The organism is Streptococcus sp. 27098_8_134 (genome assembly GCF_041431675.1).
GTDB classification, from domain to species: Bacteria; Bacillota; Bacilli; order Lactobacillales; family Streptococcaceae; genus Streptococcus; species Streptococcus sanguinis_R.
On sequence record NZ_JAPVYD010000004.1, the window covers coordinates 115344 to 173014 of the forward strand.

The 57671-nt window shown below is 42.2% G+C and carries 55 protein-coding genes and 1 other annotated feature (1 of these 56 only partly in view); of the genes, 4 read left to right on the top strand and 51 right to left on the bottom strand.

Annotation, left to right across the window (positions count from 1 at the left end):
* The 5 genes in view from glyA to O3620_RS09945 are tightly spaced (at most 46 nt apart) and all read right to left on the bottom strand, a layout consistent with a single transcriptional unit that may run on beyond the window.
* Nucleotides 1–708, bottom strand: the 5' portion of a protein-coding gene (gene glyA / locus O3620_RS09925) for a serine hydroxymethyltransferase (protein ID WP_002919031.1). It extends 555 nt beyond the left edge of the window; the window shows 708 of its 1263 coding nt (coding positions 1–708); the start codon lies at nt 706–708; its stop codon lies beyond the left edge, outside the window.
* Between the two features lie 46 nt (nt 709–754).
* A complete protein-coding gene (locus O3620_RS09930) occupies nt 755–1345 on the bottom strand; it encodes an L-threonylcarbamoyladenylate synthase (protein WP_002919032.1) in 591 nt (196 codons plus the stop codon).
* A complete protein-coding gene (gene prmC, locus O3620_RS09935) occupies nt 1338–2168 on the bottom strand; it encodes a peptide chain release factor N(5)-glutamine methyltransferase (protein WP_002919034.1) in 831 nt (276 codons plus the stop codon). Before prmC ends, O3620_RS09930 begins: the two co-directional genes overlap by 8 nt.
* Entirely contained in the window at nt 2168–3247 is a 1080-nt protein-coding gene (gene prfA, locus O3620_RS09940; protein WP_002919035.1) for a peptide chain release factor 1, read from the bottom strand. Before prfA ends, prmC begins: the two co-directional genes overlap by 1 nt.
* 35 nt (nt 3248–3282) lie before the next feature.
* Nucleotides 3283–3855, bottom strand: a complete 573-nt coding sequence (locus O3620_RS09945; RefSeq protein ID WP_002919036.1) for a thymidine kinase — start codon at nt 3853–3855, stop codon at nt 3283–3285.
* Nucleotides 3856–3978: 123 nt separating this feature from the next.
* Between O3620_RS09945 and O3620_RS09950 the strand changes: the two genes are divergently transcribed.
* Nucleotides 3979–4161, top strand: a complete 183-nt coding sequence (locus O3620_RS09950; protein WP_002919037.1) for a 4-oxalocrotonate tautomerase — start codon at nt 3979–3981, stop codon at nt 4159–4161.
* Between the two features lie 22 nt (nt 4162–4183).
* Here the strand turns inward: O3620_RS09950 and O3620_RS09955 are convergent, their stop codons facing one another.
* The 9 genes from O3620_RS09955 to nox all read right to left on the bottom strand — a co-directional run bounded on the left by O3620_RS09955 (nt 4184) and on the right by nox (nt 14148).
* Nucleotides 4184–5524 carry an MATE family efflux transporter gene (locus O3620_RS09955; RefSeq protein ID WP_002919038.1) on the bottom strand — a complete coding sequence of 447 codons (1341 nt, stop codon included), beginning with the start codon at nt 5522–5524 and terminating at the stop codon, nt 4184–4186.
* Between the two features lie 114 nt (nt 5525–5638).
* Entirely contained in the window at nt 5639–6220 is a 582-nt protein-coding gene (locus O3620_RS09960; protein ID WP_002919039.1) for a xanthine phosphoribosyltransferase, read from the bottom strand.
* A gap of 64 nt (nt 6221–6284) precedes the next feature.
* Nucleotides 6285–6473 carry a twin-arginine translocase TatA/TatE family subunit gene (locus O3620_RS09965; RefSeq protein ID WP_002897604.1) on the bottom strand — a complete coding sequence of 63 codons (189 nt, stop codon included), beginning with the start codon at nt 6471–6473 and terminating at the stop codon, nt 6285–6287.
* Nucleotides 6473–7189: a twin-arginine translocase subunit TatC gene (gene tatC / locus O3620_RS09970; RefSeq protein ID WP_002917236.1), complete on the bottom strand. Its 717-nt coding sequence runs from the start codon at nt 7187–7189 to the stop codon at nt 6473–6475. Before tatC ends, O3620_RS09965 begins: the two co-directional genes overlap by 1 nt.
* Nucleotides 7182–8882 (bottom strand): FTR1 family protein, encoded by a 1701-nt coding sequence (locus tag O3620_RS09975; RefSeq protein ID WP_002919042.1) that lies wholly within the window; start codon nt 8880–8882, stop codon nt 7182–7184. The genes tatC and O3620_RS09975 overlap by 8 nt, the downstream gene beginning before the upstream one ends.
* Complete coding sequence (gene efeB, locus O3620_RS09980) at nt 8860–10068, bottom strand: iron uptake transporter deferrochelatase/peroxidase subunit (RefSeq protein WP_002912396.1); 1209 nt, start codon at nt 10066–10068, stop codon at nt 8860–8862. The genes O3620_RS09975 and efeB overlap by 23 nt, the downstream gene beginning before the upstream one ends.
* A gap of 4 nt (nt 10069–10072) precedes the next feature.
* Nucleotides 10073–10945 carry an iron uptake system protein EfeO gene (efeO, locus tag O3620_RS09985; RefSeq protein ID WP_002919043.1) on the bottom strand — a complete coding sequence of 291 codons (873 nt, stop codon included), beginning with the start codon at nt 10943–10945 and terminating at the stop codon, nt 10073–10075.
* 120 nt (nt 10946–11065) lie between these two features.
* Nucleotides 11066–12622, bottom strand: a complete 1557-nt coding sequence (locus tag O3620_RS09990; RefSeq protein ID WP_002919044.1) for a ClC family H(+)/Cl(-) exchange transporter — start codon at nt 12620–12622, stop codon at nt 11066–11068.
* Nucleotides 12623–12771: 149 nt separating this feature from the next.
* Nucleotides 12772–14148, bottom strand: coding sequence for a H2O-forming NADH oxidase (gene nox, locus O3620_RS09995; protein ID WP_002919045.1), 1377 nt, complete (start codon nt 14146–14148; stop codon nt 12772–12774).
* A gap of 258 nt (nt 14149–14406) precedes the next feature.
* Here nox and O3620_RS10000 point away from each other — a divergent pair, with 258 nt between their 5' ends.
* From O3620_RS10000 to O3620_RS10010, 3 genes are all read left to right on the top strand, one after another.
* Nucleotides 14407–15342, top strand: coding sequence for an FAD:protein FMN transferase (locus O3620_RS10000; protein WP_002919047.1), 936 nt, complete (start codon nt 14407–14409; stop codon nt 15340–15342).
* A gap of 169 nt (nt 15343–15511) precedes the next feature.
* Nucleotides 15512–16117: an NADPH-dependent FMN reductase gene (locus tag O3620_RS10005; protein ID WP_002906610.1), complete on the top strand. Its 606-nt coding sequence runs from the start codon at nt 15512–15514 to the stop codon at nt 16115–16117.
* Nucleotides 16118–16134: 17 nt separating this feature from the next.
* The gene (locus O3620_RS10010) at nt 16135–17382 is read left to right on the top strand and encodes an NAD(P)H-dependent oxidoreductase (RefSeq protein WP_002919049.1); all 1248 of its coding nucleotides are present in this window, start codon (nt 16135–16137) and stop codon (nt 17380–17382) included.
* Between the two features lie 49 nt (nt 17383–17431).
* On the opposite strand, the gene sdbB is transcribed toward O3620_RS10010, so the two are convergent.
* From sdbB to O3620_RS10195, 37 genes are all read right to left on the bottom strand, one after another.
* Nucleotides 17432–18007, bottom strand: coding sequence for a thiol-disulfide oxidoreductase-associated lipoprotein SdbB (gene sdbB / locus O3620_RS10015; protein WP_002919050.1), 576 nt, complete (start codon nt 18005–18007; stop codon nt 17432–17434).
* A gap of 14 nt (nt 18008–18021) precedes the next feature.
* The gene (ccdA2, locus tag O3620_RS10020; RefSeq protein ID WP_002913575.1) at nt 18022–18729 is read right to left on the bottom strand and encodes a thiol-disulfide oxidoreductase-associated membrane protein CcdA2; all 708 of its coding nucleotides are present in this window, start codon (nt 18727–18729) and stop codon (nt 18022–18024) included.
* Nucleotides 18730–18951: 222 nt separating this feature from the next.
* A complete protein-coding gene (locus O3620_RS10025) occupies nt 18952–20655 on the bottom strand; it encodes a sensor histidine kinase (RefSeq protein WP_002919053.1) in 1704 nt (567 codons plus the stop codon).
* Nucleotides 20652–21386, bottom strand: coding sequence for a response regulator (locus tag O3620_RS10030; RefSeq protein WP_002919054.1), 735 nt, complete (start codon nt 21384–21386; stop codon nt 20652–20654). Before O3620_RS10030 ends, O3620_RS10025 begins: the two co-directional genes overlap by 4 nt.
* 59 nt (nt 21387–21445) lie before the next feature.
* Nucleotides 21446–22555: a peptide-methionine (R)-S-oxide reductase MsrB gene (gene msrB / locus O3620_RS10035; protein ID WP_032912916.1), complete on the bottom strand. Its 1110-nt coding sequence runs from the start codon at nt 22553–22555 to the stop codon at nt 21446–21448.
* A 15-nt stretch (nt 22556–22570) separates the two neighbouring features.
* Nucleotides 22571–23134 (bottom strand): redoxin family protein, encoded by a 564-nt coding sequence (locus O3620_RS10040; protein ID WP_002919056.1) that lies wholly within the window; start codon nt 23132–23134, stop codon nt 22571–22573.
* A 70-nt stretch (nt 23135–23204) separates the two neighbouring features.
* Entirely contained in the window at nt 23205–23525 is a 321-nt protein-coding gene (locus tag O3620_RS10045) for a hypothetical protein (RefSeq protein ID WP_002919057.1), read from the bottom strand.
* A 27-nt stretch (nt 23526–23552) separates the two neighbouring features.
* Complete coding sequence (gene ccdA2, locus O3620_RS10050; protein WP_002919058.1) at nt 23553–24263, bottom strand: thiol-disulfide oxidoreductase-associated membrane protein CcdA2; 711 nt, start codon at nt 24261–24263, stop codon at nt 23553–23555.
* Between the two features lie 157 nt (nt 24264–24420).
* Entirely contained in the window at nt 24421–25749 is a 1329-nt protein-coding gene (brnQ, locus tag O3620_RS10055; RefSeq protein ID WP_002919059.1) for a branched-chain amino acid transport system II carrier protein, read from the bottom strand.
* Between the two features lie 401 nt (nt 25750–26150).
* Entirely contained in the window at nt 26151–26705 is a 555-nt protein-coding gene (locus tag O3620_RS10060; protein WP_371601691.1) for a GNAT family N-acetyltransferase, read from the bottom strand.
* Nucleotides 26706–26760: 55 nt separating this feature from the next.
* Nucleotides 26761–28539 carry an ABC transporter ATP-binding protein gene (locus O3620_RS10065; protein WP_002919061.1) on the bottom strand — a complete coding sequence of 593 codons (1779 nt, stop codon included), beginning with the start codon at nt 28537–28539 and terminating at the stop codon, nt 26761–26763.
* A gap of 13 nt (nt 28540–28552) precedes the next feature.
* The gene (locus O3620_RS10070; RefSeq protein WP_002919062.1) at nt 28553–30289 is read right to left on the bottom strand and encodes an ABC transporter ATP-binding protein; all 1737 of its coding nucleotides are present in this window, start codon (nt 30287–30289) and stop codon (nt 28553–28555) included.
* Between the two features lie 367 nt (nt 30290–30656).
* Nucleotides 30657–36281, bottom strand: a complete 5625-nt coding sequence (locus O3620_RS10075; protein WP_371601692.1) for a ZmpA/ZmpB/ZmpC family metallo-endopeptidase — start codon at nt 36279–36281, stop codon at nt 30657–30659.
* Nucleotides 36282–36567: 286 nt separating this feature from the next.
* Complete coding sequence (rplL, locus tag O3620_RS10080; RefSeq protein ID WP_002895571.1) at nt 36568–36936, bottom strand: 50S ribosomal protein L7/L12; 369 nt, start codon at nt 36934–36936, stop codon at nt 36568–36570.
* 73 nt (nt 36937–37009) lie between these two features.
* The gene (gene rplJ / locus O3620_RS10085; RefSeq protein WP_002897628.1) at nt 37010–37510 is read right to left on the bottom strand and encodes a 50S ribosomal protein L10; all 501 of its coding nucleotides are present in this window, start codon (nt 37508–37510) and stop codon (nt 37010–37012) included.
* Between the two features lie 37 nt (nt 37511–37547).
* Nucleotides 37548–37683, bottom strand: a sequence feature (ribosomal protein L10 leader region).
* A 111-nt stretch (nt 37684–37794) separates the two neighbouring features.
* Entirely contained in the window at nt 37795–38424 is a 630-nt protein-coding gene (locus O3620_RS10090) for a hypothetical protein (protein WP_002919064.1), read from the bottom strand.
* Nucleotides 38425–38530: 106 nt separating this feature from the next.
* The gene (locus O3620_RS10095) at nt 38531–38872 is read right to left on the bottom strand and encodes a hypothetical protein (RefSeq protein ID WP_002919065.1); all 342 of its coding nucleotides are present in this window, start codon (nt 38870–38872) and stop codon (nt 38531–38533) included.
* Between the two features lie 243 nt (nt 38873–39115).
* A complete protein-coding gene (locus tag O3620_RS10100; protein ID WP_371601693.1) occupies nt 39116–39913 on the bottom strand; it encodes a formate/nitrite transporter family protein in 798 nt (265 codons plus the stop codon).
* Nucleotides 39914–40026: 113 nt separating this feature from the next.
* The gene (mmuM, locus tag O3620_RS10105; RefSeq protein WP_371601695.1) at nt 40027–40974 is read right to left on the bottom strand and encodes a homocysteine S-methyltransferase; all 948 of its coding nucleotides are present in this window, start codon (nt 40972–40974) and stop codon (nt 40027–40029) included.
* 63 nt (nt 40975–41037) lie between these two features.
* Nucleotides 41038–41736 (bottom strand): glucosaminidase domain-containing protein, encoded by a 699-nt coding sequence (locus tag O3620_RS10110; RefSeq protein ID WP_002917305.1) that lies wholly within the window; start codon nt 41734–41736, stop codon nt 41038–41040.
* 148 nt (nt 41737–41884) lie between these two features.
* On the bottom strand, nt 41885–42472 hold the full coding sequence (yihA, locus tag O3620_RS10115) for a ribosome biogenesis GTP-binding protein YihA/YsxC (protein WP_002917306.1): 588 nt from the start codon (nt 42470–42472) through the stop codon (nt 41885–41887).
* 10 nt (nt 42473–42482) lie between these two features.
* On the bottom strand, nt 42483–43712 hold the full coding sequence (gene clpX, locus O3620_RS10120; RefSeq protein ID WP_002895582.1) for an ATP-dependent Clp protease ATP-binding subunit ClpX: 1230 nt from the start codon (nt 43710–43712) through the stop codon (nt 42483–42485).
* 51 nt (nt 43713–43763) lie between these two features.
* Complete coding sequence (locus O3620_RS10125) at nt 43764–43934, bottom strand: hypothetical protein (RefSeq protein WP_002895584.1); 171 nt, start codon at nt 43932–43934, stop codon at nt 43764–43766.
* Between the two features lie 2 nt (nt 43935–43936).
* Nucleotides 43937–44449 (bottom strand): dihydrofolate reductase, encoded by a 513-nt coding sequence (locus O3620_RS10130; protein WP_002902864.1) that lies wholly within the window; start codon nt 44447–44449, stop codon nt 43937–43939.
* A gap of 124 nt (nt 44450–44573) precedes the next feature.
* Entirely contained in the window at nt 44574–45413 is an 840-nt protein-coding gene (locus O3620_RS10135; protein WP_002902863.1) for a thymidylate synthase, read from the bottom strand.
* Nucleotides 45414–45517: 104 nt separating this feature from the next.
* Entirely contained in the window at nt 45518–46477 is a 960-nt protein-coding gene (locus O3620_RS10140) for an ROK family glucokinase (RefSeq protein ID WP_002919069.1), read from the bottom strand.
* A 112-nt stretch (nt 46478–46589) separates the two neighbouring features.
* Nucleotides 46590–47000 carry a GNAT family N-acetyltransferase gene (locus tag O3620_RS10145; protein WP_002917316.1) on the bottom strand — a complete coding sequence of 137 codons (411 nt, stop codon included), beginning with the start codon at nt 46998–47000 and terminating at the stop codon, nt 46590–46592.
* A 71-nt stretch (nt 47001–47071) separates the two neighbouring features.
* Nucleotides 47072–47659 (bottom strand): hypothetical protein, encoded by a 588-nt coding sequence (locus O3620_RS10150; protein ID WP_002917317.1) that lies wholly within the window; start codon nt 47657–47659, stop codon nt 47072–47074.
* Entirely contained in the window at nt 47656–49524 is a 1869-nt protein-coding gene (locus O3620_RS10155; protein WP_371601697.1) for an ABC-F family ATP-binding cassette domain-containing protein, read from the bottom strand. The genes O3620_RS10150 and O3620_RS10155 overlap by 4 nt, the downstream gene beginning before the upstream one ends.
* Nucleotides 49521–50720, bottom strand: coding sequence for a CCA tRNA nucleotidyltransferase (locus O3620_RS10160; RefSeq protein ID WP_371601698.1), 1200 nt, complete (start codon nt 50718–50720; stop codon nt 49521–49523). The genes O3620_RS10155 and O3620_RS10160 overlap by 4 nt, the downstream gene beginning before the upstream one ends.
* Nucleotides 50717–51484, bottom strand: coding sequence for a 4-hydroxy-tetrahydrodipicolinate reductase (gene dapB, locus O3620_RS10165; RefSeq protein WP_002919075.1), 768 nt, complete (start codon nt 51482–51484; stop codon nt 50717–50719). The genes O3620_RS10160 and dapB overlap by 4 nt, the downstream gene beginning before the upstream one ends.
* 65 nt (nt 51485–51549) lie before the next feature.
* Nucleotides 51550–52398 (bottom strand): DegV family protein, encoded by an 849-nt coding sequence (locus O3620_RS10170; RefSeq protein ID WP_002919076.1) that lies wholly within the window; start codon nt 52396–52398, stop codon nt 51550–51552.
* Nucleotides 52399–52400: 2 nt separating this feature from the next.
* Complete coding sequence (locus tag O3620_RS10175; RefSeq protein WP_002915309.1) at nt 52401–52775, bottom strand: DUF1149 family protein; 375 nt, start codon at nt 52773–52775, stop codon at nt 52401–52403.
* A gap of 126 nt (nt 52776–52901) precedes the next feature.
* Complete coding sequence (locus O3620_RS10180) at nt 52902–54863, bottom strand: fructose-specific PTS transporter subunit EIIC (protein ID WP_002919077.1); 1962 nt, start codon at nt 54861–54863, stop codon at nt 52902–52904.
* Entirely contained in the window at nt 54860–55771 is a 912-nt protein-coding gene (gene pfkB, locus O3620_RS10185) for a 1-phosphofructokinase (RefSeq protein WP_002919078.1), read from the bottom strand. Before pfkB ends, O3620_RS10180 begins: the two co-directional genes overlap by 4 nt.
* Nucleotides 55768–56511, bottom strand: coding sequence for a DeoR/GlpR family DNA-binding transcription regulator (locus tag O3620_RS10190; RefSeq protein ID WP_002919079.1), 744 nt, complete (start codon nt 56509–56511; stop codon nt 55768–55770). Before O3620_RS10190 ends, pfkB begins: the two co-directional genes overlap by 4 nt.
* 168 nt (nt 56512–56679) lie before the next feature.
* A complete protein-coding gene (locus tag O3620_RS10195; RefSeq protein ID WP_002919080.1) occupies nt 56680–57663 on the bottom strand; it encodes a CPBP family intramembrane glutamic endopeptidase in 984 nt (327 codons plus the stop codon).
* Nucleotides 57664–57671: the final 8 nt, after the last annotated feature.

A 57671-nucleotide genomic window follows, 5' to 3' on the forward strand; every position in this document is an offset into this window, starting at 1 on the left:
GCGAGGGCCACGCAAGGTCTTGTGGGTCGTCGTGGTTGTGATATCTGCATAAGGTACCGGGCTTGGATGGAGACCTGCAGCAACCAAGCCAGCAATGTGAGCCATATCTACCATAAGCTTAGCACCTATTGCATCAGCGATTTCACGGAATTTTGAAAAGTCGATGATGTGAGAATAGGCTGAAGCTCCCGCCACAATCAGCTTAGGCTGAACCTCTTTGGCTTGCTGGAGGATGGCATCAAAGTCCAGCAATTCTGTTTCTGGATTTACGCTATAAGATACAAAATTATAGGTTTGACCAGAAAAGCTGACTGATGCACCATGAGTCAAGTGGCCGCCCGCTGACAAATCCATCCCCATAACTGTATCACCTGGCTCAATCAAAGCCATATAAGCTGCACAATTAGCCTGGCTACCTGAGTGAGGCTGCACATTAGCAAACTTGGAACCAAAGATTTCCTTGGCACGCTCAATCGCTAGACTCTCAATCACATCCACTACATCTGTCCCACCATAGTAACGGCGACCTGGGTAACCTTCAGCATACTTATTGGTCAAAATAGAACCTTGAGCAGCCATGACAGCTTTAGAAACGACATTTTCTGAAGCAATCAGCTCAATATTATGCTGCTGACGTTCTTCTTCTTTTGCAACTGCTTCCCAAATCTCTGGGTCAAATGCTTTGTAGTCTTCTTGGTCAAAAATCATAAGGTGTCTCCCTTCTTTTGCGAAAATAGGACCTTAGGTCCTAAAGTTAAAATTTTATATCATTTACTTGGGCGAGAATATCCTCGCGAGTAATCACTCCCTGGCGTAGAATAAGTGCCTTTTCTCCAGACAAGTCCAGAATAGTTGAATCCTGACCTGTCAAAGCGGCATCATCTTCTATCCCTGAGACCTCCTCTTGAAAATCCATCATAATCTGCTGGAAAGAAGTTCCACTAGCTTTTCCAGAAAGATTGGCGGATGGACCAATCAAGGGACCGTACTTGCGAATCAAGTCCAGGGTAACCGGATGTTTAGGAATTCGAAAGCCCACAGTTTCCATACCTGAGTTTATCCAAGCTGGCACTCGGTCATTGGCTTGGAGGATAATAGTCAGCGGCCCAGGTAGAAAGGCTTGATAGAGTTGTTCCAGATAGCAGGGCTGGTTCTTGGAAAAGGCATAAATCTCTTCCAAGCTAGCCACATTGAGATTAAGAGCCTTGTCACGAGGTCTTCGTTTTAATTCGTAGACACGTTCAACCGCCTCTTGATTCAAAGCCTGGGCAAAGAGGCCATAAACTGTTTCTGTCGGCAGAACGGCCGCTCCGCCTGCTGCCAGGGTCTTTTCTATCTTATCCATTGTCCATCGCCACCATTCTATCTTTGCCAAATTGATCCTTCAGAACTCGGATTCGTTTTTGAGGAAAAGATTTTTTCAGTAACCTTGCGACGTCATTTCCTTGCTTGTAACCAATTTCCAGATAGATTTTTCCTTTTTCTGTCAAATAGTCCCCTGCCTGCTCTGCTATTTTCCGATAGACGGCATAGCCATCTTCCTCAGCAAAGAGGGCCATGTGAGGCTCTGAGGTCAGAACATTGAGACCAACTTCGTCTTTATCTGCTTCTGAAATATAGGGCGGGTTAGAGACGATAATGTCAAATTTTCCACTAATAGCATCCAAGCAATCAGATTGGACAAAAGCAAGGTTAAGTCCGCAGGACTGAGCGTTTTCTTCTGCCAAGGCAAGAGCATCGCCCGAGAGATCAGAAGCAGTAATCTGCCAGTCTGAACGGCTATTTGCCAGTGCAAGAGCAATGGCTCCGCTGCCCGTTCCGATATCCAAGACAGACAAAGAACTTTCAGGATTTTCTGACAAAATCAGCTCCACCAGCTCCTCTGTCTCAGGCCTTGGAATCAACACACGCTCATCCACTTTGAGACTCAAACCTAGAAAGTCACTTCTCCCATTGATATACTGGGCTGGCCTATGAGCAAGCAGCTGCTCTTGAATTGTTTTTAGCTGGTCACGATCTTCTTGGCTGACTTCTGTCCGAAGCTTGAGAACAAAGTCGGTAAAGGAGAGATTCTTGAGAGCCCGATAAACGAAAGACAGGCTTTCTGCTTCTTCTCCCGCTGCTACCAGCTCCTGCTCTAGCTCCGCCAAATATTGAGCCAATGTCATTATTTATTCAGCTCTTCTAGTTTTTGCGTTTGGTCATAGAGAACCAGAGCGTCAACGACTTCATCCAGTTTGCCAGCTAAAATCGTGTCCAGCTTTTGCAGAGTCAATCCGATACGGTGGTCTGTCACCCGGTTTTGCGGGAAATTATAGGTGCGAATCCGCTCAGAGCGATCGCCTGTACCAATTGTGGACTTGCGCTCTGCATCCTGCTCATCTTGAGCAATTTGAGCAAAGTGGTCTGCTACGCGGGCTCGGATGATTTTCATAGCCTTATCTCTATTCTTCTGCTGGGTCCGCTCTTCCTGCATTTCGACCTTAATATTGGTTGGCAGATGGACGATACGAACCGCAGTCGCAACCTTATTGACATTCTGTCCGCCTGCACCAGATGCGTGGTAGATGTCAACGCGCAGATCTTTAGGATCAATGTCGTATTCTACTTCTTCAATTTCTGGCATCACCAAGACAGTTGCTGTTGAGGTGTGAACGCGACCTTGGCTTTCGGTTACAGGAACCCGCTGTACGCGGTGAGCACCAGATTCATACTTAAGCTTTGAGTAGACCGACTGACCTGAGACCATAGCGACCACTTCCTTGATCCCGCCTACACCATTATAAGAGGCCTCCATGACTTCGAAGCGCCAGCCTTGGCTTTCAGCATATTTTTGATACATCTGCAAGAGGTCTCCTGCAAACAACTGCGCCTCGTCTCCTCCTGCAGCCCCGCGGATTTCAAGGATAATATTCTTATCGTCATTTGGATCTTTAGGCAAAAGAAGGATTTTTAGTTTTTCCTCGTATTCTTCTTTTTCAGCCTTGGCATCTTTGAGCTCCTGCTTGGCCATTTCTTCTAAGTCCGCATCACCAGAGGCGTCTTTAATCATTTCTTCAGCGTCTGTGATGTTTTGCAGGACTTTCTTATACTCGCGGTAAGCTGTCACTGTATCGCGGGTGCTGGCTTCTTCCTTAGAAAGCTCCATAAAACGGTTGGTATCGCTGACTACATCAGGGTCGCTTAGGAGTTCACCAAGTTCTTCATAGCGATCTTCAACTGCTTGTAACTGTTCATAGATGTTCATAGATTTTTCATCATCTCCTTTTTTCTATCGTTGGATTACTTAATATCGGGGTTAAAATAGTGCTTGCGGCAGACTGATATATAGGTCTCATGACCGCCAATTTTGATCTGCTCACCATCATAAACTGGCTTTCCGTTATCAGTCCGTAAAACCATGATAGCCTTACGAGAGCAATATTGGCAAATGGTTTTAATCTCCTCAATCTTGTCAGCCAAGAGCAAGAGATGCTTGGACCCTTCAAAGAGTTCATTGCGAAAATCATTTTTCAGACCAAAAGCCATAACCGGAACATCAAGCTCATCCACCACTCTAGCCAAATCATAGACATGATGGCGTTTCAAGAACTGAGCCTCATCAATCAAAACACAATAAGGTTTTTCAGGAAGCTGCTGGATATAGCCAAAAATATCCGTCTGGTCTTCAATAGCTATAGCATTCCGCTTCATACCGATACGACTAGAAACGACACCAAAGCCGTCGCGGGTATCAACAGCTGAGGTCATGATAACTACGCTCTTGCCTTGTTCTTCGTAATTGTGGGCCACTTTCAAAATTTCAATGGTCTTGCCCGAATTCATCGTGCCATATTTGTAGTATAACTGAGCCATAATTTAAATCTTTGCTAATTCACTATCTCCATTTTTACTTCACATTATTTTACCATAATTCACTACTCTTTAAAACCTCATTTGTGATAAAATAATAATAACGAAATAAAGGAGGCAGAAAATATGCCATTTGTTAGAATTGATTTATTTGAAGGTCGTACTCTGGAGCAGAAAAAAGCTCTTGCTAAGGAAGTAACTGGAGCTGTTGTCAGAAATACTGGCGCACCTCAGTCTGCTGTCCATGTCATCATTAACGACATGCCAGAAGGAACCTACTTCCCACAAGGTGAAATGCGGGAAAAATAAAACAAAGCAGCTAGTTGTTTAATTAGCTGCTTTTCTTTTGAATGTTATGAAGCCGCCACTGAAAAAGAATGCCGCTCGTCACCAAGCTGGCAATGAGACCAATCCAATATCCATAAGGGCCTAAACTAGTATAGTAATCTAAGAAGAGTCCCAGGGGCAGCGAAACTCCCCAATAAGCAATCAAGCCCAAGAAAAATGGCACCTGAGTATCCTTGTAGCCCCGAAGAATGCCCTGCAAAGGAGCCGCAAAAGTATCTGCTAATTGGAAAAAGAGGCTGTAGGTCAGAAAAACAGATGTCATACGGATAAACTCGGTATCCGACCCATAGAGAGCAGCCACACGGTCGCGTAAGATATAGAGAAAGAGAAAGGTAAATCCAGCAATTCCCAAGGCCGTCAGCCGCCCGAGTTTACAGAATTTCTTAACATCGTCAGGACGATTAGCTCCAATTTCATAAGAAACAATGATGGACATTGAGGTTGAAATACTCATAGGAAAGGCATACATTAAGTTTGAAAAATTCATGGCCGCCTGATGGCTGGCAATGATTAGTGACGAAAACTTAGCCATGACCAGGCCAACAACTGAGAAAATTATGACTTCAGCAAAAAAAGTTCCGCCGATAGGCAGTCCAAGTCGAATGCCTTCGATTAAGCCTTTTTTGTCTAGCGGTCGAATCTTCCATAGCTCATAGGCTCGAACTTTTGGATGTTTGACTGCTACTAACAAGGATATGAGGAGCAAAACCCAATAAGCCAAAGAAGTCCCAAGTCCGGCTCCGGCTCCGCCCATTTCCGGAAAACCAAATGCACCGTAGATTAGGGCATAATTAAAAGAACCGTTCAAGGGCAAGAGTAAGAGCATGAGATACATGGAAAGCTTGGTCAACCCTAGAGCATCAAACAGAGAACGGATAGTGCTAAAGAGCAAAAGAGGAATAATGCCAAGCGCCAGATACCAAAGATAGTTCTTAGCCACTTCTTCTACCAAGGGCTCTAAGCCAAGATGGGCCAAAACCAGAGGAGCGCCCACAAATACCAAGGCAAATAAAATTAGCGATAACCCCAAAGAAAGATAAATAAACTGATAAAAATCAGAAGCAATCTTTTCTTTTTTCCCTTGTCCTAAATGATGCCCGATTATGGGTACCAAGGCCGAAACAATCCCTATCAGCAGGTCGAAAAATGGAATCCAAAGACTAGTTGCCATAGAAACACCAGCCAGATGCAAGGTGTCATACTGACCAGTCATAGTCGTATCAACAAATGAAGCAGAAAAATTGGCCAGTTGGTAGATCAAAATTGGCAAAAAAATAGAAATAAAGAGCCGCATCCGCTGATTTAAATTATGAGTTTGGTGCATAGAAATCCCTCAAAAACTTTTTCTACCCAAGTAAAATCAATGAGCTTAGATTTTAGAATATCAACTATCTTTACTATACTATAAGCCAGACAGATAGTCAAAAGGAAAAGGAAATTATATATCTGCCTCAGTAAAGACAATCTGCCCCTTCTCAAATCCTGCGATTCGCGCCAAAGAAAGAACACGATAACCGGATGTTTCCAAAAGTTGACGGCCATCCTGAAAGGATTTTTCAATGACAATGCCAACTGCCTCAACCTGCGCTCCTGCTTGCTCGATAATGGTAATCAATCCCTTGGCTGCCTGACCATTCGCCAAAAAATCGTCAATAATCAGCACTTTATCATCAGAGTTGAGAAATTTCCCAGCAATCGAAACGGTCGAAGTCACTTGCTTGGTAAAAGAATAAACTTCAGCCGTCAAAATCCCTTCTGTCATTGTGATGTTTTTGGCCTTCTTAGCGAAAATCATTGGTAGACCCAGTGCCTCTGCTACATAGACAGCCGGAGCAATACCAGAAGCCTCAATGGTCACTACCTTTGTAATTCCTGCCTCCTTTACCGCCTCCGCAAAGACCTGGCCAATCTCTTTCATCAGAGAAAAATCAACCTGATGGGTCAGAAAAGAGTCAACTTTCAGGATATTTTTACCTAACACTTGTCCATCTCTGAGAATCCGTTCTTCTAATGTTTTCATTTATCCTCCTTTTCAAAAACCATCCTGAATCTAGCAGAAAAACACGGCTATCCGTGCTTTTCCTTTACTCTTTTTCATTTTTATTCTCGGTCTTATCTTCTTCTCCAGCATGATTGACTGCTTTTTTGAATTCTGAAAACATTTTACCGATAGATTGCCCTAGTTCGGGCAGGCGTTTTGGTCCGAAAATGAGCAGGGCTCCCAGAACAATAATGATTACCCCAGGTACTCCGATGTCTTTTAAAAGTCCCATTAATTTCTCCTCGTTGATTTTCTTTGATAAATGATGCGACTGAGCAAGATGCTGACTTCATAGAGCAAAATCAAAGGTACTGTCATAGACAGATCGCTGATAAAGTCAGCAGGTGTTAGGACAACAGCCAAAACTAGCAAAATGAAGTAAGCGTATCGTCTATATTTTACCAAAAATTTCGGATTGAGCAAACCGATAGAAGTCAGAAAGGACACAAGAACTGGCAGCTCAAAAAGGCAAGCAATCGGAATAGTGGTATGAAAGACGAAACTAAGATAATTCTGCGCTGTCAGTCGAGTCTCAAAGAGACCCTCCCCCAGCGACAGCAAAACCTGTAAAATAGCCGGAGTCACAAAGTAAAAGCTGAAAGCCAGCCCCAGAACAAAACAGAGAAAGGTAGCCGGGATATAAGCGAAAACGGCTCGTGCTTCATTAGCTCGCAAAGCCGGTCGGACAAACTCCCAGACCTGATAAACCAAAAATGGCAAGGTCAGGGAAAAAGCGACCAGACTAGCCAGACTGATATAAATCCAAAGGATATCATCCGGCCCCAGCACCAGCAGCTTCTGCTCAAAATTACTGGTCAGCCATCGGTAAATATCGGCTGAAAAGAGCAAGCTAACCAGAAAAACCACGAAGAAGCAAGCCAATACCGCTAGAAAACGCCGTCTGAACTCTGTCAAATGCTCAATAATAGTCTGTTCTTTTTTATCCATGCTGCTGCTCGCTTCTCTGATTTTTAAAGCTAACATAGACAACCAGAAGGATAAAGAAAGCCTGACTAACTACCACTTCTAGGCTTGGATAAATCCCCATCCAGTCTACTGTCACAAAACCATTGATTAAGTGAGTCGGTAGGATATTGGTCAGCTGAAGGGCATGGATGCTGACACCCAGCATTTTAAAGGCCAGAGCATAGATTAGCCAAGTCAGCCAGAAGAAAATGCTGTGTGGCTTGAGAAGACCTGAAGCCTTGCTCATGATAAAGGCCAGCAAGACCAAGACCAGAAGAGCCAAGCCGATTCCCAAAAGGAAATCAGTCACAGTAATGCGCGGCAGAATTCCTGCATAAAAGAGGATGGTCTCAGCGCCTTCACGGAAAACCGCCAGAAAGCTAAGTGCAAACATAGAAAGAAAACTGCCTGTGGCTGTTACAGCCTTCATCTGACTTTCCATAAAGTCATTCCATTTCTCAATAGAGGCCTTGCTATGCAGCCAGATACCAACCAATATCATCATGGCGACAGCGAAAATACCCACTGCACCTTCGATAATCTCACGATTGGATCCAGAAGCAACTGCCGGGAAAAGAAACTGCAGCAAAGCTGCAATCACAGCACTGGCTAGAACCCCACTCGCTGCTCCTGCATAAACCCATTTGAGTCCTTTTTTCATCTTGGACGCTTTCAGAGTCGTTATCAAAGCCATGACAATCAAGAGTGCTTCTACACCCTCACGCAGCAAAATCAGCATAGCATCAAAGAAATGATAGGAAGCTGTCGTGTCAATCTGTGACAGCTCACTAATCAAGGATTCTAGCTGCTTTTGATACTTCTCTTCGCTACCCTTGACCATAATAACTGGCGTCTGACTCTCTACCTTGGTATAAAGCGAAGGATTATTGACACTGACATCTCCTTCTATCGTTGGCCAAATGGTGATGAACTCTTTCATCTTGGCAGCAGCCTTTTTATCATCTCCGCTTTGAAAGAGACTTAAGGCTTCCTCTAGGAGCTTAATTCCATCTTTCAGCGTCAGATTGCCAGCAGCTTCTTGGACTTTCTCTCCTTTGACAAAATTATCAATGGCGGTTTTCAAATCATCAAAAGAAGACTGAATCATGTCAAAGTCAGTAGGCTCCGTCTCAATAGCGCTGCGTAGGAATGAAATGGCTGTTTCTACCTTGCCGTAATGGGCTGTGCTGTTGTCTCGCACCACGCTTTCATTGGTAGTCCAGGTACTATTCATCTTCTTGTATGCTTCTCTTGTCGCTTCTAAATCCTTAGCGCTAATTGCCTTTTGTAGATTTTCAAATTTTGGCTCTAGCTTACTGAGAAGTTTCTTTTTCTCGGCCTCTAAGTCGACTGGATTCTGCTCTTTCTCAAATTTCAAGAGGGCCGAAGAGATTTGTGTCAGCTTCTCCTCCGTCACCTGACCCGATAAGTCTAGTGCCTTGCTTACCTCTTGTCCCGCTGCAGAGTCGTGATTAGCCACCCTTTCAAAGTCAGTCTTGATTTCTCCGACTAATTGCTTGGCTTTTTCCTGATCCTTCTGTTTGACCGCAGTGCTGGCATCAGTTATTTTGACGAATAAACTACTGTAGCTCTCGTCCGCTAAAACCGGCTTAGCTAAAAAGATCAGCAAGAGCCCCAAGACAAGTAAGCTTTTATTCAAATAATTTTTGACCAAGGTACTCTCCTTTTTTCACTCCACCAAAGCAAGCAAACAAACCACTACCGATATGCGTGACGTATTCATTCATCTTATCTTGAGCGCCTAGATTAGTTAGAACTTTGACAAAGCTGTCTGGATCTTTCTGGAAGGAAAGAAAGAGTAAGCCTGTGTCAAATTGACCAGTACTTTCATCAATCCCATCTGAATAAGAATAAGACCGGCGATATATAGGCTTATCAACCTCCTTGGCCAAACGGACATGTGAATCCTCTGGCAGCAAGTCTAAGTCAACCTCGTCAAACTCGTCTTTCTTGCCAAAAGGCGCTCCGCTTTCCTTATAGCGGCCAAAAGTGTTTTCCTGCTCCTGCAGATTGGTCCGGTCCCAGGTCTCAAGGAACATCTGTATTCGGCGGACAGCCATGTAAGAGCCGCCCTGCATCCAGTCCTTGCTGTCGCACCAAATGACCTTGTCAAAATCTTTTTCCTTGGTCACATTGGCCGTGCCGTCCTTAAATCCAAAGAGATTACGAGGCGTTGACATCCGGTCTCCGATAGCTGCAAAGCCTGATTGACTCCACTTCATAGTGATGGCATTTCTCCCCTTGCGGACCAGATTGCGGACCGCATGAAAGGCCACCTGCTCATCATCTGCACAGGCTTGGATGACAATATCGCCACCAGTATATTTTTCTTTGAGCTGCTCCTTTGGAAATGGCGGCAAATCCCGAAAAGCCTTAGGTCGTTTGTCTGACAAGCTCATTTTTTTCAGAAAAGAGGCTGAGACACCGAAGGTCAAGGTCAGTCGATAAGGGTTGAGACCGACAGTTTCTCCAGTATCCGTTGGCGGCAAAAGGGCATTTGAATTATCTTTTTTGACCAATTCTCCATTGACCAGCTTCTCACTGTAGGCTGTCCAGTCCTTGAAGAGCTGAATAATGGTCTCCCTATCTGTCGTATGCAAATCCAACACAACAAAGTAGATATTCTTCTGCATCGGAGTAGTGATACCCGCCTGATGCTCTCCATAGAAGCTGATTTCTTCCTCACCGTCAGCGAATTTCTTATCTTCCTTCGCCTGATTAGCGAAAAAAGCAGATGCACCAGAGACACCCAGTGCAAGACCAGCGCCTCCAATCCCTGCTTTTTTAAGAAATTCACGACGATCCATCTTTTTATTAAACCATTTTTCGTCGTTTGTCATATGATTACTTCCCGTCTAGAATGACTCCCATTTGTGAAAGAGGCTCACCCAGTTTTGTTACAGCTTCTGCCAGCTCCTTGGTGTCTTCTTTTGTCAATTCTGTATAGAGCTTGTAGTTTTCAGAGTCGGTCATGTGCTTGTCTAAGAGACCGTTGACGTTTTTAAACTCAAGTTCCAAAGTCTTAACAAGTTTCTCGTCCTTGTCCTGAATCAATGGCTTGAAGAGCTCAAAAATCTTTTCTGCTCCTTCAATATTCGCACGGAAATCATAGAGATCTGTATGGGAGAACACCTCTTCCTCACCTGTAATCTTGCTGGTCGCTACTTCATTGAGCAAGTCAACAGCGCCTGTCAGCATCATATCCGGCGTCACTTCAACTGTTGCGATTTTTGCTTTTAGCTCCTTGATATCGTTGACCAGCTGATCGGCATAGCTTTCAGTTCCCTTGGTTGTGTTTTGCTCCCACATGATTTTTTCGATGCGGTGGAAACCAGACCAGCCTTCTTCGGTCTTGTTTTCGTCAACATAGTCGACCAAGCGGAAGTCAATTTTAACGTCTGATTCACCAAAGCTCTCAGCAATCGGCTCCGAGCGCTCGTAGGCCATACGGATAAGCGGATATCGCTTTTTAGCCTCATCAAGCTTGCCTTCTTTAAGGGCGTCACGAAACTTCTCCGTATCTGTCAGGAGTTGATCGATTTGTCCTTGGACAAAAGATTTGTAATCCGCTGTCGCCTTGTTCAATTCTTTCTGATTGACAGCAGTTTGGCTGCTGGATGCTTGACTGCTTGAGCCAGTCTTGTTTGAAGAGTTGTTGGCTGCACAGCCAGTCAGTAAAATTGCCGTTGAAAATAGGACGATGCCAAGTTTTTTCATGGTGACTCCTTTGTTTTCTCTCCTAGATAGAGATTATTTCCTGTAAATTATACCAGTTTTTTTCTGATATTTCAAGAAATTGTCTGACAATTTAATCAAAAAAACTATATATTTAGACCGCTAAAGCAGCTCTTCTTTGACTTTTCCGATTTCCGTCTTTTTCAGCACCAAGTAAATCGTATCTCCCAGATAGAGGCGCGTGCTGCCATTGACCGTTTGAGTCTTTCCCTTGTGGACATTCATGGTAATCAAGACCCCATCTGGCAAGTTTAGCTCATGCACTTGCCGACCGGCAATCTTTTCAGAAACAGGGATTTCAATTAAAGTCGTATCTCCCTGGTCCTCGATACTGTCTGGCAACATTTTTTCCAGCATGGCTTCATAGACTGGCGCTCCTTTTAGCAAATCCATGATAATGTAAGCAGTCAGAGTGACCATTCCCAGAGGCATAAGATTACGAATGTCCCCAACCATCTCTGTGACCAGAATCATGGCTGTCAGTGGAGCCTTGGAAATGGCGCCAAAATAGCCACTCATGCCCAGAATAATGAAAATCGGAAATTGCTCCTGAGAAATCAAACCCTGCTGCAGACAGACCGCACCCATTGCTCCGCCAAGCAATGAACCCAGAGCCAGGATAGGCAGGAAAATACCACCTGGCAATCCGCTGCCGTAACTTAACATACTCCAGACAAAACGCAGAGCGAAAAACAAGAGCAAGGTTCCCACAGTGTAATGCTCAGCAGTCAAAGATAAAATCAACTGATTGCCCCCGCCCAACAAGTGAGGCAAGAAATAACCAATCGGAAGAATCAGGGCAAAGGCCAGAATAGGATAGTAAGCTTCTGAAATCCTAAACAAGCGACCCAAAAACTCATAAAGCAGCTGAATATTCAAAATAACTTTCTCATAAATAAAGCCTGACAAGCCCAGCAGCAAGCCCATGACTAAGTAAATCCAATACTGCTCCAGCCTCATGACCGGGATATTATCCGGCATGTCCAGTACTGGCGTCAGTCCAAACATGGAGAGCGAGACAAAGTTAGCAACTAGACTGGCCGCCAGCGTAGAGACCCAGAAAAAGCGTGAAAAATGACGGTAAACTTCTTCTACCACGAATAGCAAACCTGCGATTGGTGCATTAAAAGCAGCTGCTAAGCCTGCTGCTGCACCGCTGGCAATGAGCGCTCTCTCCTCAGCAGCACTCAAATTCAGAAATTTAGAGACGCCTTTGCCGCTCATAGCACCCAACTGAATACTTGGTCCTTCTCGACCCAACATCAGACCGCTTGAAATGGCTAAAATCCCCAATACAAACTTCTTCCAGAGAACACTCCACCAAGAAAGCGACATCAGGCCTTTCAGCTCTGCTTCAACCTGCGGAATCCCTGACCCCTTGATATTTTTCTCCGACTTTACCAAGTGGGCATTGAGCAAGACGATGAAACAATAAAGCAACACCAAGGACAATAACCAAAGCATAGACTGCTGACTCCTATGGTAGACATCCTGCACTAAATGAAAGATTTTTTCAATCAGAAAGCGAAAAATGCCCACTACCAGTCCAGCAAAAATCCCAACTAAAATACCTCGTAAAACCTGGGAAATAATCGAATGAGTTGTGAAATTAAATTCTCTCTTGATGTCGTCCTTATGCGAGATAGACTTTTTTGCCATTCTCAATCTCCTCTAAATAGTTACTTTACCAATATTCTAGCACAAAGCAGGCCTGATAAACAGATGAAATATAAATTTCTTATTTCAGTATTCTTTTTAAAGGCTCTATACAAAAAAGTCTGGGAATCGTCCCAGACTTACTTATTTTCTTATTTAGCGCGCAAAGCTGCTTGAGTAATGTAGTTGTATGGTTTGTTGAAGTGTGGCAGGAAGAAGAGATCCAACAAGGCTAGTTTATCAATTGTAACCTTTTCCTGAATGGCCAATGAGAACATGTGAATACCCATAGACATATCTTCTCTAGAAACCATCTGAGCTCCAAGAACTACACGCGTGTCCTTATCATAGACAATCTTGATTGTAACATCATGATGCTCAACCTTTTCAAGGAAAGTTGGTTTTTGAGTGTCTTTAAACTCAACCACAGCTGGGCTGTAACCAAAGCGTTTAGCTTTTTCTTCAGTCAGACCAGTTGAAACCATCTTCAGACCAAAGATTTCGATACCGTTAGAACCTTGAACACCGTTTGATTCCAATTCATGACCGCAAGCATTATGAGCTGCTACGATACCAGAGCGCAGGGCGTTAGAAGCCAAGGCGATGTAGTTTGTATCATTGATAGAGTTATCATAAACAGTCGCACAGTCACCAATTGCATAAACATCTTTGATGCTAGTTTCTTGCTTCTTATCTACCAAGAAAGCACCATTGCGGAATGTTTCCAGCTTGCCAGCACCAAGACCAGTGTTTGGACGGAAGCCAACTGCCAAGACAACCATATCTACATCATAGCTAGCTTTATCTGTTACAATACGTTCTACCTTGTTTTCACCTTCAATAGCTTGAACAGTTTGTCCGAAGGCTAATTGAACACCATTGTCTTCAAGGTTTTGGCGCATCATATCAGACAAGTCGTGGTCATAATAACCAGCCAAGCAAGTATCCACAACGTCAATCAGAATCACTTCTTTACCAAGGCGTTTGAAGGCTTCTGCCAACTCAACCCCAATGTAACCAGCACCTACTACTGCCACACGTTCGATATGTTTGCTCTTGTCTTGCAATTTCTCGATAACATCTGCAGCATTTTGATACAGTTTTACGAATTGGAGATTTTCTAAGGTTGACTTAAATTCGCGGCTGTTAGGATCCAGCTCAGCACCTTTAATCGGAGGCAGAATTGGCTGAGAACCTGTTGCCAAAATCAATTTGTCATAAGACTCCACATGCTCTTTGCCGTCTACAATAGCTGTAACTTTTTTCGCATCATAATCAATTGACTCAACTGGTGAATTCATATAAACTTTTGCGCCTTTTGCTTCAAAAGTTTCTTTATCTGCATAAAAAAGTCCATCTGGCTTGCTGATTTGCTGTCCAATCCAAAGGGCCATTCCGCATGCCAAGAATGAAATGTTTGAGTTTTGGTCAAAAATAACTACTTCATTTTCTGCACCATAATTATCCAACATTGTATTAATACACGCTGTACCTGCGTGGTTTGCACCAACTACAACGATTTTACTCATAAGAATAGTCCTACCTTAATTTATAATTTACTAGACCAGTATATCATCTCCTGTGAGCGTTTACAAGAAATTTGCTCGATATTTTCAAAAATTCTTATCCTGCCTAAAAAGCTGTACTACCGCTGTCTCATCGCTTCGAAAATACAGCTTTGTGCGAAAGTTAATTTTCTGAAAATATAACAATTTTAAGATTGTGAAACCGGTATCTTTTTGATATAATAAGGTCAGAGAGGTTAATTTTAGAAAGGTTGTGATAATGTGGACTTCGCTTCTCGCTCGCTTCATTTGATGGGGAGTACAATTTGCATCTCTCTCTATCATGAGCGAGCGGAAATACTCTTAGATGAGGCGGTCCGACTGCTTCATGTCTATAAAAATCGCTTCAGTGCCAATGATGAAGACTCTGAACTTATGACTATCAACCATCTGGCAGGAATTAAAAGTGTCTCAGTTCATCCAGAGCTTTTTGAGCTGATTGAGCTGGGAAAATATCACAGCCTAGCAGAAGGCAGCCACTTAAATATCACAATCGGCCCTCTAGTCCAGACCTGGCGGATAGGATTTTCAGACGCCCGTCTCCCAAGTACAGAGGAGATTCAGCAAGCTCTGAGCCTGACTGACCCAAACTTGCTTGAGCTGAATCCAGAAGACCGTAGTGTCTTTTTGGCTAAGAAAGGCATGAAACTGGATCTAGGCGCCTTGGCTAAAGGCTATATCGCTGATAAGATTAAGGACTATTTGCTGAGTCAGGGAGTGACTTCTGCTCTTATCAATCTTGGTGGCAATGTACTAACCATTGGGCAAAATGCAGTCAGCCAGCGCGCCTGGCGGATTGGCATCCAAAATCCCAAGCTGTTACGCGGCAATCACTCAGCTATACTTGCTGTCACCAATCAGTCAGTGGTCACATCAGGAATCTACGAGCGAACCCTTACAGTTGAGGGGCAGAACTACCATCACATTCTGGATCGCAAAACAGGCTATCCTATCGAAAATCAATTAGCTAGTCTGACCATTGTTTCAGACAAGTCGGTAGATGGCGAAATCTGGACAACTCGTTTATTTGGTGAAAGTCCGACATCAATTCTGTCACAGATTGAACAGCAAACAGGGATTGAAGCCTTGATTATCACCCAAGACAGTCAACTCTTCTGTAGCTCAGGTCTTTTAGAGCAGATTATTCCTGCTTCTTAATTCAAAAGTGATAAATTTGCTGCCACACCAAATGCTACCTCTATCCCCCTAGCTTTTATAAACAATGCCCATTTAAAAACGCCCTCTCTTTCTTCTAGGTTTTACTTGCCTAAAGAAAAATAAATACTCACATGAGGGCTCTGTATCTTAATTTCAGAAAGGAAATTTTATGTTAAAACTTATTGCAATTGTTGGAACAAATTCTAACCGTTCTACAAACCGGCAACTTCTTCAATATATGTCTAAGCACTTCGCTGACAAGGCTGAAATCGAGCTGGTTGAGATTAAAGATATTCCTATGTTTAATAAACCTGCTGACAGAAATGTGCCTGAATTGGTATCAGAAATTGCCGAAAAAATTGATGCAGCGGATGGCGTACTTATCGGCACACCTGAATACGACCATTCTATCCCAGCTGTGCTCATGAATGCCCTAGCTTGGCTTTCTTATGGTATCTATCCACTGCTGAACAAGCCGGTCATGATCACTGGTGCTTCTTATGGTACACTTGGCTCCTCTCGTGCCCAATTGCAGCTCCGTCAAATTTTGAACGCTCCAGAAATCAAGGCAACTGTTCTTCCAGATGAGTTCTTGCTTTCACATTCTCTTCAAGCTTTTGACCAAAGCGGAGACTTGGTAGATCTTGACGTTGTCAAAAAATTGGATGCTATCTTTGATGACTTCCGTATCTTTGTCAAAATCACTGAAAAATTGCGCAACGCACAAGAATTGCTTCGCAAAGATGCTGAAGAATTTAACTGGGAAAAATTGTAAGATAGGAGACTGAAAGAATGAAATTTGTTGGAATTGTAGGATCAAACTACGAACAATCATATAACCGAAAATTATTGGAATTCATCCGCCGTCAGTTCAAAATTAAATTTGAATTGGAAGTCTTAGAAATCGATGAAGTCCCAATGTTTAACCAGGATGAAAAATGGGATGAAAGCTTCCAATTACGTTATTTGTATAACAAAATCACACGTGCAGACGGTGTCATCATCGCAACTCCTGAGCACAATCATACTATCAGTGCTCCTTTGAAGAGTGTCTTAGAATGGCTCTCTTACGAGGTTCATCCTTTCGAAAACAAGCCGGTCATGATTGTTGGTGCATCATACTACGACCAAGGAACTTCTCGTGCTCAAGTTCACCTGCGTAAAATCCTAGATGCTCCTGGTGTCAATGCTTATACCCTTCCAGGCAATGAGTTCCTGTTGGGCAAAGCCAAGGAAGCTTTTGACAATGATGGCAATATCACCAACGAAGGAACTGTGAATTTCCTTGAAACATGCTTAGATAACTTTATCAAATATGTAGAGGTCGTTTCAAAATTGAAAAAACCAAAACCAATTGAACCTGAAGACTTAGACTGCGGAAAACCAATCGCTACGACAATTACAGAAGTTGATCCAGATGATCCAGAATGGGTGGAAAAAGTCGCTGAAATCACTGGCGCTGTTTCAGGCGATACTTATGTCAAACTCGACCATGGTATCTTGACCGTTAATCAAATTGATATGTTCTTAAAAGCTATGCCATTTGAATTGACATACGCTGACGATAACAACCAATTCCTCTACTACAACAACGCCCACCAAGACCCAGACACCATGTTTGCTAAACGTGTGCCACCTCAATCAGGTAGCCGTATGTCAACTGTTCATGGTTCTCTTCCACCAGCTCGGATGAAGAATGTAGAGTGGGTTATCGGAACACTTCGCAACGGAAATCAAGAATACGTACGTACAATCGTCCCAGGTTCACCTGCAGGCGTTATCAATACTCACAACTACCAGGCTATGTATTATCCTGACGGATCATACGCAGGTATCAATGAAATCGTCTTTAATTTCCAACCATGGCTCGACTGGTACTTAAAAGAAACTGGTCAACGTTTGGTTGGAGGCAGTGGACCATTCGCTCCTGCTGCTGGAGGCCATGGAGACACAGATGCTACTTCTGGTGCTTCTGATGCTGGAGGCGATGGTGGTCACGGAGGCGGAGCAGCTGATGCGACATCAGGTGCTAGCGTTTAATCACCTTACAAACTAAAAAGAATGGACTTATGATCCATTCTTTTTTACTTTATTTCATTTCTTTGAAAGCTACTTCTGCATCAGCATTACTGATAGCCCCAAACTGGATTTTACCGATTTTCCCTTGACTGTCAATAAGGATTTCAGTTGGGATGCTACGAATTTGATAGGCTTGGAAAATTTCTCCTGAAGTGTCAAATAGAACTGGTACATCTTTATAACCTTGTTCTTGAAACCATTTTGGGAATTCCTCAGCAGACTTCTCTCCTTGGAGACCTGGTGCTACAACTGTCAAGATTTCAAAATCACGATCTGTTTTACCAGCTAATTCGACCAATTCTGGCATACTCTTCTTACAAGGTCCGCACCAAGAAGCCCAAAATTTTAGATACACTTTCTTGCCTTTGTAGTCAGAAAGTTTGACTGTTTTTCCATCCATAGACTGCAAAGTAAAGTCGGGCGCCTCTTGACCGACAGCTGCTTGGGCGACTGTACTTGTCTGAGAGGCCTCACTTGATGAACTGCTGGTTGTAGGCATAGTCATAGGCTTCTCTTCTTGTTCCGAGCAGGCTGCCAAAAAGGCAACAGCTGACACAGTTGCTAATAATGTAACGAATTTTTTCATATTTCTTTCTCCTTTTATCCAAAAAGTCCAGACAGAGCATTAAGCTGTCCTAACATCAGCAAAATTCCCATCAGAATAATCAGGGCTCCGCCGATTTTCTTCATCAGGCCCATATAAGGCTTGATTTTATTAAAATACTGCATAACAAAGCTAGACGCCAAAGCTAGGATTAGGAAAGGCAGGGCCATTCCTAAAGTGTAAATCAAGGTCAAAATTGCTCCCTGAAATGCACCATTCCCACCTGAAGCTGCTAAGGCTAAAACTGAGCTGAGGATTGGTCCAATGCAAGGAGTCCAACCAAAGCTAAAGGTAATCCCTAGTAAGAAAGCAGACCAAAAATGATGTTTCTGACCGTTCTTTTTGAAAGTCAAACTCTTTTGAATCTGTAATTGGCGAATGTTAATAAGCTCCATCTGATGCAGACCTAGCAAAATGATGAGGCCCCCCATCACATAACGAAAGGTCGAACTGTAAATAATAGTTCCTAAAAATCCAGCCCCAAAACCTAGCAAAAAGAAAACTGTTGAGATACCCGCAATGAAAAAGAGTGTTCTAACCATTCCCTGCCAAGCAAGCTCTCGGCCGAATACTTTCAGGGTCTTGACCTCCTTGTCATCCAATAAAATGCCAATATAAACCGGCAATAAAGGAAAAATACAAGGGGAAAAGAAGGACAAAATACCCGCTAAAAAAACTGAAACAAAAAATAAAGGCGACTCCATTTACTCTCCTCTAACTCCTTACCTAGAATATTCATTCATTTATCATTATAAATGAATCTTATAGATTTTTCACAAATCCGCTACGGTAATTTTCTGGTAAACATAATGTAGCTCGGAAAAGAGAAAATTTTACTTGATGAACAGCAAAATCAGTACATTTTTTCAAACAGTAAAAAGCCGGAGAAAATCCTACCGGCTTGAATATTTTAAAACTTAATAGATTTAATCATCTGTAACTAGCGGCAAATAAAAACTAATCTTGGTGAATTTATCTGGTTCAGAATCGATTTCCATATGGTAGTCGTCCCCGAACTGCAATCTTAAGCGTTGATCAACATTTTTCAGACCGACACCACCTAAGCGAGGGAGAGTCATGTCCGTAGAGTCGCGGAGTTCAAAGCCACGGCCGTTATCATAGATAGACAGTATCAGTTGCCCATCTTCTGCTGCTGCAGTAACTTGAATCATGCCCTGTCTGTCAATTTCCTTGATTCCATGGTAGATGGCATTTTCAACCAAAGGCTGAAGTACCAGCTTGGGCAGTTTATAATCAGCTATAGATTCATCCTCTTCAATCTCATATTGGAGCTTGTCACCATAGCGCTGCTTCTGGATAAAAAGATATTGACGAACGTGATCAATCTCATCTTTGAGAGCAATCTGTTCATGTCCTTGATTGAGCGCCAAGCGGAAATACTGGGCGAGTGATTTTGTTACCTCAACAACACGCTTGCTATCATTAAACTCAGCCATCCAGACAATCGTATCTAAGGTATTATAAAGGAAATGGGGGTTGATTTGAGCTGAGAGAGCTCGGAGCTCATAGCGGCGGACATTTTGTTCTTCAGTCTTAACAGCTTCCATTAGTTGTTCAATTTGGTCCAGCATTTTATTGAACTGCTGAGCCAAGTCAACCAACTCTGGAGAACCCTTAGCTTCCGCTCGCAGATTTGAGTCGCCTGCCCCAATCTTCAGAATAACAGCTTGTAGATTCTGAAGAGGCTTAATCCACAAACGCAGGACAAACCAAATACCAGTCAAGCACATCAGGAGTGCTAAAACGCCCATTCCTATAAAAGAATAAAGCATCTGTGACTGAAGCATCTGTAATTGCTCTAAAGAGGCAACGCCAATTAAAGTCCAGTCGCTGTCTGCGATATCAATCTGATAGACAAAAGCCTCTTTCTGGTCTGCGTAACCATCCTTGACCGAGATATAGGACTGCATAGCTTTCATTTCCTGACTGGAGGAGTAAACACTTTTCTTAGGATGATAGACAAATTCATGCTGGCTATTGACAATAAAGCTAAAGCCCTTCTTTCCTAGCTGAAGCCGATCCAAATAGGCTTTGAGACTATTGTAGCCAATATCCAAACGTAAAACACCTAGATTCTGCCCTGTTTCATCCACTACTTCCTGAGTGACGGAAACAACCCACTTCTCTTTCTCTGATGACAGAGACTCTTTGCGAGCAGGAGTCAAGACAGGCATGGCTCTGGTATGGACAGCTTCCTGATACCATTTTTCATTCATCATATCAGAGGATGTCTGCATGCTGATTTGAGTATCTGTCGAGACCACGCGCCCGTCCTTGGTAACCAATACTGCCGACACTAAATCCGGATCTGTTTCAATGATGGTTTTCATCAAAGCCTGTACTGACGTTTCGCTGCTTTCTTGATTCTGAGCAAACTTCCGAATCGTTTCTTCCTTGCTCAGTGTGGAGGTGGTTTGTTTTAATTTTTGCAAATAGGAAGCAATGAACTGCCCGCTTTGCTCCATGCTATTGCGCGTCGTCCGCTCTGTCAGCTGCCGAATAGTCCCCGAGCTAGTCTGATAGTAAAGACTCCCAACAAATCCCAAGAGTAAAAGAACCAACAGAAAAATATAGACAATCAATTGGATAAGAAGCGGATATCGTTTCATTTCTCCTCTCCTTTTTTAAACTGCCGAGGTGTCAGCCCAACCACCTGCTTGAAGCGCTGAGAAAAATAGTTCATATCTTCAAAACCTACCTGCTCTGCTATTTCATAAATCTTCAAATCTGTAGTCAGGAGTAAGAGTTTTGCTTTTTTCATCCGCTCTTGGATCAGATAATCTTGAAAGGGCAAGCCTAGTTCTTTTTTGATAAGAACACTAAGGTAGGACGGACTAAACCCTAATTGGAAAGCCAAATTTTTCAGACTTAATTCTGAATCAGCAAGACGCGCATGAATAGCATCTTCCAACTCAGAGTGCTGTCCCTGATCAACCAAATTTTGAATCTGGGCTTTTTTACGTTCCTTATCAAGTTTGGTCTGCACCTTGGCCAACATTTCCTCAACATCATCCCTGGAAAAGGGCTTGAGAAGATAGTCATCTGCACCTAGCTTAATAGCCATCCGAGCATAGTCAAAATCATCATAGCCCGTCAGAAAAACGATATGGCACTTAGGAGCCTGGTCTCTGACTAGCTTGGCCAATTCAAGGCCGTTCATCTGTGGCATATTGATATCGGTCAGCAGGATGTCAGCAGGATTTTCCTGAAATTTCTGCCAAGCTTCTATTCCATTTTCAGCCTGGGCAATGACTTGCATGCCAAACTGCTCATAGTTTACCAAGGACGCAATCCCCTGTCTTACTAGATACTCATCCTCTACAATCATAATTGAATACACAAGATTCAACTCCTTATTTATACTGGATTTATTATAGCAAATTTTCAATCAAAATGCTCTTAAACATAATCCAAAAGATAACCGTAGCCCTTCTCCTCCATTTCAGCTTTTGGAATGAACTTGATTGACAGACTATTGATGCAATAGCGCAAGCCACCCTTGTCCTTAGGACCGTCAGTGAAAACATGGCCCAGATGGGAATTTCCAACTCGACTGCGAACTTCTGTCCGTGTCATGTTGAAACTCTTGTCTTCTTTGTAAGTTGCAACATCTGGACTGATAGGACGGGTGAAACTCGGCCAACCGCAACCTGAGTCAAACTTATCCTTTGATGAAAAAAGAGGCTCGCCTGTCACCACATCCACATAGATACCAGCATCAAACTTATCCCAATAGCGGTTAGAAAAGGCCCGCTCTGTGTCATTCTTTTGTGTGACTGCATATTCTTCTGGCGAGAGCTTAGCCTTAATCTCTTCATCGCTAGGCTTAGGATAGCGACTAGCTTCGATAACTGGGTAAGCAGCTTGATTGACATCGATATGGCAATATCCATTAGGATTCTTTTTTAGGTAATCCTGATGATAATCTTCTGCTTTGATAAAGTTTTTCAGAGGTTCTTTTTCAACAGCTAAAGGCTTATCATATTTCTTAGCAACTTCATCAAAGACCTGGTTAATGGTATCTAGATCAGCTTCATCCTTATAATAAACACCTGTCCGATACTGGGTACCCTGATCATTTCCCTGCTTGTTTTTAGAAGTTGGATCAATAATGCGGAAATAGTGAAGCAGAATTTCTTTTAGCGAAATTTTCTTGGCATTGTAAGTGATGTGAACAGTCTCAGCGTGACCAGTTTGAGAGACTAATTCATACTTGGTCGTGTCTCCCTTACCATTTGCATAGCCTGATACTGCATCAAGTACACCTGGCACGCGAGAAAAGTACTCTTCTACTCCCCAGAAACAGCCACCAGCCAGATAAATCTCCCGCTTGTCTTCTTCCTTGACATCTTCTTGCTTTTGTTGGGATACAGTTTCTGTCTTGCTCATAGAGGCTTTCTTGATCTGTTCAGGAGATGATTGCTTACCATTCCCCGCAATCACATAGACCAGTCCAAAGCAGACAAGCAAACCAAGCATAACCAGAAGAATTTTCCATTTGCCTTCCATGTTCATTGCTCCTTTCTACTTGATTTCTTTCAATGTTTTCTCAATATCTTCCTTGCTCATGTAGCCAATATGTGTCTTGGCAAGAGAACCGTCGCTTCCTACGAATAGAGCAGATGGATAAGAGCGAATACCGTATTCTTTCAGCAATTCACCCTTGGTGTCCATGAGAACTGGGAAGTCTTTATAATCCAAAGATTTGTACCATTCCTTGAAATCATCAGCAGACTTTTCTCCATTAAAAGTCGGAGACACCACCGATAGAACAACATAATCTTTTCCTGACTGCTCCTTAGCCAAATCATTAGTATCACCAAGAGTAGATAGACAGATAGAGCACCAAGAAGCCCAAAACTTAAGATATACTTTCTTGCCCTTGAAATCAGACAGCTTGTAGGTCTTGCCGTCCACTCCTTGCAGACTAAAGTCCTTGGCCATCTTGGTAGATTGCCCAGAATCAGCTTTTGTTTCCATATTACTTTTATCACTTTTAGAAATTTCCGAGTTCATTTTCTGATTTGAACAGGCCCCCAATAAGCCGACACAAAGCAGACTGACAGTCAATATCGATAACTTCTTCATCGTTTTCTTTCCTTTCAAAATAAGGAGAAAGCCGGCAAAACTGACGACTTTCTTTCCTATGGTGGAATTCTTATTTTTCAGATGACATTTCGGATGAATCTTTCATGTCATCCTTCATGCTTGAATCACTTGATTTCATATCATCTTTCATGTCAGACTTACTGTCGGACATCATTGAAGAGTCCTTCATGTCATCCTTTTTCATCTTATCATCAGACATGCTAGAGTCTTTCATATCCTCCTTCTTCATGTCGTCTTTTTTCATGTCATCTTTCTTCATCATGCTGCTGTCATCCGTCTTCTTCATATCAGAATCTGATTTTTGATTAGAGCAGGCAGCTAGGACAAAGACACTAAGTGCAGCGATTGTAAGTGTAGCGATTTTTTTCATGATGTTTCTCCTTTAATTATATAATATTTATCCAAATAATGATGCTAGGATGTTGAGATTTCCCAGCATGAGCAAAATTCCCATGAGAATGATGAGTGCTCCGCCGATTTTCTTAAGCGTTCCCATATAAGGTTTGAGTTTCGCAAAACGCTGTAATACCCAGCCAGAAGCCAAAGCCATGGCTAGAAAAGGAAGGGCTAATCCAAGTGTATAAACCAACATAAGCAAGCCTCCCTGAAGAGCGCCGTTGCCTCCTGAAGCTGCAATAGCTAAGACAGAACTCAGAACAGGTCCTACACAGGGCGTCCAACCAAAGCTAAAGGTAATACCCAAGAGAAAAGCGTTAAGAAAATCACTTCTTTTACTATTCTTTTTAAGTTGGATGCTCCTTTGCTTTTGCAGTTGCTGGATATTAATGATTCCCATCTGGTGGATTCCCAGTAGAATGACAATACCGCCCAGAACATAGCGAAACCAAGGGGCATAGAGAACTTGCCCTAGAGCGCCAGCTCCGTAGCCCAAAACTAAGAATACAGTTGATAAGCCGGCTATAAAGCAGAGCGTCTTAGCTAGACCATACCAGGAAATGTCTTTTCCCATAAATCGAACCGTTTTCGGCTGGTCCGAATCCAGCAAAATTCCCACATAGACTGGCATAAGCGGTAAAATACAGGGCGAGAAAAAAGATAGAATCCCCGCCAGAAAAACAGAAATAAAGAACAAAAAACTTGTTGCCATTTAAAAAACCTCTCTATCAATTTCTGACTCTAGTATAAAATAAAAATCTCCCTAAAAATAGGGAGATAGATTTGAAAAAACTTGAATTTGATGTTATATTGCTTGAGATTTCTGGATTTGGCAAAAACATCCACCACATTGTGGCGTATGTCATCTATTAGCTTTCTATCTCAAAGCGCTCACTCTTCTGCTTATTTGGCAAAAAGAGAGAAAGTAGGATTCCAACTAGAGCTGGCACCAACCAAGGCAGGGAAGTCTGAGCAAACGGAAGGGCATTTACAATATCACTTACCTTTGTAATATTGAACTGCTGCCCAAGAATGCCCGCAAAGGAAATCACAGTCACTGCTGCTACTGTCAATTGCATACCGATTTTGGATAGTGGCAAGAATTTATTGACAATGACAATCAGTACGATAACAATGGTAATTGGATAGAGAATTTGCAAGACTGGAACAGAATATTGGATAATGGCATTGAGGCCAAGATTGGCAATCGCAAATCCAATCAAAGTAAAGACAGTTGCGTAAACTTTATAAGATACCTTAGGGAAAGTTTTATGGAAGAATTCCCCAGTCGATACAATAAGTCCCGCAGTTGTTGTAAAACAAGTCACAGTAACCATAGCTGCAAGGAAAATCTGTGCTGTAGGTCCAAAGATAGCCTGTGTCGCCTGCGATAGGACATAAACACCTGGATTGCCTTTGGCAATAATCTCGGCTGGAACTGGGAAATGATTGCCCAGAAAAGCCAAACCGATATACATGGCGCTAAAACCCAAGGCTACCATCAAACCAACAACCCAGATGGTTAAAACATATTCCTTTTTATTCTTGAAACCTAGCTGGTTAAGAGTTGTTACTGTGATTACGCTGAAGGCCACGGAAGCCAAGGCATCCAAAGTGTTATAACCTTCCAAGAACCCTTGCCCAAAAGCTGACGTAGCATAAGCTTCTGATGCCTGCTGAGGTGTCGTTGTTCCGTATTTCAAAGCTCCTAGAATAACTAAGATAATAATCAAAACTGCAAAGACAGGCGTCAGAATACGTCCAATCCGATCCAAAATCTTAGATGGATTCAAAGAAATCAGATAAGCTGCCACAAAGTAAAGGGTTGTGAAAACAATCAATCCCATACCTGTCATATTTTTAGACAGCATAGGCGCGATACCAACTTCATAGGCCACCGTCGCTGTCCGCGGAATAGCAAAGAAAGGCCCAATTGACAAATACAAGGTTACAAGATAGACAATAGCAAACCAAGGCGCAATCTTCTGAGAAATCTCGTGAATATAGCCCTTGGGATTGAGCGTTCCGATAATCAAAGTCAGAACAGCAAGTCCAACCCCAGACAGGACAAATCCTGCAATAGCTGGCCAAAAATGCTGACCAGATAATGTTCCAAGTGAAGGCGGGAAGATCAAGTTTCCAGCACCGAAAAACATTCCAAACAGGAGCAAACCTGTCAAGGCACCTTTTTTAATCACGAGAATCTCCTTTTTAATTTTTCATGCTTTATCATTATATACGTAAATAGCCCGCTCCGCAACACTTTTAACTTTTCACGGTAAGTTAGTTTAAAAAACGAAATAAATCGAAATATTTTTGAAGATTTTTAGCAAATCCCTGACTTATCCACAGATTTAAGGCTTATTTTAAAGCGATATAAATAAGTTTGTTTTAAATCGTATGATTCACCAACCTATCTCTATCTTTTTTTGATGGTTTACTTTCTTTAAACAGATATACTCAACTATTGCTGAATGCGAGAAAAATACAATATTGTCCTTCCTAATCCAAAACAAAATAAAAGAGATTTTTCATAGTAAAAAGGTTGAGACATCTTATCTCAACCTTTTAAAAATGGCTATAAATCATTTAGCACTCTTTACACATCGCTAAATCTTCTGTGCTTAATTTCGAATTCAAAGAAGTTCTTCTCTTGCAGCATATGGAAAATATCTCGATAAGCCTCCTCATCAAAATGATGTCCCAAATACAAGATTTCAAAGCTTAACCCTTCATATTCCAGAAAGGCATTGGTCGTTCGAAAGCCGTTACGCTTATAGAAGTCCATACGTGCTTGACATTGCTCTAGATTGTCACATTCTTCATCGACACGTTCTACCTCTAGAACCATAGTTTTTTGATAAAACTCTGTCAGTTTATGAATAATTTCTCCCCCATAGCCATGGCTGCGAAGGTGCGGCATAATCGCAAAGAAGCTAACGTAGAACATTTTGTCGTTATAAACTGCAAAAGCAAAACCAACAAATTCTTCCTCATTGTAGAAGGCAAAGAAATGAGAACGTTTATCGTTTGTATAACGAAGAAATTCGCTGATAGGAACCCTTTCCTCTACAGGAAAAGCCTCGCGGTTTAAGGCCTCAACCTTATCCAAATCAGGAAATTCTGCTGTAATAATTTGACTCGTTAAAGACATTGCTACCTCACTTTGCTTATATTCTAGCAGTTGTCAAAAAATTTAGCAAGCGTTATCAAGCTTCTTCCGCTTTTTTAGAAAATTGACTCTGATAAAGGTCATAATAAAATCCTTTATCAGCCAATAGGCTCTCATGATTGCCTTGCTCGATAATCTGACCATCTTTGAGCACCAAAATCTTATCCGCTTCCTGAATGGTCGACAGTCGGTGAGCAATGACAAAACTAGTCCTGCCCTGCATGAGTGTTTTCATAGCCTTCTGAATCAAGAGCTCCAGCCGTGTATCGACAGATGAGGTCGCTTCATCCAAAATCAGAATCTTAGGATTGGCCAAAAGAGCCCTCGCAATCGTAAGCAACTGCTTCTGCCCTAGAGAGATATTGCTGGATTCTTGGTTCATTTCCATATTGTAGCCGCCTGGCAAGGTCCGAATAAAGTGGTCCACATTAGCCGCCTTGGCCGCTTCTACAATTTCTTCATCAGTAGCTTGCAGATTGCCAAAGCGAAGATTTTCCTTGATAGTCCCCTCATAAAGCCAGGCATCCTGCAGCACCATACCGAACTGTTTACGGTAGTCCTGACGGGACAGATGTCGTATATCATGCCCATCAACTGTAATCGCGCCTTTGGTCACATCGTAGAAACGCATAAGCAGGTTGATCAGCGTGGTCTTACCAGCACCAGTCGGACCAACAATAGCCACCATTTCTCCAGGTTTGACTTCCAGATTGAAATTCCGAATGAGCGGTTTGTCTGCCACATACTGGAAGTCCACATCCTTGAAGCTAACCTGACCTGTCAGATCTTGATCCAGCTTTTCTGTCTCATCATTGACTTCATCTGCTTCATCCAGCACTTGGAAAATCCGGTCTAAAGAAGACTTGGCACTCTGCAGCTGACCTGCTAACTGAGTCAGGTTTTGAATGGGCTGGTTAATCTGCCAGACGTACTGAACAAAAGCTTGCATATTTCCGACTGTCAAGCGCCCAGCGATAACCTGAAGGCCGCCCAGCAGAGCCAGCAAGAGGTAGGTCAGATCTGAAATAACATTCAAAACAGGCATCATCAAACCAGAGATAAAGCTAGCCTTAAAACCTACTTTTTGCAGATTTTGCGTAATTTGACGAAAATCCTCCTGGGAGCTTTCTTCTCTGACATAGAGCTTCAAGATATTAAAACCAGTCAGATTTTCCTGAACAAAGCCATTCATAGCTCCCAGTGCATCTGCCTGCTGTTTAAAGTAAGGTTGGGATTTCTTCACGATAAAGCGGGCACTAAGGTAGGTAATCGGAATCGAAACTACCACAATGATACCCAACTGCAGATTGAGTACCAATACCATGACGATAACCAAAATCAGAGTAAAGACTGCATTGATAACCTGCAGAAAAGACTGCTGCAAGGCATTTGAAACAGCTTCGACATCGCTGGTAAAACGCCCCAACAAGTCACCAAACTGGTGCTTATCAAAGTAAGAAACGGGAATGCGATTAATCTTATGACTAAGTTCATCGCGCAAGTCACGAACGGTAGCCTGCACTGCATTGGTCATAAAATAATTAGAATAGTAAGAACCGATTTCATAAAAAATCGCCCGCACAAAATACAAGACCATGACCCAGCCGACATAGGATACATTAATCTGGGCACCAGCTACCCCCTTTGCCATATCCAGCAAATTATTTGTCAACTCTGTAATGGCCAGTCCTAAAACAAAGGGTTCGACAACACTCATAACGACACTGAGGATTTTGAGGAAGATTGCAAAGGCGACTGCAAACTTATAAACTTTTAGGTAGCTCCACAGGCGAGCAAAAGTAGATGTGTTTTTCATATCAGTCTCCTTTCTATTCCTCTGTCAAAGCTTGATTTTTCAGCTGCGAATCCGCAATCTCACGATAAATATCATTGGTTTCCATCAGCTCTTCATGCTTCCCGCGTCCAACGATTTCACCCTGATCCAGAACAATAATTTGGTCAGCGTCCATGATGGTTCCCACCCGCTGGGCTACAATCAGCACCGTTGCTTGACCTGTCACTTCTTTGAGACGACGACGAAGCACCGCATCTGTCTTATAATCCAGAGCAGAAAAAGAGTCGTCAAAGATATAAATATCCGGCTTTTTGACCACCGCACGGGCGATAGAGAGCCGTTGCTTCTGCCCTCCGGATAGATTGCTGCCTCCCTCGGCCAGATGAGTCTCAAAACGCTCTTCCCGACTCTCGATAAAATCCTTGGCTTGAGCAACATCAGCCGCCTGACTAAGCTCTTCCTGGCTAGCCTCTTCCTTTCCATAGCGCAGGTTCGCTGCGATGGTTCCGGTAAATAGCAGAGCCTTCTGCGGAATAAAGCCAATCTTCTGACGCAGAGCTTTCAGATTGTACTCACGGACGTCCACACCGTCCACTAAAATCTTACCTAGTGTTACATCGTAAAAGCGCGGAATCAACTGTACCAGTGTAGACTTACCAGAACCAGTAGAGCCGATAAAGGCAATAGTCTCACCTGGCTTGGCCTTGAAGGAAATATTATGCAGTACAGGACTCTCCGTCTCACCCGGATAGGCGAAGGTTACATTGTCGAACTCCAGATAACCCTGCGTATCTGTCTCGGTTACACCATCTTCGTTAGGATTGATGGAAATGGGCATATCCATGACTTCCTTGAGCCGCTGGCTCGATACCGCCGTCCGAGGATACATGGTAAAGAGATTGGCTAAGAAGAGGAAGGACAGCAGGGCGTGAAAGCTGTATTCGATAAAGGCAACGAGATTTCCGATTTCAAGGCTGCCATCCCTCAATGGATCTAGGGCAAACCAGACAATGGCCACAATCATCGCAATAATAATCTGCACAAAGAGCGGCTCTGTCAGACCAGTCAGCTTAAAGAGCTTATTGGAGTTTTGCGCATAGACCTCATTTTCATCAGCAAAACGCTTCTCTTGAAATTCCTCTCTTGCAAAAGCTCGAATAACGCGCAGACCAGTCAAATTTTCCCTCACATACTGATTAATCTTATCAAGGGTCTTCTGCTGCTTTTCAGACAAGGGCTTAGTTTTAACCGCCACATAAATGACCACAACAGCCAAGAAGGGCACTGAAACAGCTACAATCCAGGCCAGAGACGGACTGGTCAAGAAAATCATGAGAATACTAGACAGCATCATCATGGGAGTAATGACACCCATTTTCAGGGTTTGCTCTGCAAACTGCATGAGTACAAAAGCATCCGAGGTCAAGCGCGTGACCAAAGAGGATACACCGATTTGCTCATACTCATGATGAGAATACTCTTGCAGCTTAGCATAGAGATCATTGCGCATATCCTGCACCATGGTCGTCGTTAGCTTCCCAGCCGCATAAGCCAGAACGATTCGCCCCAGCACTCCTAAGATAATAACGCCAAACATCACCCAAGCCCAGAAAAAGAGCCGGTCTGTCTGCTTGGGATTGATTCCCTCATCAATCATCCGAGCCAGCACCGTTGGCAGACCTAGATTGACGATTACAAAAAAGATTGCCGCGACAAAGTCCAAGACTAGCCACTTAGGATATCTCTTCAAATAAGACCAAATGTATAACATAACGCCTCCTTCACTATCTATTCAAAAATAACTCACTCTAAAGCACTCAGTGCCTTTAAAACACAGAAAAGAGCGCGCAAATGCACGCTTTAATACAAATATTATAACAAAAATATGAAAGAGCGTAAAGGTCATTTCAGACTGTTTTCTGCTTATCATCAACCTCATAAATGACTGTCAGCAACAAACTGCCTGAAAGCAGACCAGCAACTGTTTTAATTGCTTGACTTATGTAAAAAAACAAACCTAGTTTTCACTAGGTTTGTAATTTCTTATCTGCAAGAAGGTCTGAATTTAAGAGTAATTCAAGCTCTGCCCTAACATTTCAGACTTGTAACTTTGCAGACCATTTGACTGCTCAAACCAATCACTTCTGGTTTTCAAAGATTGATGTTCTGAAATCTTTAGTCTGATCAAGGTAAGCTTTGAAAACTGCTTTTTTAAGCTTATGGACAGCACTGTCATGTTCTGGTTTATAGCCGCTCCAAGAATACCAATTATCATTTGCATCTTTGAGTACGGCTTCATCCATCAATTCCTGCAACTCTCCCACGGTACTTATAGTCTTAGTAGCATAACTTGTCCATGGTTGTCTTGTATCATCAAATGTGACCTTGTTCAGGCTGTCGAACTTGTTTTTACGTTCTTCATACATAGCCTTCTTAAACTCAGTCCAATTATTAAACTGACCGTTGAAGACCTTGCGTAAAACCAAGTCATCTGTTACCAGACCTCTTGTCTTACCATAGATACTGATGGTTTTCCCGTTTTGCTTAGCATCATCTTCATACTGATTAGAGATATAAGGAACCATACCATCTTTGAAACCTTTAGCTGCCAAAAGTTCATAAGCCATACGCCGTCCCATAAGATCTCCAGGCGTTCCTTTTTCACTGCTTAATGCAGAATAAATCGGAGAGAAGAGTTTAATCGTATGGTAGCCGTTTCTTTCTACATCACCATTTTTGTACTCACGCGCTGAAAGAATATTGTTTTCAATCAGACTGTCGAATGAGTTTATTTTCTGCGCATCCGCCATTGTAATATTTTTTATCACATTGGTTGCGTAAACATCATTTCCATCAGCATCTCGAACATATTTATTCTCGACTTTTCTTAGCGCGTTTACTTTCTGTACATCAGATAGACGGTTCACGATTGACATCCCTTCTAGGTACTCCAACATATAAATGACATCAAACATATTGTGAACATAGTTTTTCAAATCATCCGCATTTTGGAAACGTTTAGTTGGATCTAGGACTTGCAAACGAGATTTCTCCGTCACATCATTCTTGTCATATTTAAGAATTGAGTTGACCGTGATTGTCGCATCATCTGGATGGTCTGGTGCTTGCAACAAGCCCTTGGCGAAGAATTCTGGACCAAGACCGCTTCTCCTTCCATATCCGCCTAAATAGATCTCATTATCAGAATCATGGGTCATTTCATGGGTATAGGTAATGGCTCCGTCCTTGTCCAGCATGCGATAGCCCATGTAGTAAACCCCGTCTCCAGTAGCGTAAGCTCCATGCTTATTGTGTACGACCTTGTTTCCAACCGGTCCAAAGAAGTATTTCATAGCTGGATTAGAACTGTCAAATTGCGCCTCCACTGTAGCTTTGCCGACAGTAGTATCATCTCCAAACTTATAGGCGTCATAGAGCAAGATATTTCGATAGAGCTTTTCACGGCCCTGCTCGTCTAATATTCTGTACCAATAATCATAATGGTCGCGTTGGCGTTTTGCGGTTTCCTGAGCATTTTCCTCAACAAACTTATTGAGTTCTTCCCCTGCTCTGTGTTCATTATTTCTATATCTGTCATAGGCACCAAAGCCAAGGCTGGATATAGTCGAGATGACAAAGACTGATCTTTCAGGCATTGTCAGCAAAGGTAGGACCATATTTCGGTATTTCCAAGTGTCGCTGGTAATTCTGTCATACACCCCGATAGAATATTTGCTGCCAACCTGCTCTTGTTTGACCCTCACCTCATCAATAGCTGATTTTTCTTCAACGATATAAGCCTTGGTTTGCTCTTTGAACCATTGATTATTTGTTTTGTTTGGTAAAAATACCTCTCGGTAATTGGCCAGAGTGCTAAACAAATCTTTTGTTGCATTATTGTTGGCAAGGCTGATGCTATAGGCATCTACGTTGTTCTTGGCCAGAAGATTGTTAAAGCCAGATTTACCTAATTCAATGATCGTGTCTAGCGGTGACACGTTGCCCTTACCAAAGAAATCCATGTGGTACATGACTAAGTCTTTAATATTCACGTCACCATAGTTAAAGTTGTACCAGCGCTCTAAATAGGTCAAACCTAAAAGCAAGGCTTCCTTGTTGCGTTTGATTTTATCTACGACGTAACCATTAATCGTTTGATTTTCGCTGGCAATGACTGCATCAGCAGACAAAAGTTTTTCCAGTGTATTTGCTAGATTTTCCTTGGTTTTAGCAAACTGCTCTTCTAAGTATAATTCCGTCAGTGAAACGCCTGAAGAAATACCTAGGGTGTTTCTGGTAGACTCTGATTGATAATCGACCGCTCTCAAATCAGGCAAAACTTCATTGATGATCGAACTATGACTATGCAAGAATTGATTTGGCGTATAGATGAGACCTGTATCGCCCACACGATATTCTGCTAACTTACTAAAGTCAGATTGGTAGGTGAGATCTAGTGTTTCAGATGAATGATCCTTATAGTGTAGCAAGAGCTTATTAGCCGCCTCCTTATGTGAAGCAATATCTGTAATCACTTCATTATCCTTCATCATGACTGCAGATAGGACTTCTTTTTCATACAAGGCGCTATCTTCTTTTACCAGATTACCGTATTTGACAATGGTCGCCTTATTATAAAACGGCAGTAATTTTTCTATATTCTTATACGCTAAAGCTCGACTGGCTTGATAGTCTTTAACCTTAGAAAAATCACTTTCTATATTTCTGCTAGTCAGTAAGTTTTCGACTTTCGGTACAGCAAGAGAGTTGATTTCAGATTTCTTACTTGCGATTTGAGCAGCATCAATCAATGTTCCTCTCTCTTCGAGGGATTCCTTGGTGACAACCTCATCCTTTTCAAGAGTCACTTTGTAGACTCTGTTTTCCTTGTTGCTATATGAGTCAGTTATTCGCATTCCTCGATAGTGATAGCCACTAATGGCATTCCCGTTCATAACATTGACATCACTGAGAACATTATGCAATCTTCCAGCGTGTCTCTCTTCGCTAGAATCTCTATCCCACAAGTAGCCAGCCACACCAGCAACACTTCCAAAGCGCTTCACATTATTAATCTGGCCCTCAGCGTAACTATTGCTGATAAGCGCATCTTTCTCGACAAGACCTGCAAGGCCGCCGACAGTTTGGTTTGTGCTATCCGCATTTGACGAGATGGTAATCGAAGCTTTTGACTTATCAACTACTGCATTGATGCCAGTCAATTGACCTACTAATCCTCCGATATTGTATGGTGACCTCGTTTCATAGGAGTTGACAATTCTTCCCTTGAAACTACTATTTGTAATCTTAGAATTATCAGCCTTCCACACCAAGCCACCAATGCCACGTTCGCCAGCCAGAACACCGTCTACGTGGACATTGTTAATCCTTGTTGCATTATTGGCTTCATTTCCAAGAGCTCCAATATCAGTTTTCCCTGAGATATTTACATCTTTAAGAACCAGATTTTCTACAGTAGAAGCGCTCAAAGTGTCGAATAAAGGCTTCTTCAAATTATAAATAGCATAATGTTTCCCGTCTTTGCTGCCGAAGAGCTTACCAGTAAATCTGCCCTTTATATAACTGCTAGCGCCATTTTCTAGTTCGACCTCGTTGGCATTCAGACTGGCACCTAAATAATAAGTTCCACTTAGATCGTTATTTATAGCTTGAACTAAGTTACTAAAGGAAGTGAAGTTTGTGACTTCTCTCTCTGCCTTCTTAGCTAGATAGAAAGTAAAATTGTCCTCGTACTTATTGTCAACATCCTGTTTTAATTTTTCAGCACTTGCTGTAATTTTATAAACCGGCTGACCATCTTTCGTGCTATCGACTATTGAAGAAATTGGCAAGAAGACATCTTTAAATTTAGAAGATTTTACTTTCACGAAATAATTCTCTTGATTGCTTGGAATGGCATCTAGAGAAACGTGCTGTTTGTATTTTCCATCAGCTAGACTATACAGCTCTACATCAGATACATTTCTTAGCTCGATATTCTTTTCTGGTTCTTGCTTCTGCTCTTTTGGCTCTTGAGCTTTTTCAGCAGGATTTTCCGCTTCTGGCGCTGCTGGTTCGATGTATCCAGTATACTCTTGCGGAGGCTCTACCTGCTCAGGCTCAACAATCGCTCCAGATTGAGTTCCTGTATATTCAGGTAACGAAGACACTTGTTCAGGTTCTACGATTGCTCCTGCTTGAACACCGGTGTACTCCGGCAATGGAGGAACTTGTTCAGGTGCTACTATGGCCCCAGATTGGACGCCTGTGTACTCCGGCAATGGAGGAACTTGTTCGGGTGCTACTACTGCACCGGATTGAACGCCTGTATATTCTGGTAATGGTGTCACTTGTTCGGGTTCTACTATTGCTCCTGCCTGAACACCCGTGTATTCAAGTAGCGGAGTCACTTGTTCAGGCTCAACTATTGCCCCTGCCTGAACACCGGTGTATTCAGGTAGCGGAGTCACTTGTTCGGGCTCAACTACCGCACCAGATTGAACACCAGTGTATTCAGGCAATGAAGTCACTTGCTCAGGTTCGACTATGGCACCGGATTGGACACCTCCAATCTCTGGTTCAATTTGTTCAGGCTCAACGACGGCTCCAGATAGTGTACCTGAATACTCAGGCAAAGAAGGCACCTGCTCGGGCTCAACGATGGCGCCGGATTGGACGCCTGTGTACTCTGGTAAGGGAGCTACTTGCTCAGGTTGAACCAAGTTAGAAGCTACTGGTTTGTTGCTAGGCGCGTCAAGTTTTTTAGTCCCTTTTTCCACTATTTTAGGAGTCGCTTCCTCTATTTTTGTCGAAAGAACCTCCCTAGAAACTTCCACATTATCTACAGTAAAAATTCGAACAACTTCGATTTTACGGCCTGGTTTGCCTTCTTGTTTTACTCTTACAGTACCTTCGGCTAAATCCGGATTCTCTTGTATTTGTTCTCCAAAGGCTATCTCAGTTTCAACGGTCTCTTCTTTGTATAATAGTTCAGGCTTAGCTACTCGGCCAGACAAGACTTCATCTTGAGGCTCAATTGTATTGACTCCAACCGTTTGATTTTTCAGTCCATTCTTATCAAAAGAAACAGAATAATCAAGCTTCTTGTTTTGGTTTAAAGCTTCTTTATCTAGATTAGCATTTTGCTGATGATCAAGAATCTTATTGTCTAATAATTTTTTAATCGATTCATCTTTTATGTAGCCAACATAGGTATAGCCTGAAATTTCACTTGGTGACGGCAGACTTTCCCCAGCCGACACTTGATATTCCGCATTATACTGTAGCAAGATCCCATTTTCCAGTGCATCGACAGATAGTATCAAGCCTCCTCCGACACCAGCTCCCACCAAAACAGTCAATAGAAACTTGCTTTTAACCTTTCTTTTCGACACAACAAAAACAACCAATCCTATCGTCGTTAACAGACCAGCCGTCATCATAGTATTGGAATGGTTATTGTCTCCTGTATTCGGTAACGTTTTTGCTCCAGCGTTTGAGTTTAACCTGTAGACAAGATAGTAAGTCTCCTCATTGCCTTCAGGCATTTTAGGAAATCCACTTACAATCAACTCCTTTTCTTGCGAAGTTATTTCATTATCTGTCACGTATTTATAGTGTACATTCAACTTTTCCTGCGCTTGAACAGAGTCAACCCCAACGATAGACACAAAAAACAAACTAGAAATAGCAGCCGAAACAAGCCCGACAGCTAATTTCCTAAAAGCAAAACGAGTTTGCTTCTCCCCAAAAAACTTTTTCATAAAATCCCTTTCAAATTATTCTAAAAAGAATAACAAATCCTTTAAACCAGAGAATGAGTAACAGTAAGCCATTGCATTCATTCATCTGGATCCCCCTAACAAAAATCTCCTAATCAACAATCTCATATAACTTTTATCTTATTCATAATATCTCCTAAATCGCAATAATCTGTCTAAATTATATCATACAATCCTATTTTTTGTTAGCGTTTTAACATAAAAATGATTTTGGGATACAAAAAACCAAGTCTTTCGACTTGGTTGATTTCTATGATTGGAAACTCTATTATTTAAGAGTAACTGAAGCTCCAGCTTCTTCCAATTTAGCTTTAAGTTCTTCAGCTTCTGCTGCAGCAACGCCTTCTTTGATAACGTTTGGCGCACCATCAACAAGTTCTTTAGCTTCTTTAAGGCCAAGACCAGTGATTTCACGTACAACTTTGATAACGCCGACTTTCTTGTCACCAGCTGCAGTCAATTCAACGTCAAATGAATCTTTAGCAGCGGCAGCTTCACCAGCACCAGCAGCAGCTACAGCTACAGGAGCAGCCGCAGTTACACCAAATTCTTCTTCGATAGCTTTTACAAGGTCGTTCAATTCAAGGATTGAAGCTTCTTTAATTTCAGCAATAATGTTTTCAATGTTCAATGCCATTGTTATTTCCTCCAAATAATTTTTAAATTTATAATATTTTTTTCGTAGCTAGGCTACGCTGCGTAGCTTAAGATTAAGCTGCGTCTTCTTTGTTGTCTGCAACTGCTTTGACAGCAAGTGCAACGTTGCGAACTGGCGCTTGAAGTACAGAAAGGAGCATAGAAAGAAGTCCTTCGCGGTTTGGAAGAGTTGCAAGTGCAAGAATCTCTTCTTTTGATGCGACAGCGCCTTCAATTGCACCACCTTTGATTTCAAGTGCATCAGCGTTCTTAGCAAAGTCGTTCAAGATTTTCGCTGGAGCAACAACATCTTCGTTAGAAAATGCTACTGCAGATGGTCCAACAAAAACAGATGCCAAGTCTTCAAGTCCAGCTTTTTCAGCTGCACGACGCAAGATTGAGTTTTTGATAACTTTATACTCAACTTCGCTTCCACGAAGCTCACGACGAAGAACGGTATCTTGCTCAACAGTCAAACCACGAGCGTCCACAACGACGATAGATGCAGCAGCTTTCATTTTCTCAGCAACTGCGTCAACCAGCTCCGCTTTTTTAGCAATAATAGCTTCACTCATTTAGTGTTTCACCTCCGTAATTATTTTGCTTGGGGAATTTTCCAAAAGAAAAACGCGCCCAAACCTAGACACGAAAGTACAATACGCTTCTTTTTACATGATACGTTTTGTCCTCGGTAGGATCTTTATGAGTCGAGCTCCCCTACTGTCTTAGGCAGTTTTTTCAAACCATTGATAATTATAGCAAAAGAAAAAAAAGATTGCAAGCTTTTTATACAATCTTTTTTAAATTTAGTCATTATTTTCTGCAAATTTCTTACTTGACTAATATCTACTTCTTTCCCTTAGTCGTATGTTTCGAGTTCAATATAATCAAAGTTCTCTCTTATATAATCAAATAAGGCGTCTTTATGAGCTTTCTGATTCATTCCAATAAACTTTCGCAACTCATCTGTCCGGAGTTCAGATTCACTGCCATCAAGGTACCATGCAGAAAAATGAACTCGTCTTACCTCACGAAAACGGGAAAGACGAAAAACAGACGCCTTCATAAATGCACCTATCTTAGAACATTCTGGTAGGTAGACAATATCAAATGTCCTGTAACAAATGAGATGATCGCCATAAACCAAAACTTGCAAATCTTTGTCAAGGTAGTCCGCATCGTTGAGATAGTCCCAGCTATCTTCAAGCTCAGGGTAACAACCTCTCAATTCCTGAATATTGCTGTTTAACAGAAGATTATTTTTTATCATTCTATAGATAGACTCGACTAAACTCATATGGATCCAAATAAAGAAAAGAATAAACATAAAATTATCACGAATCAAATCTAGCCAAAATGAAATACCTAACTCCAATGCATAATAAATATAACCGCACGAAAAAAAACCAAAGAAGATAGCACTCATTACTGGACCAATCATCATCAAAATTCTAGCTCTAAGCGGCGAAAACCTAAATCTTTTTCCCACTTTCCTCAGTTCCTCCTAAACTCAATTCTTTATCTCCTTTTATATCGCATCCCCCCTCTTGTGTATTTAACTTTGTTTATCATAGAAAAAATTTATTTCAGTAGTTTTATGACATATTAGGAAAAGTCTTCTTAAGCAGATTTCTGCTTTCTTCATCGGCAGGCAGCCATCCGTCATTGAAAACACGATCTTTTATCCAAAAACGATTATAGAAAAAAGTCCAAAAGAAATTAAAGGCTGTTCCAGTTGGCTTTAACAAATCTTCTGGAATGAAAAGCACAGCAATAACAAGCAAAGCGCAGAAAGAACCTAAAATAATACCAAAGTATTTCCAGTCCTTTCGAAAAAGCGGGACAAAAAAACTAAATAGTAACGTTGTAATAGAGTAGGATGGTGACAAGGTTTTGACTTTTCTTCCATCTGGTGACTGAATAGTAATCTTATTCATAACATCTCCTTTTGATTACATAATATACCAAATTAATTTAACAAACTTCGATAAATCTGTCAACTGTTTTGCTTAGATATTAGAGATTGAAAGTCAATGAACATTAAAAAAGAGACTAGAAAGTTAGTCAAAGATCGTACTAGAGAACTGAATGGAATGGAATTGACTTCTTTGTTTGAATTAGACCTTTAAAGTGTGAAATTTAAATGTTTTTTCAAAAAAATACAGCCATAAGGCTGCATTTTAATCTACGTAATGTTCTTCCTTTTTATTAAACCAAGCGTATGGCAAACCTATGAGTAGGCCACCACCAATGAGGTTGCCGATAAAGGTTACGCCCCAATGGCGAAGGATATTTCCAATACCAAAATTTTGTACTTCCGCTGCTGCTGATCTGAATTTCACGATAGCGAAGGAAGCAAAGTTGGCTGCCAAGTGTTCGTTAGTCAGGAATACAAACATATAAATGGCTGATATAACTAAGAAGAGCTTAGCTGTACTATCCTTGACCAAAACAAAGGAAAGAATAGCAATATTAACAAAGATATTGGCTAAGACTCCCTCGAGTAGAATCAGCTCATTAGATCGAGCAAGCTTCATCTGCACAACACCAGAAATGAAACTATCTTTGCTAAGCCCTGCGTAAGCAGCCGAGTTAGCAAAGAGCCAGCCGGCAATCAAAGCGCCAATCAGATTGAAAAAGGTACAATAAAGCAAAATCATCAAGGCTTTTTTCCAGTCAATCTTCTTCAAAAAGGTACCAGCAGTTAGAAACATCATATTGGAAGTCACCAACTCTGCATTTAGAAAAACAATGTAAGCCAATCCCCAAGCAAAGATGAAAGGAAAGAGAAAACGCCCAGTTCCTGGAACAATCTTATTCGTCAAATCTGCCGCAATAGCCCCAGCCCCAGTACTAAAGGTTAGGAAAGCTCCAGCAAAAATGGAACGAACGGCATACTTGGCCTTGCTTGTATCAAACAAAGCTTCTTTTTTGCGGCAAGCTGCTTCAATTTTAGGGATAAATGTCGATTCAGGCATAAAAAATTCTCCTATTAATTTAAACTATGAATAGTATATCACAAAGTTCTTGCTTTTGATAGCGTTTTCGAGAACCTTTTTAAATTTTCTAAAAAAGGATTGAAAATCTATTTTCAACCCTTAAATCCTTTTGCTAACCGAGTAATATCTTCTGGCCGTGTTCGACAGCAACCACCAAAAAGACGTACACCTTGATTTTGCCAAAGTTTACTACTTTCCAGCAAGCTCCGCTCCTGCTCTGGATCGTCATGCCAAGTCTTGGTCAAGCCGTTATAAGTTTCGCCAGAGTTTGGATAGGTCAGAAAAGGTTTGTTGCACACTTGTCCAAGCCCATCTAATAATGGAGCAATTAAATGTGGAGCTGTACAATTAAAACCAACTGCCAAAACTTGTGGGCTTTCTTGAGCCAAATTCCCTAATTCCTCAATCTTGGTGCCATCTGATATGGCATTCTCTGACTGGGCGACAAAGGACAAATAAGTCTCAGCCTGTGGAAATTCCTCTGCTAAAAGTCGGAGGATTGCTGCCGCTTCTGCTCCATTTGGGACCGTTTCAATAGCCAGCAAGTCACTCCTGGCTTCTAGTAAAGCTTGGATACGCGGACGGTGAAAATCTCGAAATTCTTCTTCACTCAGCTGGTAGTCTCCCGTATACTCGGAACCATCAGCTAAATAGGCAGCATAAGGCCCTACCGAGCCTGCAACCAGAGGATAAGGTCTCTGTTTCTGCTCTTCTGGAGATAAGACTTGCCAGGTATTTTCGATTGCCTTCCGTGCTAAGAAGACTGTCTCTTTTAAAAGATTATAAGCCTTTTCAGTAGTTAGTCCTGCCTCTATAAATGCTGGAATGCTAGCCTGATAACTGGACGTAGTGATGATGTCACTGCCAGCTCTTACATAGCTTTCATGCACATTTTGAATAATCCGAGGCTGGTCTAATAGGTATTGAGCGAACCAAAGCTTACCAGATACATCATAACCTCGGCTTTCCAACTCTGTACCTAAGGCTCCATCTAAAATAATAATTTCTTGCTCATCAAGCAAATCTTTAAATTTTCCCATGAAATACTCCTAGAATCTACGATTAAACATAAAAAGAGGTCTCCCTCTTTTTTGTTGTCTTCATTAAAATCTATTCGCCCAGGCAGTATCGACGTCCAAAATATCTTGAGTAGTGTATTGCTGACGATAAGGATTGTAAACGATATAGCCAGCACCAGACTCATAGAGTGGTGAATCAAAGCGAGTCAAATCATATTTTTCAATAATATAATTCAATTTAGCATTATAGCTAGTATCTGTCGCATAGACACCAGTCAGGGCAGCTGTTGCATCCTGATAGGTTGGTGCATTGCTCTTCCATGCGCCTGCAAAATGCCCCTGTTTGAGAACCGAAACATAGTCTTGCAGAGACTCTACATAGCTAGGATATGAACGGAAACTGTCGTTGATGGTATAAGCATTTCCCTCTCCGTCATCTTCCCAAGTCTCCATATTAGCAGACTGACCATCATAGTGACCTTTGATACCGAAAAGGTTATAATGAGGTTCACCAGACAGACCAGACTGTCCTGAGCCACTTTCCAAAATAGCCTGTGCAATCATAACAGAGGCATAAAGATCATTATCCTGTCCCAACTGACGAGCTGGCTCACCGATTTGTGAAATGAAATAGTCTGTCTGATTCATAGGCTGCTGATCGCTATTATTAGCGCTAGCAGGATTAATATGCTTGGCCAAGACGACGCCAACAGCAATCGTTGTTGTCATGATGAATAAAGCTGAAAGGATTCTCTTACCTTTTTTTGAAATTCTCTTTTTCACAGCACTTCTCCTGAATAAGATGTTAATGATACCATTGTAACATACTAAAGATTAAAAAAACACTATTGATAATTTACAAGTATATGACATTTTTCGTTTTATTTCAAAAAATCCAACTCAAAAGACGAGTTGGATTTAATTCGTATTATTAAATTTTTGACAAAATCGCGTCCCAAGAAGCATCTAAGCCATCCTTGGTGACTGAGGAAAAAAGAATGAAATCATCATTTTTGTCAAAGTCCAGTTTTTTCTTAATAGCTGACTCGTGCTTATTCCATTTTCCGCGAGGGATTTTATCAGCTTTGGTCGCTACTAGAATAACTGGAATGTTATAATATTTCAGAAATTCATACATTTGCACATCATCTGCGCTCGGATCATGCCGCAGATCGACAAGGCTGACAACCGCTCTGAGATTTTCACGACTGGTCAGATACTCCTCAATCATCCGGCCCCATTTTTCACGCTCTTTTTTGGAAACACGGGCATAGCCATAACCTGGCACATCGACAAAACGCAGTTTATCATCAATGTTGAAAAAGTTTAGCAGCTGAGTTTTTCCAGGTTTTCCTGAAGTTCGCGCTAAATTCTTACGATTAAGCAGTGTATTGATGAAGCTGGACTTTCCAACGTTTGATCGGCCAGCTAAGGCAATTTCTGGAATATCATCTTGAGGGTAATGCGATTTATTGGCTGCACTCAGCAAAATCTCTGCGTTGTGGGTATTGATTTCCATAAGCACCTCGTTAGGCAGTTTCTAGAATAGGCTTATCTGTTCCATCTACTGCTTCTTTGGTAATGCGGACAAGTTTGACATTTTCCTGACTTGGAACTTCAAACATGACATCCATCATAGTTTCTTCGATGATAGAACGAAGACCGCGAGCACCTGTTTTACGTTCAATCGCTTTATTGGCAATCTCCTGCAGAGCATCCTCGTCAAATTCAAGCTTAACGTCATCATAAGATAGAAGTGCCTGATACTGCTTAATAAGGGCGTTTCTAGGCTCTTTCAAAATCCGAACCAAATCATCAACTGTTAGTTGCTCCAGAGCAGCAAAAACAGGCAAACGACCAATCAACTCAGGAATAATCCCAAACTTTTGGACGTCTTCCGAGATAATTTCCTGCATATAGGAACTATCTTCGTCGATTGCTCGGTTATTCTGACCGAAACCAATGATTTTCTCACCCAGACGCTGTTTTACGATTTCTTCGATACCGTCAAAAGCACCGCCAACAATGAAGAGAATGTTCTTAGTATCAACTTGAATCATTTCCTGCTGCGGATGCTTGCGTCCACCTTGCGGAGGTACACTAGCTACGGTACCTTCGATAATCTTCAGCAGAGCTTGCTGAACTCCTTCGCCTGAAACATCACGAGTAATTGAGACGTTCTCACCTTTCTTGGCAATTTTGTCGATCTCATCAACATAGATAATCCCGCGCTCAGCACGCTCGATATTAAAGTCAGCTGCCTGCAAAAGTTTGAGGAGGATATTTTCCACGTCTTCACCGACATAACCAGCTTCAGTCAGAGCAGTTGCGTCCGCAATGGCGAAAGGCACATTGAGACTGCGAGCCAGAGTCTGCGCCAAGAAGGTCTTACCTGACCCAGTCGGGCCAATCATCAAAATATTTGACTTTTGCAGTTCCACATCTTCTTCTTCGCGGCTGTCATGGTAGTTAATACGCTTGTAGTGATTATAGACCGCTACTGCTAAGGCACGCTTAGCTCGGTCTTGCCCAATAACATAGTGGTTCAAGATATTCAGCAGCTCCTGAGGTTTTGGTACCTCAGATAGATCTGCCAGCACTTCCTCGGCTAGCTCTTCACGGATGATTTCCTGTGCCAGTTCCACACATTCATTACAGATGAAGGCATTGTTACCAGCTATAATCTTCTGCACCTCATCTTGGTTCTTCCCACAGAAAGAACAAAAAACCATCATATCATCATTACGACTTGTAGGCATTGTTTACTCCAATTCTAAAATTCTAAATCTATTTATTTTCTTTCATACATGTTAAAAAAGTGTCATATAAAAAGCATGAATGGAATTTACAAGATTTGTAAAAGCATTCAGCAAAAATAAAGCCGCCAGTCCAAACCGCTTTTTCCGAAAGGTTTGAACGGCACAAATAAGACAAATGACACATAAAAAGGCCGTAAAAAAACCAAAAATACTACGTTCCATTCTTACGAGTCCTTCCTTTGGTATCTTTTTATAGTGAAATCATAAGGGTTCTTTTCATCTTTGGCATGAAATTCACTGCTAACTTCCTGATAAGGAGCCCAGTCAAATGTCTCAGGGAAATAGGTGTCTCCTTCAAGCTTAGCAGCAATCTGAGTCTGAATCAATTCTTCCAAATACGGTTCAAAAGCCTTGATAATCTGCGCACCGCCGATAATATACAAGTTTCTATCTTGCTTGTGGTACCAATCCAAGACATCTTCCACATTGCTGAACAGTAAGACATTTTCATTGTCAACTTGATAGTTCTTGTCCCTGCTCAAAATCAGACTAATCCGATTTGGCAAAACCCGACGCTGCAAACCATCAAAGGTCACACGGCCCATCAAAATAGCATGTCCAGTAGTTGTAGCCTTAAAATGCTGCAATTCTGCTGGTAGATGCCAGGGCATGACCTTGTCTTTTCCAATCAGACCACCCTCTGCCTGAGCCCAAATGGCAATAATCTTCTTTGTCATCCTTTTATCCTTTGTATTAGTAACTCTATTCTATCAAATTTGCTGTAAAAAGGCATGTTTAAAGTATGATTCAAGCAGAACTTTTGCAGAGGTTGGACGTTTTCGCATACACTTATCAAAATCGTTAAATAGCCAAATCAAACTTCAGCTGAGGTTTAACGGGATTATAGTCCAACAACTCAAAATCTTCTGCTTTGATATCAAAGAAATTGGTTCCATCCGGAACATTTAACACGAGCCTAGGGTGACAGTCGCTAGGTTCCCGACGCAACAACTCTTCCGCCTGCTCGAACTGATTGTCATAGATGTGCAAGTTATTGATAAAGTAAAAGAACTTACCGACCTTCCAGCCAAAATGCTTGGCAATCATCATCTGCAAAGCCACATACTGCATAGCATTGATATGGTGCGCAACCAACATATCATTTGAGCGCTGAGTCAGAGTTGCATCCAGATAAATGTCTCCATCCACACGACGAACGTCAAACATGGTTTGAAAAGCACATGGAAGCAGGCCATCTGTTTCTTCAAAAGCTTCATAATCCCAGAGAGAGATGATATTGCGACGGTTCCAAGGATTGGCTTCCAACTGTTGGAGAATTTTATTGATAATATTGTGCTTCTTGACAACAGCTCCGTAGCGCTGGCCAATAGTACCTGTATCGCCAACTTCCCAGTCATTCCAATAATGAACATTGTATTTGTCATTGAGCAATTCCAAGCTATTAGACTGGTCTTGATAGATCCAAAGAACTTCCTTGATGGCAGACTTGATGGCAATAGGGCGCAGAGTCGTGATTGGGAATTCTCCCTTGCTCAAATCGTATTCCGCAAAAGAGCCAGTGATATATTTGGAATTGGCCACATTTCCATCCTTGTAGCGCGGACGGGCATTTTCAGAAAAAACACCCTGCTCCATAATTTTTTTAATATTCTCTTTGAAAATCGTATCTGCTAGCGTCATGATTTCTCCTTCGTTCAGTGAGCTTTTTCTAGTATAGCAAATTTTCCATAAAAATTCTCCTACAGACCTTTCTGCAGGAGAACAAATGAAGCATACTTGTAGAATTATTGTAATACCAATGAAGCTGCCCCGATAACGCCAGCATCATTTCCAAGAGTAGCCAAGGCCAACTTGGTTGAAGTGCGAACCTGCGGGAAGCTGTTCTCTTCATAAACCTTGAGCACACCATCCAGCAGGAAGTCACCCGCAGCTGATACGCCACCCCCGATAACGATTGTAGATGGGTTGAGGATAGAGCCGATATTAGCACAGGCAATTCCTAGATAGCGAGCAAAATTGCGATAGACAATCAGAGCTAGCTCATCGCCTTCTTTCGCTAAGTCAAAGACAACCTTTGCATTAACATCTTCACCGTTGTCAATCAGTTTTTTCATCTCAGCATCACCAGCATACTCATCAGCATAGCGGCGAGTCAGATTGACAATACCAGTCGCGGATGCAACCGTCTCCAAGCATCCCTTCTTGCCACAGGTACATTGAATCGGCTGATCGAAGTCAACAGTGATATGACCCAACTCTCCTGCTGCTCCAGCAAGTCCGTGCAAGAGCTTGCCTTCTGCAACGATTCCTCCGCCAACACCTGTACCCAGTGTCATAAAGACTACATCAGGCTGGTTCTCTCCAGCACCCATCCAACGTTCGCCCAAAGCGGCAACGTTAGCATCGTTGTCAATATAGAAAGGAATCCCAGTCGCTTTTTCAATCTTATCCTTGACCGGCTGCAGCGTCTTCCAATTGAGGTTGTAAGCACCAATAACAGTGCCCTTTTCTCGGTCAACAACTCCTGGCGATCCCATACCAATTCCGATAAAATCCTCTGCTGAAAGCTGAAGCAAGTCCAAACGATGCAGGATTGACTCAATCATATCCTCTACGATGTGGCTACCTTCGTCCAAAATATTGGTTTTAATGGACCATTTTTCTTGAATTTCGCCCTCTGAAGTCAAAATAGCAAACTTAATAGATGTTCCACCAAGGTCAATTCCGATTATTTTTTTCGACATGATATTCTCCTCTGTGTTTTATTTATCATCATTATATCAGATTTTTTCAGTAAGGAAAAGGTTTGCATAAAGAAAAGTAAAAATCGAATTTTTCTTTATTCCCAAAGTAAACTCACAAGTCTTTTGTATAATAATATCTTTCACCAGTATAAGGATAGTCTTTCAGCGCAAACACTTCTGTATAGCCGTGCTTTTTATAAAAATCCGGGGCTTGAAATTGATACGTATCCACGAATGAATATTTGCATTTCCTTTCCCTAGCTTCCTGTTCAGCCCTGTACAGTATTTCTGATCCTATGCCTTGCCCTCGTAAATCTTCGCTCACATACAAATACTCAATCTCCAGCCAATTCCCAAAAGTTTCGGCCGACATACCGGCTAGCAGATTTCCTTGTTCATCTTCTACATAGATGTTAAGAGGTTCGCTTTTGGAGGGCTCCCTCTTAGATTGATTGTAGGATCTGATTAAATTTCCCAGTTCCTGTATTTTCTTTGAGTCAGTATTTTCCAATCTTAGTTTCATAGATGCCTCCGTTTCATCTCTAAAGGTTTTAGATTAACAGTATATGAAACTGTTCGGACTATATCTTCACCTTAATTATCCTTCTGACTTGCTCGCCATTGATTATGGTAATCCATCATCGTTTCATAAATATGTTTTGGCTTCTCTTTTTTGAGTAACATAAGAGTAATTTCTAACGACTCAGGGATTCCAAACTTCAATTTTTTACTCTTTCTATAAGCAGTTCTTCTTCTTTTTAAAAGAGGAAGATTTACAGAATGGAAATGAACTGTCAAAATATGTCTCTTATTGAATAATTGGATCTTCCCATAATGTCGAATACGTTCAATTCTATAGTCTATCCTCTGGATTTCTTCCCAACTATAAAACGAAACTTCTCTAAAAAGAAGGGGTCTGAAGTAAAATCCCTGTTCCGTTAGATGAAGAAAACGTTTATCTCTAAACAAACAAAGCCATACTAAAATAGACAGAAAATCAAAAACAATTGTACCTATCACTAAAAACATCTTTTCAATCACAGAAATATTGGAGTCAAATAATAGGTATCCGTTTTTAGATGGTAATACAAGAACTGCAGTCAAAAAGCCAGCAAGAGCGCTCGCCGATATAGCTAAAATGAATATCTTCAACCAGCTCTGCCTAAACACTACTTCTTTCATCCATCTAAACCACTCAGGTATTCATAGCGCTCGTATTTTTCCAGCAGTTTCTCGTTCTGCTCATCCAGTTCTTGCTGGAGTTGAGACAGGCGAGCAAAGTCCGAACCATTCTCTTGCATGGCCGCTTCAATCTCAGAAATCCGCTCCTCCAGCGCCTCGATATCAGCCTCAATAGACTCCCACTCCTGCTTTTCAAAGTAGGTCATGCGCTTTTTCTCCTCGCGCACTTTGGCCGATTTTTCCTTTTCAGTCTTTTGGGAAATAGCAGAGCTTTCTGCTAGAAAGGCTTTTTCATCCAGGTAATCCGTGTAATTCCCGAAAAACTCTCTGATACTTCCATCCTCAAAAGACAAAATCTTGCTGGCTACCTTGTCTAGGAAATAGCGGTCGTGGCTGACTGTAATGACTGGACCTACAAAACCTTGCAGAAAATTTTCCAAGACCGTCAGAGTTGCGATATCCAAATCGTTAGTCGGCTCGTCAAGAAGCAAGACATTCGGCTTTTCCAAGAGAAGTTTGAGCAGATAAAGACGCTTTTTCTCTCCGCCAGAAAGCTTTTCGATTAAAGTTCCATGTGTAGAGCGTGGAAAAAGAAATTGCTCCAAGAGTTCTGCAATGGAAGTCGTTCCACTGCCTATCTTGACCTCCTCGGCCACTTCTTGCAGGTAATTGATGACCCGCTTAGACTCATCCAAGCCTTCGATCTGCTGAGAGAAATAGGCGACTCGGACTGTCTCTCCGATAATGAGCTGACCAGCCTGAGGCTGAAGTTTACCAGCAATCAAATTGAGCAAGGTCGACTTGCCGACACCGTTATCTCCGACGATGCCTATGCGGTCCTTGTTCTGGATTAAAAGACTAAACTGAGTGAGAATAGGTTTATAGTCATAAGCAAAGTCTACATTTTGAAACTCGATGACTTTCTTACCGATACGACTGGTTTCAAAGTTCATTTCCAGATTACTGTCAGTCGTCTGACCGGCCAAATCGTTCTTGAGGTCATGAAAACGATTGATCCGAGCCTGTTGCTTGGTTGCCCGAGCCTGAGGCTGCCGCCGCATCCAGGATAGCTCCTGCTTGTATAACTGCTGCTTCTTATGGAGCAAGGCCGCATCCCGCTCATCCTGCTCTGCTTTGAGACGGACATAGTCTTGATAATTTCCCTGATATTCAACCAAGCGACCGCCATCCAGCTCAAAAATCCGAGTTGAAACATTATCCAAGAAATAGCGGTCGTGTGTGATGAAAAGGACGGTCTTCTTTGAGTTTTTCAAGAAATGCGTCAGCCATTCAATGGTATCAATGTCTAGGTGGTTAGTCGGCTCATCCAGTAAGAGCAAATCGGCATCACCTAAGAGAACCTGGGCCAGCTGCACTCGGCGACGAAGGCCTCCTGATAACTGACCAACCTTGAGAGACAGATTTGTTAGACCAAGTTTGGTCAGGACTGTCTTAACCTGGCTTTCGATTTCCCAAGCATGGAGCGAGTCCATCTCGGCCATAACCGCTTCTAGTCTAGACTGTTGACTTTCATCATAAGCCGTCAGGAGCAGCTCATACTCTCGAATCAACTGCATTTCCCGTAAATCACTGGACAAAACAGTATCAAGCACCGTCTGCTCCTCATCAAAATCAGGCTCCTGAGTCAGATAAGCAATTTTATAGCCTGTCTTAGCAGAAAAAGGGCTGACATCTCCGTCAAAGCCCGACTTTCCCGACAAGACATCCAGCAGCGTTGTCTTTCCTGTTCCATTAACACCAATCAGACCAATCCGGTCTAAATCATGAATGATAAAGGAAATATCCCGAAAAACAGTCTTATCTCCTACTGATTTGGTTAGCTTGTCAACGATAAAATCGCTCATTTCTTCTCCTCGATATAAGCATAAATGGTCTCTAAGTCATTAGGTAAATGGCCATCTACAATAGCGTATTCCAACTCTTTCAGAATTTGACCCAGTTTTGGTCCTGACTCAAAGCCGAACTCCCGCATCAGCATGCCGCCATTGACCACCATTTCCTGCTTGCTGCGAATAGTCAGACTGGCATCAAGATTCTGAATCGCAGAGAAATCAACTACCAAACCTTGCGCCTGTCGAAGCTCCTCTGCTTGTAACAATAAGTCAATATCATAGTCATAACAGTCTCGCTTGGTCAAGTCTCGTTCTGAACGAATGGCCGCAATCTCAACCAAATCTTCTACTTTATTGGCAAATTCACGAGAGGTCTTCCATTTTTTTAGAAATCCTTTGACATTTTGCACATCCAAGGCCAGTAAAAGGGCTGCCCAAGCTTGCTCGGATGCTGAAAAGCAAAAATCTGAAGCCAAGTCAAAGAGCCTTTCTAACTTAGCTCTGCTTCCCTTCAAATCTGGCAAAAATTCTATGGCACCGCTTGTCAAGAGTGCCTCTAAACCGTTGCGCCAAAACGGAGCCAGCAAGAGCTTGTCAAACTCGATAAAAATTCGTTCAAGCGAAATCTTTTCAAGCAAGGGAGCACAATCCTTCATAGCCGCAAAAGTATCTTGCTCCAGGTCAAAATCTAAGGCAGCTTGAAAACGAAAGCCCCGCATGATGCGGAGAGCATCTTCATTAAAACGCTCAGCAGCCGTCCCAACAGCCCGCAAAATCCGATTTTCCAAGTCATCCAAGCCTTGAAAAAGATCGATGACCTGGCCGTTTTCATCCAAAGCTAGAGCATTGATGGTGAAATCGCGCCGCTTAAGATCTTCTTCCAATGAGCGCACAAAAGAAACCTTGCTGGGCCTGCGGTAATCCACATAGACATCCTCGGTCCGGAAAGTCGTCACTTCGTATTCACGGTTATTTTCCAGAACTAAGACAGTTCCATGCTCAATCCCCACATCAACTGTCCGTTCAAAGATACGCTTGGTTTCCTCAGGATAGCTGGAGCTAGCGATATCCACATCGTGAATAGGTCGCTGCAAAAGGGCATCTCGAACAGAACCCCCAACGAAATAAGCTTCAAAGCCAGCCGCTTTTATCTTCTCTAATACTGGCAAAGCCTCCTGAAATTCAGAAGGCAGAGTTTCTAATCTCATAGTAAATGTTCCAATCCATAGACTAATTCTGAGCGTTTGACAACTTCTTTAATAGCGAGATTAACTCCTGTCATAAAGGAAGCACGGTCATAGGAATCATGCCGCAGGGTCAATCCCTCTCCCTGGCTGCCAAAGATTACTTCTTGATGGGCAACCAAACCTGGCAAGCGAACCGAATGGATACGCATGCCATCGAAATCGGCTCCGCGGGCGCCAACTATAGACTCTTCCTCATCAGCAGCTCCCTGCTGCTTGCTTGGTCTTACTTGGCTGATGAGCTCAGCTGTCTTGATAGCTGTCCCACTCGGAGCATCCTTTTTCTGGTCATGGTGCAGTTCGATAATTTCTACATTTGGGAAATACTTAGCTGCCTGAGCTGCAAACTGCATCAGCAAAACAGCTCCCAAAGCAAAGTTCGGAGCAATCAATCCACCCAGCTCCTTTTCTCTAGACAGTTTGATTAACTCTTCCAACTGCTCAGGAGTAAAACCTGTCGTTCCGACCACCGGGTAAAATCCCTGGTCTAGGGCGAAGCGAGTATTTTCATAAGCTACTTTAGGGGTTGTAAAATCAACCCAGACATGGGCTTCCAGTCCAGCCAATTCTTCCTTAGCATTGAAAACAGGAACACCAGCCACTTCTTTTTCATCCGTAAAAGGATCCAGCAGTCCAACTAATTCTAGTTCCGGATCTTCTGTTACCATTTTGTAGGCTGCTTGGCCCATTTTTCCTTTAAAACCAGCAATAATAACTTTAATACTCATGTTTCTCCTCCTTACAGAGATAAGCCCAGACATTCAGACAATCAGACAATCAGACAATCAGACAATCAAACCACAGGAATATAAGCAAGTGCAACGCTACCCTTACCTAGGTGCGTTCCAATGACACTGCCAAAGGTTGCGATAGGAACTTCACTAGTAATACCAATGTCTAGCAGATTTTGCTGAAGCTCAGCTGCTTTTTCTGGCGCATTTCCATGGATAACCATAATCCGATAAGCACCGCCTGCTGTTCTTTCTTGGACAAGTTCCAGCATACGCTTGGTTGCCTTCTTCTCCGTCCGAATCTTTTCAAAAACCTCTATCACACCATGATCGTTAAAATACAGAATAGGCTTGATACTGAGCAGATTTCCCAGAATAGCTGCGCCGTTAGACAGGCGTCCTCCTTTGACCAAGTGGTTCAAGTCATCCACCATGATAAAGGCGCTGGTGCCATCAATCTGCTTTTGAACATTAGCTAAAATTGTTTCAAAATCTAGTCCTTCTTCTGCCCATTCTAGAGCAGATTGAACCATAATACCGAGCGGTGCACTGGTAATCTTAGAATCTGGAAAGGCAATTTGCAAACCATGAAATTCATCTTTCAGATACTGAATGTTTTGATAAAAACCAGAAATTCCGCTAGATAGAAAGAGTCCCAGAACATGGGTATAGTCTTTTCCGTCTAGAATGGTGAGAATCTCTTCTAGGTCAGCAATGCTAGGCTGACTGGTCTTGGGTAGTTCATCTGACTGATCCATTTTTTCATAAAATTCACTAGCTGTTAAGTTTCTGCCTTCGACATAAGTCTCACCAGCAATCACGACTGGAATATCCAAGACGAAAAGATTTTCATTCTCCAGCAGCGAAGCCGGCAGATAGGCCGATGAATCTGTGATAACCGCTAACTTCATAATTAAAACTCCAAATTAATGCCTGGCAAATCCAGAGCAATTTCTGTCACTTCATAAGTCAAGCGATTGAGCATGGTCAAGCAAGGCCGAGCCAGTTCTTCTACTTCATCGTGGTCAAATTCACTTGGTTCCTCAATAAGGCGACCGTGAATGTGGTTGGCTTGCGAAATAGTTCCGCTGATAACAAAATTCTCAAAAACAATCATAAAGGTCAAAATCACAATCAATGAAGTTGTGTGGGCTTCGACATCTCTTTTTACCAATTGGAAATTCACATCAACCTTGGTTTCAGGTGTTCCATTTTCTTTTTCCCACTCAAAATTTCGGGCGTCAAAATGGTACTGACTAACAAATTCTTTTTCGCGCTGTATGTTCATTTTTATTCTCCTAAAAATATGCGATAGGCCCATTATACCATATATCGAGCGAAGTTTCCATGCTAAAATTTCAAGATAAAAACACAAAAAAGAACCTCACTAACAAAAGCGAGATTCTTTTAAATATTATTTTTTAAGTGGTTTGCGCAGGTAACCAAAGATAATACCGCTGACTACTGCACCAATCAATACATATACCAAGTAAAGGATTGGATTGTTTGTCAATCCGATAACGAAGATTCCTCCGTGAGGAGCCATGAGCTTGATACCAGACAAGCCTACAAGAGCACCTGTAAGAGCGGAACCTACGATAAAGCTTGGAATAGCACGGGCTGGGTCAGCAGCTCCAAACGGAATCGCTCCTTCTGTAATGAAAGATAGTCCCATAACAATGTTTGTCAAACCTGAATCACGTTCTTCTTCAGTGAATTTATGTTTGAACAAAAGAGTCGCAATAAATACTGCCAAAGGCGGAACCATACCAGCTGCCATTACCGCTGCCATAACAGGAGAACCACCAGTTGAAACAGTGCTTGCCAGTGTACTAGTACCAAATACGTAAGCAGCCTTATTAACCGGCCCACCCATATCGACAGCCATCATACCACCGACTAAGAGACCGAGGAGGACAGCAGAGCTTCCGCTCAGACTTGCCAAGAAATCGTTCAGGGCTGTATTGATTGCTGACATTGGAATATTGACCGCCAACATCACAAATCCAGTCACAAGAACGCCCAGAAGAGGCAAGAGCAAGATTGAACGGATACCTTCAAGTGAGCGAGGCAGACCTGCAAGAAGCTTGCGAAGAAGCAGGATAACACCACCAGCTAGGAATCCTCCTACCAAAGCACCAAGGAAACCTGATGATACACCAACTAAATCAAGAGTTTTCTGACCGCCTTCAGCGTAGGCAACACCGCCAAATGATGCACCGCTGCTTGCAATTGCACCAGCTACGAAACCAGAAACCAGACCTGGCTTTTCAGCGATTGAGTAAGCGATATAACCAGCTAATACTGGCAACATGAAGCCAAAGGCCGCTCCACCAATTGTTTTAAACTGCGCTGCAATCTCATGATAACTCCCCAGATTAGAAAGCTGTTCCTTTGGTACACCTAAGATCTGATCCAGTAAGAAAGCAATGGCAATCATAATACCGCCACCAATAACGAATGGCAACATTTGAGAAACACCGCTCATCAAGTGTTTGTAAAAAGCGCCGCCCAGACTAAGTTTCTCATTGCTTGATTCTGCCGCACCTCCACCGTTAGCTGCCTTGTAAATCTCTGCATTTCCAGAAAGGGCAAGATTAATCAGTTCTTCTGTCTTACGAATACCGTCTGCAACTGGACGATTGATCAACGGCTTGCCGTCAAAGCGATTCATCTCTACGGCCTTGTCAGCTGCGATGATAACAGCTTTAGCATTTTTGATATCTTCTGCTGTCAGCTTATTTCCAACACCACTAGCACCGTTAGTTTCAACCTTGATGCCGACACCCATTTCAGCAGCGACCTTCTGCAAAGCCTCTTGAGCCATGTAGGTATGCGCAATCCCTGTTGTACAAGCTGTTACGGCTACAAGGAAGTCTCCGCCTTCATTGGCAGGTTCGACGACAGCAGGTTCTTCTGCTTTTTCTGAAGCTTGGTCAAAGAGCTCAATCACCTGATCAGGCGAAGTCACTCGGCGCAATTTATCCGCAAAACCACCCTTCATCAAGTATTGAGACAATTCAGCCAAGGCAGCCAAGTGAGTATCGTTAGCACCTTCTGGAGCTGCAATCATGAAGAAAAGATCAGTTGGCTGGCCATCCAAACTTTCATAATCGACGCCTTTATTTGACTTGGCAAAAAGGACAGTCGCTTCTTTCACTGCAGAATTTTTGCTGTGAGGCATAGCGATTCCATCACCCAGGCCTGTAGAAGTCAAGGCTTCACGAGCCAAAATCCCTTCTTTGAAAGTCTCGAAGTCTGTCACATAACCATGATCCACTAGGCTCTGAATCATTTCTTCGATAACAGCTTTTTTCTCTGTTGCCTGCAAGTCTAGCAACATCACATCTTTTCTTAGTAAGTCTTGAATTTTCATATTTTTTCTACCTCTACTTTTTCATAGATTTCTTTTATGTAATCAGCTGTCGCCAAGTCATCTGAGAAGGTGGTTGCTGTTCCGCAGGCCACTCCCCATTTGAAGGCTTGGATAACATCGCCAGAGCGGACAAACTCTCCGGTAAATCCAGCTACCATAGAGTCGCCAGCACCAACAGAATTTTTCACATTGCCCTTGATAGGTTTAGCGAAGTAAGCACCCTCTTGAGTTACCAGCAGGGCACCGTCACCAGCCATGGAAATGATGACATGCTGGGCACCCTTGTCTAAGATTTGACGGGCATACCTCTCAATCTGATCCAAGCTTTCGAGCTTGACTCCGAAAATATCACCTAGTTCGTGGTTGTTAGGTTTGACCAAAAGCGGCTCAAACTCCAAAGAATCCAGTAACGTCTGACCTTCAAAGTCACAGACAACTTGTGCTCCCGTCTTTCTGGTCAGTCCAATCAACTCCTTGTAAACAACATTTCCTAGATTTTTAGGACTGCTGCCTGCGAAGACTACCGTATCTTCTAAAGTCAGAGAAGAAAGAAATGATTCCAACTCTTCTAGTTTCTGACTGGAAATTTCTGGACCTGGTCCGTTAATCTCTGTCTCAGCATCTGCTTTAATCTTGACATTGATACGAGTATCCTGCTCAACTTCTACAAAATGGCTGCAAATTCCTTCTTCTTCCAGAGTATCTGTGATGAACTTACCAGTAAACCCACCGATAAAGCCAGTCGCTGTATTCTCAATACCTAGACGTTTGAGAACTCGGCTAACATTGATTCCCTTCCCGCCAGCGAATTTGTCGTCACTGTCCATCCGATTGACGCTTCCTATAAGGACTTTGTCCAGACGGACAATATAGTCGATGGAAGGGTTTAGTGTGACAGTATAAATCATACTTCAATCACCTCCGTTTTTTCTTTCAGCGCTTGAATCACTTCTGATTCATTTTGATTAGTAATAATGCTTGCTTTGGCAAGAGGAGCGACCTTGACAAAGGACGTCTGTCCTAGTTTAGAAAGATCAGCCAACACATAAGTCTTCTTAGCGTTCTCTAAAATCGCTCTTTTGACAGCTCCTTCTTCCATATCTGGAGTGGTAAAGAAGCCATCGTCAATGCCATTCATTCCAATAAAGGCCTTATCGAAATTCAACTGACCGATTTGATTCAGAGCCACACCGCCGATGCTAGCATCCGTTGAACGCTTGACCTTTCCGCCGATAATGACCGTCGGGATATTGCGCTCCACCAACTTGGTCGCATGGTGAATGGAGTTGGTGACGACTGTCACTCTAGGGTCATGCAGCTCATTGACTAAGAGCTCATTGGTTGTCCCCGCATCAATAAAAATCACATCATGCTCTTGAATCAAAGTAGCTGCCATCTTGGCAATAGCTGACTTTTCTTGAATGCTTTTGATAGATTTTTCCTGATTACTCTCTTCTTCCTGTAGAAAATGAAGGCTCTCGGCTCCACCATGAACTCGTCGCAGCTTGTGCTCGCTCTCCAACTCATCCAAATCTCTTCTGATAGTTGATTCTGAAGTGTTTAAAGCATGTACTAGATAATCTAAAGAAACAAATTTTTCTCTTATGACTGTCTCTAAAATAACTTGCTTTCTTTCCGACTTCAGCATAAAGCACCTCCTTTGGAATCGTTTACGATTATTATTATACCTCTTTATTTTTCAATGTCAAGCACTTTCTATCAAAATCTTTCATTTTCTATCTTTTTATCGAACAAAAAAAGCTGGACTATATCCAACTTCTTTCATATCATTGCATAGTTGCCAAATAAAAGGCAATTAGCTTTTATTGATCAAGGATACAATATAGGCTGCCATAACAGGCAGAAAGGTTCCAAGAAAAGTAAACACAACCAGAACCCAGAACCAGACTGATTTAAAAGCCTGTCGGTAGGTTCCTGGGAGCGAACGATTGGCATCAATGTATTCCTTAAATTTTGGCCATTTCAAGATTAAGAGCAAAAGAAATACTGTACTGCCAGCGATTAATAGGCCGTAAAAAACGATGTTAACAATAGGCTCTGGAGCTTTTTTTGAAAGAAAAGCTATACCTTCTGCTATGACAAAGTTATTGAGAGCATGAAAAATGATAGACCAGATAATCGAATACTCAAAAGCGATATAGCCAAAACCTAAACCAATCAAACTAGCAAAATAAAACTGATAAAGATTTTCATGAAAGAGACCAAACAAAATCGCAGTCAGAAGAATGGCAAAAATCTTTCCATGCTTCTCTAACGCTCTCAATCCAGCACCTCTGAAAATAATTTCCTCCGTAACCGGAGCCATCAAGGATGAATAAATCAACATGGTCAGTGTTTCAGAACCGCCGCCTCCTGATTCCATACTAGAAAGATCTAGATTGAAGAGTTGCATGATAGCCTGCATGATCTGATTGACAACAGCTGTAAACATTTGGGCGAATAAAAGGAAGCAAATCATATAAAAGAAAACTTTAGGAGTCATCTTCCGCCCCTTGCGACGAAGGTCGTATTTAAAGAGCTGCTTACCCCGAGACACAGTGAAAGTAAGAACACCGAGACAGGAAGCTAGAATATAGGCTCCACCGTCCTTTTCCATGAATTTGGTAACAATGTCTTGCGTCTTTTGAATGTCCATACCTTGCCCTGACATGATGACAAAAAAGGCAACAAATACGTAAATGAAGACAGCAGCAAGCATAACCCATAAATAAGTAAAGCAAGTCGCTGAAAATCGTCCTAGATCTTTTTTAGGATTTAAAGGTTCGGGTATATAATACATAAAATCTC

What these genes read in the sequence shown, in the direction of transcription:
- O3620_RS10045 (WP_002919057.1), bottom strand. Translation starts at nt 23,525, where the DNA reads ATGAAAAAAATCGCTACACTTACAATCGCTGCACTTAGTGTCTTTGTC.
- O3620_RS10025 (WP_002919053.1), bottom strand. Translation starts at nt 20,655, where the DNA reads ATGAAACGATATCCGCTTCTTATCCAATTGATTGTCTATATTTTTCTG.
- mmuM (WP_371601695.1), bottom strand. Translation starts at nt 40,974, where the DNA reads ATGGGAAAATTTAAAGATTTGCTTGATGAGCAAGAAATTATTATTTTA.
- O3620_RS09945 (WP_002919036.1), bottom strand. Translation starts at nt 3,855, where the DNA reads ATGGCTCAGTTATACTACAAATATGGCACGATGAATTCGGGCAAGACC.
- O3620_RS10175 (WP_002915309.1), bottom strand. Translation starts at nt 52,775, where the DNA reads ATGAACATACAGCGCGAAAAAGAATTTGTTAGTCAGTACCATTTTGAC.
- O3620_RS10005 (WP_002906610.1), top strand. Translation starts at nt 15,512, where the DNA reads ATGTTAAAACTTATTGCAATTGTTGGAACAAATTCTAACCGTTCTACA.
- O3620_RS09955 (WP_002919038.1), bottom strand. Translation starts at nt 5,524, where the DNA reads ATGCACCAAACTCATAATTTAAATCAGCGGATGCGGCTCTTTATTTCT.
- O3620_RS10135 (WP_002902863.1), bottom strand. Translation starts at nt 45,413, where the DNA reads ATGACGCTAGCAGATACGATTTTCAAAGAGAATATTAAAAAAATTATG.
- O3620_RS10095 (WP_002919065.1), bottom strand. Translation starts at nt 38,872, where the DNA reads ATGAATAAGATTACTATTCAGTCACCAGATGGAAGAAAAGTCAAAACC.
- O3620_RS09960 (WP_002919039.1), bottom strand. Translation starts at nt 6,220, where the DNA reads ATGAAAACATTAGAAGAACGGATTCTCAGAGATGGACAAGTGTTAGGT.
- O3620_RS09965 (WP_002897604.1), bottom strand. Translation starts at nt 6,473, where the DNA reads ATGGGACTTTTAAAAGACATCGGAGTACCTGGGGTAATCATTATTGTT.
- O3620_RS10160 (WP_371601698.1), bottom strand. Translation starts at nt 50,720, where the DNA reads ATGAGATTAGAAACTCTGCCTTCTGAATTTCAGGAGGCTTTGCCAGTA.
- O3620_RS10140 (WP_002919069.1), bottom strand. Translation starts at nt 46,477, where the DNA reads ATGTCGAAAAAAATAATCGGAATTGACCTTGGTGGAACATCTATTAAG.
- prfA (WP_002919035.1), bottom strand. Translation starts at nt 3,247, where the DNA reads ATGAACATCTATGAACAGTTACAAGCAGTTGAAGATCGCTATGAAGAA.
- ccdA2 (WP_002919058.1), bottom strand. Translation starts at nt 24,263, where the DNA reads ATGGCAACAAGTTTTTTGTTCTTTATTTCTGTTTTTCTGGCGGGGATT.
- O3620_RS10130 (WP_002902864.1), bottom strand. Translation starts at nt 44,449, where the DNA reads ATGACAAAGAAGATTATTGCCATTTGGGCTCAGGCAGAGGGTGGTCTG.
- O3620_RS09930 (WP_002919032.1), bottom strand. Translation starts at nt 1,345, where the DNA reads ATGGATAAGATAGAAAAGACCCTGGCAGCAGGCGGAGCGGCCGTTCTG.
- yihA (WP_002917306.1), bottom strand. Translation starts at nt 42,472, where the DNA reads ATGGAAATCAATACCCACAACGCAGAGATTTTGCTGAGTGCAGCCAAT.
- msrB (WP_032912916.1), bottom strand. Translation starts at nt 22,555, where the DNA reads ATGGAAGGCAAATGGAAAATTCTTCTGGTTATGCTTGGTTTGCTTGTC.
- O3620_RS10190 (WP_002919079.1), bottom strand. Translation starts at nt 56,511, where the DNA reads ATGCTGAAGTCGGAAAGAAAGCAAGTTATTTTAGAGACAGTCATAAGA.
- O3620_RS10065 (WP_002919061.1), bottom strand. Translation starts at nt 28,539, where the DNA reads ATGAAAAACACATCTACTTTTGCTCGCCTGTGGAGCTACCTAAAAGTT.
- O3620_RS10180 (WP_002919077.1), bottom strand. Translation starts at nt 54,863, where the DNA reads ATGAAAATTCAAGACTTACTAAGAAAAGATGTGATGTTGCTAGACTTG.
- clpX (WP_002895582.1), bottom strand. Translation starts at nt 43,712, where the DNA reads ATGCCTACAAGTCGTAATGATGATATGATGGTTTTTTGTTCTTTCTGT.
- O3620_RS10040 (WP_002919056.1), bottom strand. Translation starts at nt 23,134, where the DNA reads ATGAAGAAGTTATCGATATTGACTGTCAGTCTGCTTTGTGTCGGCTTA.
- O3620_RS10075 (WP_371601692.1), bottom strand. Translation starts at nt 36,281, where the DNA reads ATGAAAAAGTTTTTTGGGGAGAAGCAAACTCGTTTTGCTTTTAGGAAA.
- O3620_RS09950 (WP_002919037.1), top strand. Translation starts at nt 3,979, where the DNA reads ATGCCATTTGTTAGAATTGATTTATTTGAAGGTCGTACTCTGGAGCAG.
- pfkB (WP_002919078.1), bottom strand. Translation starts at nt 55,771, where the DNA reads ATGATTTATACTGTCACACTAAACCCTTCCATCGACTATATTGTCCGT.
- O3620_RS10125 (WP_002895584.1), bottom strand. Translation starts at nt 43,934, where the DNA reads ATGGAACGTAGTATTTTTGGTTTTTTTACGGCCTTTTTATGTGTCATT.
- efeO (WP_002919043.1), bottom strand. Translation starts at nt 10,945, where the DNA reads ATGAAAAAACTTGGCATCGTCCTATTTTCAACGGCAATTTTACTGACT.
- nox (WP_002919045.1), bottom strand. Translation starts at nt 14,148, where the DNA reads ATGAGTAAAATCGTTGTAGTTGGTGCAAACCACGCAGGTACAGCGTGT.
- O3620_RS10010 (WP_002919049.1), top strand. Translation starts at nt 16,135, where the DNA reads ATGAAATTTGTTGGAATTGTAGGATCAAACTACGAACAATCATATAAC.
- O3620_RS10170 (WP_002919076.1), bottom strand. Translation starts at nt 52,398, where the DNA reads ATGAAGTTAGCGGTTATCACAGATTCATCGGCCTATCTGCCGGCTTCG.
- O3620_RS10155 (WP_371601697.1), bottom strand. Translation starts at nt 49,524, where the DNA reads ATGAGCGATTTTATCGTTGACAAGCTAACCAAATCAGTAGGAGATAAG.
- efeB (WP_002912396.1), bottom strand. Translation starts at nt 10,068, where the DNA reads ATGACAAACGACGAAAAATGGTTTAATAAAAAGATGGATCGTCGTGAA.
- O3620_RS10145 (WP_002917316.1), bottom strand. Translation starts at nt 47,000, where the DNA reads ATGAAACTAAGATTGGAAAATACTGACTCAAAGAAAATACAGGAACTG.
- dapB (WP_002919075.1), bottom strand. Translation starts at nt 51,484, where the DNA reads ATGAGTATTAAAGTTATTATTGCTGGTTTTAAAGGAAAAATGGGCCAA.
- tatC (WP_002917236.1), bottom strand. Translation starts at nt 7,189, where the DNA reads ATGGATAAAAAAGAACAGACTATTATTGAGCATTTGACAGAGTTCAGA.
- ccdA2 (WP_002913575.1), bottom strand. Translation starts at nt 18,729, where the DNA reads ATGGAGTCGCCTTTATTTTTTGTTTCAGTTTTTTTAGCGGGTATTTTG.
- O3620_RS10150 (WP_002917317.1), bottom strand. Translation starts at nt 47,659, where the DNA reads ATGAAAGAAGTAGTGTTTAGGCAGAGCTGGTTGAAGATATTCATTTTA.
- rplL (WP_002895571.1), bottom strand. Translation starts at nt 36,936, where the DNA reads ATGGCATTGAACATTGAAAACATTATTGCTGAAATTAAAGAAGCTTCA.
- O3620_RS09990 (WP_002919044.1), bottom strand. Translation starts at nt 12,622, where the DNA reads ATGGCAAAAAAGTCTATCTCGCATAAGGACGACATCAAGAGAGAATTT.
- sdbB (WP_002919050.1), bottom strand. Translation starts at nt 18,007, where the DNA reads ATGAAAAAATTCGTTACATTATTAGCAACTGTGTCAGCTGTTGCCTTT.
- O3620_RS10100 (WP_371601693.1), bottom strand. Translation starts at nt 39,913, where the DNA reads ATGCCTGAATCGACATTTATCCCTAAAATTGAAGCAGCTTGCCGCAAA.
- O3620_RS10060 (WP_371601691.1), bottom strand. Translation starts at nt 26,705, where the DNA reads ATGTCTTTAACGAGTCAAATTATTACAGCAGAATTTCCTGATTTGGAT.
- O3620_RS10195 (WP_002919080.1), bottom strand. Translation starts at nt 57,663, where the DNA reads ATGTATTATATACCCGAACCTTTAAATCCTAAAAAAGATCTAGGACGA.
- prmC (WP_002919034.1), bottom strand. Translation starts at nt 2,168, where the DNA reads ATGACATTGGCTCAATATTTGGCGGAGCTAGAGCAGGAGCTGGTAGCA.
- rplJ (WP_002897628.1), bottom strand. Translation starts at nt 37,510, where the DNA reads ATGAGTGAAGCTATTATTGCTAAAAAAGCGGAGCTGGTTGACGCAGTT.
- O3620_RS10070 (WP_002919062.1), bottom strand. Translation starts at nt 30,289, where the DNA reads ATGTTATACATTTGGTCTTATTTGAAGAGATATCCTAAGTGGCTAGTC.